This window comes from Aminobacter sp. MDW-2 (genome assembly GCF_014250155.1).
Lineage (GTDB): Bacteria > Pseudomonadota > Alphaproteobacteria > Rhizobiales > Rhizobiaceae > Aminobacter > Aminobacter ciceronei.
This window is the reverse complement of record NZ_CP060198.1, coordinates 452,307-508,813: the sequence shown is the minus strand read 5'-3', so window position 1 is coordinate 508,813 and position 56,507 is coordinate 452,307. Positions and strand designations below refer to the sequence as shown.

The window sequence follows — 56,507 nt, the reverse complement described above, 5'->3', positions numbered from 1 at the left end:
CCGAAGAAGCGTCGCGCTCCAACATGCGCAGCATCATCAAGGGCGTGAGCGATATCCGCGCCGATGGGCCGAACCGCGTCATCATCGACCTGCCCGAAGCCAACTACATGTTCCCGGCGATGCTGACGGCGTTCTCGCTGGGCATCGTTCCGGCCGGGACGACGACCTTCGACGGTGTCGGCACCGGCCCTTACAAGCTGAAGCGGTTTTCGCCGGGCGAGGTTCTCGAAGCCGAGCGCAACGAAAACTACTTCAAGTCGGACGCAGCTTTCGTCGACAGCCTCGAATTCCTCGCCATCAACGATGCCTCGGCGCTTGGCAGCGCGTTCCAGAGCGGCCAGATCCATCTGACCACGCTGCTCGACGCCCGTACCGCGCCGCTGATGCGCCAGATGCAGAACCTGAAGATCTACAACACCGAAGGCCGCGGCTTCATCTGCTTCAACATGCGCACCGACATGGCGCCGTTCGACAATCCCGACATGCGCATGGCGCTCAAGCTCGCCGTCAACCGTCCCGACATGCTCGAGCGTGTCTCGGTCGGCGTCGGCCGCATCGCCAACGATACGCCGGTTGCACCGAGCGATCCGGTCTTTGCCGCCGACCTGCCGCAGACTGAATACGATCCGAAGCGCGCCAAGGAACTGTTCGACAAGACCGGCTTCAAGGGTCCGCTGGTGCTGCAGACCTCGGAAGCGATCTCGTCGCGTGCCGTCGACATGGCGGTGATCTTCCAGGAGCACGCCGCCAAGGCGGGTATTCCGATCGAGGTCAAGCGCGAGCCGTCGGACGGTTATTGGGAAACCATCGTCGGCCAGACGCCGTTCCATGTTTCGGCCCGTTCCGACCGGCCGACTGCCGATGCGATCTTCTCGGTCGCCTTCCTCAGCACATCCGGAAACAACGAGTGCAAGTGGGTGAACAAGGACTTCGACGCCGCCGTCATCGCCGCGCGCGCCGAGCCTGACCTCGAGAAGCGCAAGGCCTTCTATGCGACCGCACAGAAGATCTGCCGGGAAGATGGCGGCACCATCATTCCTTTCTTCTCCAGCACGGTTGAAGGCACGACCAGCGACCTCGACGGTTTCGTGCCGTCGGCTCTGCAGATGGCCGGCTACCGCGCCATCGAGCAGGTCTGGTTCGCCTGACAGGACAAGACGGCATGACTCTGTTCGCCAATTCCCCGGTGAAATCGTTCGTAGTCGCCAGGGTTGCGTCCGGGCTCGTGTCGATCTTTTTCATTTCGTTCCTGGTTTTCCTGGGAACGTCGATGTTGCCGGGCGACGCAGCCAATGCGTTGCTCGGCCAGAATGCCACCCCTGAAACGGTCCTGGCCCTGCGTACCGAGCTGGGCCTCGACCAACCTTTGCCGGTGCGCTATTTCCACTGGCTCGGCAATGCGCTGCACGGCGATTTCGGGACATCGCTGTCCAATTCGCAGCCGGTCATCAACCTGTTGGTGCCGCGGCTGATCAACTCGCTGATCCTTGCCTTTTCGGCGGCGGTGATCGTCCTGCCGCTGGCCGTCGGCGTCGGGCTGCTCGCGGCGATCAACCGCGGCAAGGCGATTGACACCGCCACCGGTTCGATCTCCGCGATCTTCCTGTCGATGCCGTCGTTCCTGATCGGCTACCTCTTGGTCTTCATCTTCGCGGTCAAGCTGGGGCTGTTTCCACCGCTGTCGATGGTTCGCTCCAGCGCCAGCCTGCCGACATGGATTTCGGCGCTGACATTGCCGGTGCTGACCCTGGTGCTGGTAGCCCAGGCCCATGTGATGAAACTCACCCGCGCTGCCGTGCTCGGAGTGATGAGTTCGGACTATATCCTGATGGCCGAGACCAAAGGCATTCCGCGCAACAGGATCATCCTCAAGCACGCGCTGCCCAACGCACTGTCGCCGATCGTTTCGATCTGCATGATCACCATGGCGTATCTGATCGTCGACGTCGTGGTGATCGAGGCGGTGTTCAACTATCCCGGCATGGGCAAGCTGATGGTCGACGCGGTCGCCTATCGCGACATCCCGATGGTGCTGGCCTGCGGCGTGCTGTTCTCGACCATCTTCATCTCGCTCAATTTTGCCGCCGACTTTTTGGCCATGCTCGTCAATCCGCGTCAGCGCCTGCCCAGGAAGGGGAACTGAACCGTGTCGAGCAAGTTGACGCTGACCGTTTCCCTTGCCGTCCTCGCAACGATGGCGGCAGCCGCCATCCTTGCGCCGGTGCTGGCGCCGTTCCCGCCGAATGAGATGGTCCATGCCGCTTTCGATGCGCCCGGCGTGGGCGGTCTGCTGGGTGCCGACGGCCTCGGCCGGGACATGCTGTCCCGCATTCTCTACGCCACGCGCTACACCTTCGTTGCGACGCTGATCGCCACCACCCTTGCCTGCATGATCGGCGTGTCGCTGGCCATTATCGCCGGCCTGAGCAAGGGTTGGGTCGATATCGTCATCGGCCGTGCCGTCGACATACTGATGTCGATCCCGCAGATCATCTTTGCGCTGATCATCCTGGCTATCGCCGGCGTGTCGCTGACGACGCTGATCCTGACCATGGCCGTGCTGCAGTCGAGCACCTATTACCGCGTGACCCGGCCGATCGCCGGCGACCTCGCGGCGATGGAGTATGTCGAGGTCGGGCGCCTGCGTGGCGAACGGCTGCACTGGTATTTGTTCAAGGAAATATTGCCTAACATGGTGCCGTCGCTTTTGGCGCAGTTCGGACTGGGGCTTTCCTCCGCGGCACTCTTCATCAGTTCGCTCAGCTTCCTGGGCATCGGCATCCAGCCGCCTGCGGCCGATCTCGGCGGACTCGTCCGCGAGAATGCGCTCGCCCTTTCAACCGGCCGTCTGACGCCGCTGATCCCGGCATTCTGCATCGCGCTGTTCTGCCTGAGCGTGAACGGGATCGTTGATTGGCTTGTTGGCCGCTTTTCAGACAAACCGGACGTGAAATGAGCGGAAATCGGGTACTGAGCATCGACAATCTGCGCGTCGAGACAAAGTCGGGCGTGCTGCTCGACGACGTCTCGATCCATGTCGATCGCGGCGAAGTTCTTGGCATCATCGGTGAGTCAGGGGCCGGCAAGAGCACGCTGGCGCTGAGCTCGATCATGCTGTTCAAGTCTGGCTGCAGGCCGACATCAGGCTCGATCGAGCTGTGTGGTCAGTCGCTGATGGAACTCGGAACCACCGAGCTCGAAACCATCCGGCGCACCAGGGCGTCCTACGTCGCCCAAAGTGCCGCGGCTGCGTTCAACCCGTTCTACCGGCTCGAGGACCAGGTCACCGAAATCCCTGCGATGGCGCAGAAGCTGACCTCAGCCCAGCGGCGTCGCATGGCAGTCGAGCTGTTCGAGGAGCTCCAGCTTCCTGACCCCAGGAGTTTCGGCCGGCGCTATCCGCATCAGGTCTCGGGCGGCCAGTTGCAGCGGGCGATGATCGCCATGGCGCTGATCAACCAGCCCGACCTGATCATTTTCGATGAGCCGACCACAGCACTCGACGTGACGACGCAGATCGAGGTGCTCAGGCTGATCAAGAAGGTGGCGAGCACCCACAATTGCGGCGCCCTCTACATCTCGCATGACCTGGCCGTGGTGTCGCAGATGGCCGACCGCGTCGTCGTCATGCGCAACGGCAAGATGGTCGAGCAGGGGCCGACGCGCCAGCTCGTCGACAACCCGCAGACGGAATACGCCCAGCGTCTTGTCGCGCACCAGGGCGATGGCACCTATGCCACTGCCAATGGCAGCGACGAAACCCTGCTCGACGTCCGCAACGTCGATGTCGGTTATGGCGGCGTCACGGCGGTCAAGGACGCGTCGATCAGGCTTGGCGCCGGCTCGGTGCTGGCGCTCGTCGGCGAGTCCGGCAGCGGCAAGACCACTTTGGCGCGCAGCATCGCTGGCCTGCAGCCAGCGCGCACTGGGCAGATCCGCATGCGCGACAGCGTGTTGGCGCCTGTGGTCGAGCGCCGCAGCTTCGATCAGCGGCGGCTGATCCAGTACATCCACCAGCTGCCGGACCTCGCGCTCAATCCGCGCCAGACCGTCCGCGATGTCATCGGGCGTCCGCTCAGCTTTTTCTACGGATTGCGTGGCGTCGCCGCCGAGCAGCGGCTGCTCGAACTGATGGAGGCGATCGAACTTCCGGCGGCCTATCTCGACCGCTATCCGGCATCGCTTTCGGGCGGGCAGAAGCAGCGCGTCTGCATCGCCCGTTCGCTTGCCGCAAAACCGGACATCCTGATCTGCGACGAGATCACCTCGGCGCTCGATCCGCTGGTCGAGGAAAGCATCGTCAAGCTGCTCACCCGCCTGATCAAGGACGAGGGCCTCAGCATCCTGTTCATCACCCACAATCTTGGCCTCGCGCTGCGCTTCTCGCACAAGACCGCGGTGATGCAGGCAGGACGTATCGTCGAGCATGGCGATACGCGTACCGTGTTCGAACAGCCGCAGTCCGACTATACGCGCAGCCTGATCCGCGCGGTGCCGCAGCTACGGGAAGGCTGGCTGGACGGCTTTTCCGCCGATGCCGCCTGAAGGAAGCGTGGCCGCTTGTGCGGCCAGTGCCGCGATTTGCGGTGGTTCAAATTCGAGGGAGACAACCATGACGCAGTCCCATGCGATGATCATCAATGGCGAAAGGGTGGAGGCGGCAGGCACGTTTGGCGTCATCGATCCCGCACGGGCGGAGGTCTTCGCCGACTGTCCTGCCGCCAGTCCTGAGCATCTCGACGCAGCCGTCGCAGCCGCGCGTAAAGCGTTCCCGACATGGCGTGACACGGTGATCGAAGAGAGGGCACGCCTGCTCAACGAGATCGCCAACGCGGTTGAAGCCGACAAAGATGCCTTGGCGGTGCTGCTCTCGACCGAACAGGGCAAACCACGCGCCAGCGCCCATGGCGAGATTGGTGCCGCCATTCACTGGATGCGCGAGACGGCAAAGCTCAGGCCACCGGTTGAAGTGATCCGTGACGACGAGAAGAACAGGATCGAGGTACACCGCAAGCCGCTCGGCGTTGTCGGCTCGATCACGCCGTGGAACCATCCGGTGCTGATCGCCACCTGGCACGTCATGCCGGCGCTGATGGCGGGCAATTGCGTGGTCATCAAGCCGTCGTCCTACACGCCGCTGAGCACGCTTCGGCTCGTCGAGCTTGCCAATGTGCATCTGCCGCGCGGCGTGCTCAATTCGGTCACCGGCGAAGGCGGCATTGGTCGCGCCATCACCGGCCACCCCGGCATCGACAAGATCGTCTTCACCGGCTCGACGCCGACCGGCCGCAACATCATGTCGAATGCCGCCGACACGCTGAAGCGCCTGACGCTCGAACTCGGCGGAAACGATGCGGCAATCGTCTTGCCCGACGCCGACATCGACGCCATCGCGCCGGTGATCTTCGCCAAGTCCTTCGGCAATAGCGGCCAGACATGTGCCGCGCTCAAGCGCCTTTACGTGCATGAGAGCCTGCATGACGCGCTCGCCGAAAAGATCGCTGTCCTGGCGCGTGCCGCCAAGGTCGGTCCGGCCAGCGATCCGGCCAGCCAATTCGGGCCCCTGCAAAACAAGGCGCAGTTCGATCTGGTGCGTGCACTTGCCGACGACGCCCGGGCCAATGGCGGACGTTTCCTGGCAGGCGGCGAAGCGTCAGACGAGGCGGGCTATTTCTTCCCGCTGACCGTCGTCACCGAAGTGACGGACGGCATGCGCATCGTCGACGAAGAGCAGTTCGGCCCGATCCTGCCAATCGTGCGCTACAGCGACGTCGACGATGCGATTGCGCGCGCCAATGCCAGCGAAAACGGGCTGGGTGGTTCGATCTGGTCGACCGACATCAAGAAGGCGGAAGCTCTGGCGCGGCGTCTCGAATGTGGAACCGCCTGGGTCAACGACCACAGCTCGATCTCGCCGGCGGCACCCTTTGGCGGCGCCAAACAGTCAGGCATCGGCGTCGAGTTCGGCCACTGGGGGCTTGAAGAGTACATGCAGATGCAGACGGTCCACATCACGCGCTGAGCGTGATGTGGCTGCAAGTTTGTGCTGCCGAAGCAGTCCGCCCGCTGGCGCCGGCAGACGCAGGACAGCAAAAGGAAAGGGCGGCACAAGGACCGCCCTTTCTTCATTTCAGATAGAGCATTCTCAGTAGCCGGAGCCACTTGCCTGCGGCTCGCCTTTGCCGCTGGACCTGAACTTCGCCGCAAGTGCGCTGGTTGCTTGTGCCAGCAAGCCGACGTCGTTGCCAACTGCGACGAAGGTTGCACCGAGGTTCAGGTAACGCTGCGCCAGGCTGGCGTCGGAAGTGAGGATACCGGCAGCCTTGCCTGACATGCCAATGCGGTGGATCGCATCCTCCACGGCTGCCTGCACCTCCGGTGCGCCGGGCTTGCCGAGATGGCCCATGTCGGCGGCGAGGTCGGCCGGGCCGATGAAGACGCCGTCGACGCCGTCGACAGCGGCGATGGCTTCAAGCTGCGCCAGTCCGGCCTGGCTTTCCAGCTGGACCAGCAGACAGGTCTGGTCGTTTGCGGTGGCCAGATAGTCGGGGATGCGGTTGAAGGCGGAAGCGCGGGCAAGCGCTGCGCCCACGCCGCGCACGCCATGCGGCGGGTAGCGCATTGCCTTGACCAGCTCTTTCGCCTGGTCGGCGGTTTCGACCATCGGTACCAGGATGGTCTGGGCGCCGATGTCGAGCAGTTGCTTGATGATCCAGGTTTCGCCGATCGGCGGGCGCACGACGGCATGAGAGCCGGAGGCCGCGATGGCCTGTAGTTGCGCGGCCATGACGGGCAGGTCGTTCGGCGCGTGCTCGCCGTCGATGACCAGCCAGTCGAAGCCGGCGCCGGCGCAGATCTCGGCGGTGTAGGCATTGGCAAGACCGAGCCAGAGGCCGATCTGGGCGTCGCCGTTCATCAGGGCGGCTTTGAAAATGTTGCGTGGTGCGGGCATGACGATGTCCTCAGGCGAAGTAGGCGCTTACGGTGCCGAAGGGGCCGAAGTCGGCCATGATGGTGTCGCCGTGGCGCGCTTCGACGGGGCGGATGAACGAGCCCGAGAGCACGATGTCGCCGGCCGCAATCGAACCGCCGAACATGGCGAGCCGGTTGGCCAGCCAGGCTATGCCGGCTGCAGGATGGTTGAGCACGCCGGCACCCAGGCCGGTTTCCTCGACTTCGCCATTGCGCGATACGATGGCGCCGATCCAGCGCATGTCGGCCTCGGTCGGCCGCATTGGCCGCCCGCCGGTGAAGATGCCGGCATTGGCGGCGTTGTCGGAGATGGTGTCGACGATGGTGCGGGTGCGGCCCGTTGCCGGGTCGCTGCGCAGGATACGCGTGTCGAGGATCTCGATGGCCGGCGCAATGAAATCGGTGGCGTTGAGCACGTCGAAGACGGTCGTGTTTGGACCTTCCAACGGCGCCTTCATGACGAATGCGATCTCGGCCTCGATGCGCGGCTGGATGAAGCGGTCAGCCGGGATGGTTGCTGCATCCGGGAACATCATGTCGTCAAGCAGGACGCCTGAATCGGGAATGTCGATGTTGAGCGCATATTGCATCGCCTTCGATGTCAGGCCGATCTTCCAGCCGATCCTGCGCCGACCCTGGGCGAGCTTGAGCTGGACCCATGCGGCCTGCACTGCATAGGCGTCCTCCATGTCCATCTCGGGGTGATCGAGCGACAACAGCCCGATCTGCTTGCGCTGCTTTTCGGCCTGGTCGAGGCGTTGCGCTGCTGTCTGATGCTGCTCTGGCTTGAGCTTCATGGCTGTTCGTCCATGACGGTGTTGCGCAATGTGCCGATGCCTTCCGCTTCGACTTCCACGGTGTCGCCCGGGACCAGCCAGCGCGGCGGATCGAAGCGCGCGCCGGCGCCGGTCGGTGTGCCGGTGACGATGACGTCGCCCGGAACAAGCGTGGTGAAGGTCGAGATGTAGCTGATCAGCTTGCGGAAGCCGAAGATCATGCGGCTTGTGCGGTCATCCTGCCGCAGCTCGCCATTGACCTTCGTCGTCAGGCGAATGTCGGCAAGCTGGGCTTCGTCCGTATAGGGCACCAGCCAGGGGCCGATGGCGCCGGTGGCGTCGAAGTTCTTGCCCTGGGTCACGTTGAACTTGGCGTGCCGGACCCAGTCGCGGATCGTGCCTTCGTTGCAGAGTGAAAGTGCTGCGATATGGCCGAGCGCGTCGCGCTCGGCAATGCGGCGTCCGCCCTTGCCGATGACGATGACGATCTCGCCTTCATAGTCGAACTGCGGTGACTCCGGTGGCCGGACGATAGCCGCGCCATGGCCGACAAAGGAACGCGGGAAACGGATGAACAGCGACGGATTGCCGGGCGCCGCCTGACCGTCCTTGTACTCTTCGTTGCGGTCGGGGAAGTTGACTCCGACGCAGATCAGCTTCTCCGGCGCCGGGATCGGGATCTGGTAGGTGATCTCGGCTTCCGAAATGTCGGCCGCGCGCTGTTCAGCGGCTTCCGTGAGCCGAGCGAGACCGTTCGCCGCGATAACCTCGCGCAGCGTCGGCCATTGCGGGAACTGTGGTGCCAGGTCGACAACACCTTTGGCGGTCACCGCGCCGTAGCTCGTCTTGCCGGCGTGGGTGTAAGTGGCGAAACGCGGCCGTTCGGTCATGTCTGATCTCACGGTGCGATGATCGGCGAGGCGGCAAGCGCCGACGGGCGCGGCTCGGTGCCGGCGAATGTGCTGCCTTCCTCGAACCACGAGCGCGGGGCAGGGGCGCCCCACAGCGTCTGGCGCTGCGGATCCTTCAGGTCCCACTTGATCGGCTCCAGGTCGGGGTCAACCGTCTGGTAGTCCGAGCAATAGATCTCGATGCGGTGACCGTCGGGATCGCGGATGTAGAGGAAGAAGGCGTTGGAGATGCCGTGGCGGCCGGGTCCGCGCTCGATGTTACCGACGTAGCCGGTGGTTGCCATCAGGTCGAGCAGATCGATGATGTTGAGCGGCGTCGGCACCCAGAACGCGACATGGTGCAGGCGCGGTCCGAGCCCGTTGGTGAAGGCGATGTCGTGCACGCCACCCTTGCGGTGGGTCCACGCCGCCCACAGGCGACCGGTCTCGTTGTCCTCGGTGAATTCAGTGACGCGGAAGCCGAGCTCGTTGTAGAAGGCGACCGACTGGTCGACGTCGGGCGAGAAGCAGTTGAAGTGATCGATGCGCAGCGGCTTCACGCCCTTGTAGAGCGCGTATTTCTGGTGGATCGGCGCCAGCCGGTCCATCCTGGAATAGAACTCCAGTGGAATGCCGTGCGGGTCGCGGGTGCGCAACGTGCGCGACTGGTACGGCCGCTCGACCCATTCGACCGGCAACTCCTTCGCCCTGAAGAAGTGCTCGGCCTTGTCGAGATCTTCGTCCGAAAACACCTTGAAGCCGAGGTCGCGGGCTTCGGCCCGGTCGCTCTTTTTCAGCACGATGCAATGGTGGCCGCGCTCTTCCATGGCGCGCAGATAGATGGTTTCGGCGGTCTCGTCGGTGACCTGCAGGCCGAGCGTGTCGACATAGAAGGCGCGGGACTTGGCAAGGTCCGTCACCGCCAGCTCGACATGGCTCAGCCGTACGATGTTGAAGGCGGGATAGAGGTTTGGTGTGGGCAATGGCATGTCTAATGTTCCCGCTCAGCCGCCGAGCTTCTGGATGTTGTGGGCCGCCGTGGCGAAGGCGATGTTCTTTGTTTCCATGTAGAAGTCGAACGACCAGTCGCCGCCGTCGCGGCCGATGCCGGAATTCTTGACGCCGCCGAACGGCGCCGGCAGATGGCGGACGTTCTCCGAATTGACCCAGATCATTCCCGCAGCCAGCCCTTCGGTGAAGCGCAGGGCGCGCGTCACATCCGATGTCCACAGATATCCGGCAAGACCGTATTGGGTGTCGTTGGCAATCGAAAGCGCTTCGGCTTCAGTCTCGAACGGGATCGCGGTCAGCACCGGCCCGAAGATCTCTTCCTGGGCGATGCGCATGTCGTTGCGCGCGCCGGTAAACAATGTCGGCGCGACATAGCAGCCGCCGCCGGGCCCTTCGACCTTGGTGCCGCCGGCGGCGACGGTAGCACCTTCCGAGCGGGCGAGTTCGATGTAGGACAGCACCTTGGTCTCATGCACCGGGTGGATCAGCGGGCCGACGACTGTCTTCGGATCGAGCGGGTGGCCGACGTGGATACGCTTGGCCTTTTCCGCCACCATGGCTACAAACGTGTCGTGGATCGAGGCTTCGACCAGCAGGCGTGACGACGAAGTGCAGCGCTCGCCATTGAGCGAGTAGATCATGAACACGGCGGCGTCCGCTGCGCGCTCGAGGTCGGCATCGGCAAACACGATCACCGGGTTCTTGCCGCCGAGCTCGAAATGCACGCGCTTCAGCGTGTCGGCGCCCTGGCGCATGATCATCGAACCGGTGCGGCTCTCGCCGACGAAGCCGATTGCCTTGATGTCAGGGTGTTCGGTCAGCGCCTTGCCGGCATCCTCGCCCAGGCCGTTGACCAGGTTCCAGACACCCTTCGGCAAGCCCGCCTCTTCGGCGATCTCGACGAGCAGCCGTGCTGTCAGCGGCGAGAACTCGGCCGGCTTGTGCACGATCGTGCAACCTGCGGCGAGCGCCGGGGCGATCTTCCACGTCGACAGCATGAACGGCGTGTTCCACGGCGTGATGACGCCGACCGGGCCGATCGGCACGCGGGTCGTGATGTTCAACTGGCCGGGCGCCTGCAGCGTGCGGCCGTCGCGCGCCTCGGGTGCCTTGTCGGCGTAGTAGCGGAAGTTCTCAGCACCGCGCAGGGCCGCCTTGGCCATGAACTTCAGCGACTGGCCGGTATCCATGCATTCGACGAAGGCGATTTCCTCGGCCCGCTTGACGATGGCGTCGGCGATGGCGTGAAGCATCTTCTTGCGGGCATCGCCCGATTGGGCAGCCCATGCCGGAAAGGCTGCCTTGGCTGCCTTTGCCGCCATGTCGATGTCAGCCGCCTTGCCATGCGCCACCCGGGCGAGCGGCTTGAGGTCGACCGGCGAGATGGTCTCGAAGGTCGTGCCGTCGAGCGCAGGCATCGCCTCGCCATTGATGTGGTTGCTGACCCCGCCTGTCTTGAAGCGTTCGAGATAGGCTTCAGCCTTGCGCAGGTTGTTTTCGAAATCTGACATTGAGGTTTCCGTCACTTGTTCCGCAGACGCGGGTGGATGGCGTTGTTTTTCCAGCTCAGTTCGGCGTCGATCTCGCGGATCTCGAGCGAAAGCGCAAAATGAGGTGTGGCGAACAGGGGGGCGAGAAACGCGTTCGCTGCAGCGAAGATCGCTGTGCCGGCACGCTTCTTGTCGGCGGCGGTGCGACCGGCGCCGATCCTGAAGCTCATGTCGATGAAGGCGTTTTCCGGCAGGCGGTCGGCAACCGCATAGGCGTCGGCGCGCAGCGCCCGCACCCTGACGGCGCCATGTTCGAACATGCCGGTGTCGAGGATTGCCTGTGACAGCTCCTCGCACAGCAACGGCATGTCGACGCGACCGTCGAGATTGGCGGAATATTCGAGCGTGAGGTGAGGCAAGGCGTGTCTTCCCACACATGTGGCGTTTTGATATTTAACATGTTAAGTAGTTATGCGTGTCGGTGTCAAGGCGGCTGCGACGGAATTCGGCTGATTGCCGTCGCGTGGCGTTGATCCGTCGGGGCGCCGGTATTATCGGAGTAGAGTGGAATGCCGGCCAAGCCGTCGCCTGCCATCAGGAGCTCGCCCTTGCTGCAAAGCACCCGACGTTCGTTGCCAATGTCACTGTTGCGTGCGCGTGAAGTGGTGATGGCCCAGTTCCGGCCCATTCTCGCTCAGCATGGCGTTTCGGAGCAGCAATGGCGCGTCATTCGCGTTCTGGGCGAGCAGAGCCCCCTCGACGCGACGGAACTTGCCGAACGCGCCTCGATCCTGGCGCCGAGCCTGACGCGGATCATCAAAGCGCTCGAAGAACGCAGCCTCATCACGCGCGGCAAGGTCGAAGCCGATGGCCGGCGGGTGATGCTGTCCATCGCGCCGAAAGGGCAGGTCCTGATATCGGAAGTGTCGCCGGAAAGCAGCGCCATCTATGATGACGTCCAAAGGCGTATAGGGCAGGAGCGCTACGAACAGCTGCTCGACCTGCTGGAGGGGCTTATCGATCTTGAGAAGAAGTGACGGTCAGGCGGCTGCGGCAATGTCCCGGCAGGTAGGAGCCATTCGCGCACAAGCGGCTATGACTTCCGCATGATCGCCCTCAAGAAGCTGCGCGAACTGACCCTGACGGCTGCGGCAAGCACTGAGCGGCCATTGCATCTGAGCGCCGCAAGCGGTCTCGTTTGCCTCAGTTCGGCGATGTACGTCGTCGCCGACGACGAACTCCATCTCGGCGTCTTTTCCACGAAGGACGATCGTCCTGGCCAGTTGGTACGGCTGTTCGACGGCGTGCTGCCGGATGCGAAAGCGGTGCGCAAGCGGCAAAAGCCCGACCTCGAAGCACTGACGCTGCTGCCGGCTTTCCCTGGTTTCGCCCATGGCGCGCTGTTGGCTGTTGGGTCGGGCTCGCGGCCCAACCGGCGCCGGGGTGCCGTGCTCGGGCTCGATCCGGTGGGGCGCATTTCAGGCGTGCCGCGAAGCCTCGACCTGTCGGCGGTGCTGGTTCCGCTTACCGACGCCTTCGCCGAGGTCAATGTCGAAGGCGCCGTCGTCGTCAATGATGAACTGCGCCTGTTCCAGCGCGGCAACAAGCAGCATACCGAAAATGCCATCATCCGATATCCGCTTGCGGCGGCCTTCGACGTCTTGACCGGCAGACGTTCCGATGCGCTCAGGCCGATGACAATCGACAGCTTCGATCTCGGCCATGTCGATGGCGTGCCATTGTGCTTTACGGACGCCACGGCGCTGCCCGGTGGCGACATGGTGTTCAGCGCGGTGGCCGAAGACACGGACGACGCCTTCAACGACGGCGCATGTGTCGGGGCTGCCATCGGCATCGTCGGGAACGACGGGCGGCTGCGTTTCGTTCGCCGGCTCGATCGGCCGTACAAGATCGAGGGCATTCACGCTGAGCTCGACGGCAATCGCCTCGACCTTCTGGCAGTCACCGACGCCGACGATCCGGACGTTGCAGCTGCGCTCTATTCGGCGACGATCGCGATCTGATCAAGCCAGGCACGCGATCTCATCCTAGAACCTGTCGAGCGTGACCTGTCTCGTCTAAGCGGCGAAGACGCTGTCGAAATCCTTGAAGCCCTTGACCTCGATCGGATTGCCGGAGGGGTCGAAGAAGAACATCGTGCGCTGTTCGCCGGGTTCACCTTCGAAGCGGATGACAGGCGGAATGTCGAATGCGATGCCGCCTTTTTTCAAACGATCGGCGAGCGCAAACCAGTCGTCGAGCGGCAGCACGATGCCGAAATGCGGCATCATGACGAGGTGCGTGCCGACCTTGCCGGTGCGCGTGACCTCGAACGGCTTGCCGAGATGCAGCGACAGCTGATGGCCGAAAAAATCGAAGTCGACCCAGCTGTCGGTCGAACGCCCTTCGACACAGCCAAGCACGTCGCCATAGAAGCCGCGCGCCGCGTCGAGGTCCGTGACGTGGATGGCGAGGTGGAACAGTGATTTCATTGTCAAAGGCTCCCAGTGTTTGACCGACATCTAGAGCGTCCGCTAGGAAAGGAAAACTAGGGAATTATTTCTCTGAGCATAAGGAATTCCATTGGATATCCGGTTTCTACAGAGCCTCGTTGCGGTGGTCGAGACCGGCTCCATCGTTGCCGCCGCGCGGCGGGAACGGCTGACCCCGGCGGCTGTCAGCCAACGCATCCAGGCCCTGGAACGGAAGCTCGGCTGCCCGCTTCTGGTGCGAGGTGCGCACACTGCACGGCCGACGGAAGCCTGCCTTTCGCTGCTGCCGCGTGCCTGCATGCTTGTTCGCGATGCCTCGCTGCTGGTCCATGACCTCGACGCAAGCGGTCTCTCCGGGGATCTCAGGGTAGGGGCGATCTCGACTGTCCTGACCGGGCTTGTTCCTGTGGTGCTGGGCAAGCTGACGGAGTGCGCGCCGTCCCTGAAACTGCGGTTGACACCCGGAACGTCCGAGCATCTCTACGACCAGATGCTCGCCGGCCAGCTTGACGTTGCCGTTCTGGTCGAGCCGCCTTTCGCGTTGCCCAAGCTGCTGGACGCCACGCGCATTTCGCGTGAGCCGCTGGTCTATTTGACGCGCGATGCCGTTGCGCCTGCTGATATCATCGCACATGCGCGGGAAACGCCGTTCATCCGCTACGACCCGTCGTCATGGGGTGGCCGGATCGTCGCCGCCTACATGGAGAAGGCAGGGCTCTATGCCGACGTGCGTTGCGACATGGACGCGCTGGAGACGATCGCGATCCTGGTTGGCAAGGGCATCGGCAGTTCACTTGTGCCACACTGGCCGGGGCTCGTTGCCAACGGGTTCAACATCGTTCCCGTGCCGCACGCGCACGCGCATGAACGTTCGTTGTCTTTTCTGGCGCCGAGCGTGCCGCAAAAGCCGAACGCCGTCCGGCTTTTGCGCGATCTGCTTGTCGGGGCGGCGATTGGCTGAGGCTCGGGCGCTGCCGCGTCCGATCGCCTTGCCGATCCAGTCCAGCCTTGCTGCCGGGATCAGGCCAAAATTGTTAACGTTGATGCCGTGGCGACGAGCGGTGAAGCCGGCATTCGCAACGACACCGCCGCGACGCGTGGCAGGAGTGCGTCTGTCCGAAACGCCAACAGCTCTCTGATCGGAGGCCTGAGATGGAGTGCGGTCGGTCGAGGCGGCGCATGAACTGACGTGATATCCGCTCAGATGGCGTCCCGACACGGTGTGCACATGCGCTGCAGCCACTCCATGTCATCTCGGCCAAGCAGGGGGCTCAGCGCCGACCTTACTTCGTCATGATAGGCGTCGAGCCATCGTCTTTCCGACGACGACAGTAGCTCGATATTGGCGAGGCGCAGGTCGAGCGGCACCAGCGTCAGGCTCTTGAAGGCCATGAAGCCGTCGCCCGCTGCGACAACCTCGACCTGGTTTTCGAGCCGGATGCCGTATTCTTGCGCCTTGTAGTAACCGGGTTCGATTGTGGTCACCATGCCGGGCCGCAAGGCAATCTCGTTGACCCGCTTGTCGAAACGCTGCGGCTGCTCGTGCACCGACAGGAAGTGGCCGACGCCGTGCCCGGTGCCGTGGTCGTAATCGAGGCCGAGGTCCCAGAGCGGGCGCCGGGCGAAGGCGTCGATCTGGTGCCCGCAGGTTCCGGTCGGGAACTTCAACGTCAGCATCGAGATCAGCCCCTTGAGCACGGCCGTATAGGCGCGGCGGATTTCCGGGCTGATGCTGCCCAATGCCGTCGTACGCGTGGCATCGGTGGTGCCGGTCAGGTACTGCCCGCCGCTGTCCAGCAGATAGACATCGGCCGAGGTGATCGGCGTGTTGGTCTCGATGGTGGCGTTGTAGTGACACATCGCGGCATTGCCGGCGGAGGCCGAGATCGTGCGGAAGCTCGGCTCGACGAACAGCCTGCTGTCGCGGCGATAGGTCAGGATGCGCTCTTCGGCCTCCAATTCGCTCACCGGCATGCCTTGGCTTTCGCGCGTGCGGCCGTAGCGGTCGAGCCAGGCCAGGAAACGCACCCAGGCCGCGCCATCCTGCTGATGGCAGTCGCGGAAACCTTGCAGCTCGATGTCGTTCTTTTCCATCTTGGCGAGTGTGATCGGGCTGCGGGTCAGCTTGATCTCGCCGCCACTGTCACGCGCCGCATGGACAACCGCCGACGGCGCGAAACCGGGATCGACGAGCGCTGTTCGCCCCTCGGCGAAGGCCGCGACGCGTTCCAGAAGGCGCGCCGGCTCGGCGATTGCGACCTCGTCGAGCTCCAAATCGGAGAGATCGTTGGGCAGCTTGCGGTGGTCGACCAGCCACTCGGTGCGGCCGTCCTTGTCGAGGATCAGGAAGGAATGCGGCATCGGGTTGAACGCCACGTCGCGGCCACGCACGTTGAGCAGCCAGGAGATGTTGTCGGGTTGGGCCTCGACGAGGAAGTCGGCGCCCTGCGCCGCGACCAACTCCACGATACGACGCTTCTTGTCTGCAACGCTCTCGCCGGAATACTGGCGACCGAAAGCCATGATCGACCCCAGCGGCTTTTCCGGCTGGTCCGTCCAGATCGCATCGACGAGATCGCCCGGGGTCGCGACCCAGCTCCCGCCAGCTGATTCCACGGCGCGACCGCAATCCTGGTCCCAGGTCGAGGGCAAAAGCATCGCATTGAAGCCTATGCGCTGGCCTTCATCTATGTTCTTCGCCAGCCAATCCTTCAGCGGCGCATCGTAGAAATGCTCGACAGTGAAGGTGCCGAGATCGACCTCGTCGCGAACCTGCACCTGGTAGCGGCCGTCGACAAAGATTGCCGCCTTGTCGCGCATGACGATCGCGACGCCCGCCGAGCCGGTGAAGCCGGTGAGGTAGGCGAGCCGGCAGTCATGTGGCGCGCAATACTCGCTCTGGTGCTCGTCAAAGCGCGGCACGACGTAGCCGTCGAGCCCTTCTTCGGCGAGCTTGTGGCGCAGCGCTTCAACGCGGCCGGTCATGTCCAGCCTGTCGGTCGGTGTCATGTCGTCTGTCCTTGATCTGCAGATGGTCGCGGTCACACCGCTGATATGGTTTCGGCGAAGTGGCAGGCGGCCATGCCGGCGCCGACAGGTCGCAGCGCTGGCTTTTCGATACGACAGCGCTCGGCGGCATGCGGGCAGCGCACATGGAACGGGCAGCCCGGAGGGATGTCGAGCGGGCTCGGCAACTCGCCTGACAGTGCCGGCGCGCGCTTGCGGTCGGCCGGATCGAGCGACGGTGCCGCAGCCAGCAGGGCCTGCGAATACGGATGGCGCGGCCGCGAGAACAGCGCCTCGGACGGGCCGACCTCGACGATGGCGCCGAGATAGATCACCGCGACCCGGTGCGAGACGTGGCGCACCAGCCTGAGATCATGCGCAACGAATAGCACCGTCAGTCCGAGATTGTCCTGCAGCTCGAGCAGAAGGTTGACCACCTGCGCCTGAACCGAGACGTCGAGCGCTGACACAAGCTCGTCGGCGACGAGACAGATCGGCTCGAGCGACAGCGCACGCGCGATGCCGATGCGCTGGCGCTGCCCGCCGGAGAATTCGTGCGGGTACTTGTCGGCGGCACCCTCGGGCAGGCGCACGAGATCGAGCAACTCGTCTATGCGCCGCTCGATGGCAGCGCCTTCGCGCATCCTGTGCACCGAGATCGCCTCGCGCAGCGTATCGCGCACCGTCATGCGCGGGTTGAGCGAGGTATAGGGATCCTGGAACATCATCTGGACGCGCTTGTTGTAGGCGCGGCGTTTCGGTCCCTTGAGCCCGACGACGCTCTCACCCTCGAACAGAATGTCGCCGCCGCTTGGCTGGTGCAGTCCGGCGATACAGCGCGCCAGCGTCGACTTGCCGCAGCCGGACTCGCCGACGATGCCAAGCGTCTCGGCAGCCATGACGTCGAGATCGACGCCATTGAGCGCCGACACGACCTGGCACGGGCGGCGGGCGATGGCATCGGATAGCGAGCGTGGCTTTGCGAAGCGCATGGTGAGGTCGCGGATGGACAGCAGCGGCTTGGCCGGCTCCATGGTCAGCATGTTCATGACGCCGCCTCGTGTTGACGGAAGTGAGCGAGCGCCTCGGCGCGACGATGACAGGCCACCTGGTGATGCTGGCCGACGGCGGCAAGCGGGGGACGAACATCGCCGCATTCCAAACCGGCGACCGGACACCGCGCGGTGAAGGCGCAGCCCGGAGGCAGCGCGCTGAGTGACGGCGGTGCGCCGGGGATCGAGTAGAGCGGCGTGCGTGGGGCGACGTCGCGCGGGATCGAGCGCAAGAGCCCCAGCGCGTAGGGATGGCGGGCGTCGCCGATCACCTGGGTCGTCGTCCCCAGTTCGCACAGCCTGCCGCCATACATCACCGCCACCCGGTCGCAGGTCTGTGCCACCACGCCCATGTCATGGGTGACGAGGATCACCGCCATGCCGAGATCGCGGCTCAAAGACTGAATCAGGCGCAGGATCTGGTCCTGGATCGTAACGTCCAGCGCCGTCGTCGGCTCGTCGGCGAGCAGCAGCTGCGGGTTCGACGCCAACGCGATGGCGATCATGACGCGCTGGCGCATGCCGCCAGAGAACTCGTGCGGATAGTCGCCGAGCCGGTTGCGTGCAGCGGGGATGCCGACCATCTCAAGCAGTTCGACGGCCTTGGTCTTGCGGGCGCGGGCGTCGAGGTCGGTATGGGTGGCGAGGTTTTCGGAGATCTGCAGCCCCACCGTGAGCAGCGGATTGAGCGAAGACATCGGCTCCTGGAAGATCATTGCGATCTCGCGGCCGCGCACCTTGCGCAACGCCGCTTCGTCGAGCGCTGCGAGATCGCGGCCCTTCCAGAGGATTTCGCCGCCGACGCGGCCACGCGGACGGACGATGCCGAGGATCGAGCGCAAGGTGATGCTTTTGCCCGAGCCGGATTCGCCGACGAGGCCGAGGATCTCGCCGGCCTTGACGCTGAAGGAGACGTCGTCGACGGCGATCAGCGGCCGTTCTCGCGAACCAAATTCGGTTCTGAGGTGGCGCAGTTCGAGCACCGTATGTTGCGTGGGTTCGGACATCTCAGCGCCCCTTCGCTCGCAGCAGGTCGGCCAGCGCGTCGCCGAGCAGGCTGAAGCCGAGGCCGGTGAGCACGATGGCGACACCCGGCATCAGGCTCATCCACCAGGCCGTCAGCAGGAAGTTGCGCCCCTCCGAGATCAGCACGCCCCATTCGGCCGCCGGCGGCTGCGCGCCGAGGCCGAGATAGCCGAGCGACGAGCCGAGCAGGATGGCCAGCGCCATGTCGGTCATCCAGTAGACGATTACAGGCGAAATCGCGTTGGGCAAAAGGTGGCGGAAGATGATGCGGCGGTCGGAAAAGCCGAGCACACGGCCGGCGGCGGCGTAGTCGTTGGCCTTCTGCGTCATGATCTCGGCGCGGGTGAGGCGGGCGTAATAGACCCAGTTCACCATGGTGATGGCAATGTACATGTTGACCAGGCCCGGCCCGAGCACGGCGACGATGGCGATGACCAGCACCAGGAACGGGAAGGTGATGATGGCATCGACGCAGCGCCCGAAGATGGTGTCGGCGATGCCCCCGTAATAGCCGACGAAGGCGCCCGCCGTGACGCCGATGGTCAGCGCGAAGATGGTGGCAAGCAGCGCCATCTGCATGTCGACACGGTAGGCCCAGATGACGCGTGAAAGAACGTCGCGGCCGAAATTGTCGGTGCCGAATGGATGGGCGAGGCTCGGTGGTTGCTGGATCGCCGTCATGTCGAAGGCGAGCGGATCGTAGGGTGCAAAGACCTGCGGACAGAGCGCCAGCAGGATCGAACAGGCGATGATGGCGAAGCCGATGACAAAGGACGGCCGGGCGAAGGCACGGCCGAGGAAGGCCAGCAAGCGGTTTGGCCTGCGCTGTGAAGTGTGACCGAGTGCACTCATGACTTACGAAGCCTCGGATCGAGCAGCGACTGGACGACGTCGGTGAGCAGGAAGACGACCGAGACCATCACCGCGAAGGTCAAGGTCAAGCCCTGGATCAGCGGATAGTCGCGGGCAAAGATCGCTTCCAGCATCAGGCGGCCGACGCCGGGAATGGCAAACACCGTCTCGGTCACCAGCGTGCCGCTCATCAGGTTGCCGATCGACAGGCCGAGCAGGGTCACCGTCGAGACCAGCGCATTGCGCAGCACGTGGCGGGTCATGACGATGCGCGGCGTAAGCCCCTTGGCGCGGGCGAACTGGACATAGTCGGCGTCGAGCACCTCGATCAGCGAGGCGCGCAGGTTTCTGACGATGATGGCGGAGGTGTAGAGTGCCACGCTCAACGCCGGCAGCATCAGATGGTGCAAATTGCCGAGGAAGGTCGTGCCATAGCCGCCGACGGGGAACCAGCGCAACTGCGCGGCAAGCACGGTCAAAAGCACCAGCCCGATGTAGAACACCGGCATCGACAACCCGACCTGGAAGGCGCCGCGGATGACGACGTCAGTCGTGGTGTTGGCACGCATGGCGGCAAGAAAGGCGAGTGGCCCGGCCAGGAGCACAGCAAGTGCAACGGCGTAGAGCGACAGGAAGATGGTGGTCGGCAATCGGCTGAGGATCACCTCGCTCACTGGCGCCTTCATCATGATCGAGCGGCCGAGATCACCTGACAGCGTGTTCTTGACGAAGACCATGAACTGCACCGGTAGCGGCTGGTCGAGGCCGAGATTGCGGCGGATCTGCTCGACCTGCGCATCGGTCGCCTTGGCCTCGGCCATGGCGATGGCTGGGTCACCGGGAAGCATGCGCACGAGCAGAAAGATGAAGACCATGACCAAAAGGAAGGTCGGGATGATCTGCAGCAGCCGCGCCACGAGATATGAGAGAGAGGGCATTGGCTTCGCCTCGAAACACTCGCCTTGCAAAGAGGCGCGCCGGACGGATAGCCCGTCCGGCGCGCAGCGGTCACGCTTGGGTTACTTGGCGCGCCAGGCTTCCGAGAAGTCGTTGGCACCGAGCGGGGTCTGAACGTAATTCTCGAGCGACTTCGACACGGCGACTGCGAAGGGCGTCTCATAGAGGAAGAGCAGCGGCGCTTCTGCGGCGTAGATTTCCTGCATGCGCTTGTATTCGTCCTTGCGCTTGGCTGGATCGACTTCGGAGTTCGACGCCTCGAACAGCGTGTTGAATTCCTGGTTGTTCCAACCTGTGCCGACGGCCTGGCGCTGTTTGTAATAGCCGAGCCATCCAGTGACCTGGGCAGGGTCGTTGACGTCGTTGGCCCAGCCATAGGTGTGGATGTCGAACTCGCCATTGCGGTTCTTGGCGCCGCGCGTCGGGTTGTCGACCTGCTCGACCTTCAGATTGACGCCGAGCGGCGCCCACATCTGCTGCAGCGCGGTGAACAGCGTGGCGTCGTCGGCGCTGCCTGCGAGCGTGGTGAAGGTGATGTCGAGGCCGCCATCGGCGCCCGCTTCAGCCAGCAACTGCTTGGCCTTTTCCGGGTTGTAGGGATAGAGCGGCTCCGGTCCATAGTGCAGCTGGGTTGCTGCCGACATCAGCGAGGTCATTGGCTTGCCGGTGTCGAAGGTCACCAGCTTGATCAGCATGTTCTTGTCGGTAGCGTAGTTCAGCGCCTGGCGCACCTTGAGGTCGGCGAGCGGGTTCTTCGAGCCGTCCTTGCGGGTGTCGCGGGTATTGATCGGCGCATAGATGATGCGGGTCGAGGGAAATAGCTCCATCTTCAGACTGGCGTCGCCGCTGAGTTCGCCGACACGGGCGAACGGAATGAATTCGGCGACGTCGACCTCGCCGGCCTGAAGCTTGAGGATGCGGGTGGCGTCATCTGGAATGACGACGAAATCGACGCCATCGAGATAGGGCAGCGACTTGCCGTCCTCGCCGGCGCGCCAGTAGTTCGGGTTCCTGGCGAAGCTCATGCTCGAACCGGCAACCCGGCTCTTCATCGTGAAAGGCCCTGACGTCACCGGGTTGTTGTCGAAATAGGCCTTGGCCTTTTCCTGGTCGTTGCTGCCTGATGCCTTTTCGAACGCCGCCTTGGAGACAATTCCGGTGTTGAAGGTGGCGAGGATCGAGGGGATCGTCGGATCGGGTTGCTTCAACGACAGCGTGACCTTGCCGCCCTCTGCCGTCACCTTTTCGACCGAGCCGAGCAGGCCGCCCCATGGCCCGTCGGGATTGCGGGCGCGATCGAGCGAAAAGACAACGTCGTCGCCCGTGATGGCCGAGCCATCGGAGAATTTCAGGCCGTCGCGCAGCTTGAGCGAGATCGATTTGCCGTCGCCGGCGACCGCGTAGCTTTCGGCCAGGCCGGGCTCGATCGCGCCGTCGGCGCCGTTGCGCAGCAGCGTCTCATACAGGCTGGTGATCATCCACAGGTCGGGATTGCGGTCGGCCCAAACCGGGTCGATGACGGTGGAGTCGTCATAACGGGCAAAGGTCATCGAGCCGCCGCGCTCGATCGCCAAAGCCGACGTCGCGGCGCCAAATCCCAGAGCTGCGCCGAGCAAAAGCGGCAAAAAGCGTTTCATGTCTTCTCCTCCTCTTGGCCTGCCGGCAATGCCGGCGCTACGCCTCAACGACCAGTTTGGATATTTTATCCAATCTTGCCGGACAATATTCTTTGCGTCCGGATTGCCGCGAAGGCATTGTGTGGTTCCCCATCAAAGCGGCGGCGCGGTGGCCATTTGGCTTGCGCACCAACTTTAGCTGGACTAAAGTTCATCGAAATTGTGAAGTCAAGCGGAAAGACAGTGATGCCCCTCGATATCGATGACGCGGCCGCAGGCACCGGGGACGCGCCGCATCCGGACATGCCTGCCGCCGCTTCGATCGGACAGATGTTGCGGGCGCGCCGCAAGCTGATCGGCAAGACCATGAAGCAGGTCGCGGCCGAGGCGGGCCTGACCGAAGGCTTCATCAGCCAGATCGAGCGCGGGATTTCGACGCCGTCGCTGATTTCGCTCTACAATGTCGCCAACGCGCTCGAGACCAGCGTCGACACCTTCCTGTCGCAACCGCCGGAGCATGCCCACTCGATGGTCTCCCATGCCGGTGCGCGCCGCAGCTACAATGTCGAGACCAAGGAGCGGGTCTATGAACTGCTCGAACGCGGCTTTCCCGGTGCCCAGCTCAATGGCTGCATCACCCACATGCCACAAGGCTATGCCTCGGAAATCACGACCCATCAGGGCGAGGACTTTCTTTATCTGATCGAGGGCGAGATGCTCTACGAGATCGATGGCAAGGAGTACCTGCTCAAGGCCGGCGACACGCTGCACTTCCCTGCTTCGCTGCCGCACCGTGCCCGCAACGTCGGCCCGGGTCCGGCGCGCGAGCTCTGGGTCGGCACCACGCGCATCATCTCCGAGACCTGACCCTACTGCTTTCGCGGCCAGGTGTCGGCGAGCCGGTAGCCTGCCGGCCAGGGATCGTCGGGATCGAGCATCACCTGGTGGGTTCCGGTGATCCAGGCGCGTCCGGAGATTTCCGGAACGATCGCCGGCCGGCCGGCGACTGACGTCTCGCCGACGATGCGGCAATCGAAGGTCGAATCGATGATCGAATGGCCGCTGAAACGCTGGCCGACCTTCATCAGTCCGCGTGCGTGCAGCACGGCCATGCGTGCCGAGCAGCCGGTGCCGGTCGGCGAGCGGTCGAGCTTGGCGGGCTGGATGACGACGGTGTTGCGGCCATGCAGGACGCCGTCCCTTTCTTCGACCGGAAGCGCCAACTGGCAAAACGAGATGTGGTCCCATTCGTGGTTCTCGGGATGCGAGAAGCCGAGCTGTTCATTGGCGGCGCGGGTGATCCTTATGCCGGTTTCGGCCAGCTCGCGCGCCTCGTCGGGCGTGACGGAAAATCCCAGCGCCTTCGCATCGGCGATGACGAAGCTGTCGCCGCCGTAAGCGGTGTCGACGGTCAGCGTGCCCAGGCCCTCGACCTCGAGCTTTGCGTCCAGCCTGTCGGCGAAGGACGGCACGTTGGTGACCGTGATCCGCTCGGCCTTGCCATTGCGGCAGCTGGCCACGACGTCGACAAGGCCGCCCGGCGCTTCAAGGACAAATCGCGTCTCCGGCTCCTGCATCGGCACGATGCCGCTGTCGAGCAGCACAGTCGAAACGCAGATCGAGTTGGACCCAGACATCGGCGGCGTGTCTTCCGGCTCCATGATGATGAAGCCCATCGCGGCACGCGGATCCTTGGGCGGCACCAGAAGATTGATGTGGCGGAACACGCCGCCGCGCGGCTCGTTGAGCACGAAATTGCGCAGCGTCTTGTCCTCGGCGATGAAGCGCCGCTGTTCCCATAGCGTCTCGCCAGGCGGCGACGCGACCCCGCCGACGATGACGTCGCCGACCTCGCCCTCGGCGTGGCACGACACGATATGGATCACCTTGCTTGTGCGCATCCTTCGCCTCCCCGTGAATTCGCCTTGTCGGCTTCCGCTACGATACCGGTCGCGTTGCCGTATCGTGCCTTAGCCGCTCGCACCTTGGCACCCATAGAAACATCGGATCCAATATACAATCTGGAATATGCAATTGTGCGGGAAGAAAATGCTGGGCATGTTGCCCCGCGCCGTTGCAGCACCTATCACCGAGGCTTGGCCGTTTGCCGCAATCCCGCAAGGTTGGACCGCAATGAAACTGGAGACCGTCGATATCAGGCAGGCCGCATCGGCGGCCGATATCGTCTACGAGGCGCTGCGCAAGGCGATCATCGAGGGTGACCTCGCCGAAGGCGAAAACCTGAGGCAGGACCAGATCGCCTTGATGTTCAACACCAGCCGCATCCCGGTGCGCGAGGCGCTGTCGCGGCTCGAGCAGAACGGCCTGATCACCACGCAGCGCTACAAGGGCGCAGTCGTTGCAGGGTTGTCGATCGAGGAGATCGAGGAGATATTCGAGTTCCGTGCGCTGATCGAGGCCGAGGTCATCCGACTGGCCGTGCCGAAGTTGACCGGAAAGACCCTCGACGCGGCCCGACGCCACTGCCAAGCGTTCGACAGCGAGGCCAATTCGGCGATGTGGGGCGAGATCAACCGCAACTTCCACTACAGCCTCTACGAGGCGGCGCGACGGCCCTACTACCTGCAGATCGTGCGCGCTTCGCTCGACCGCATCGACCGCTATTTGCGCGCCCAGTTGACGCTGACCAACGGCATGAGCCGGGCACGGCGCGAGCACAAGGGTATTCTCGATGCCTGTATCGCGGGCGATGCCGACAAGGCTGCCGAGCTCACCCGCGACCACATTCTCGGCGCCGGCCGCGCCCTGGTGACGTTCCTCGAGGAAACGCGCGGCAGGAACGACTGAGAGGGGCCTGCCGTCGCAGGGCCGTCCGGGGTGGCGCCTCTGGATGGCCATACGTTAGATTGAGCGTTTCCACGAAGGCGGCCACGACGATGAGGGCAGATTGGCCAGGATAGGTATCTTGTCGGCGCTCGTGCTGTCGGCCATGTGCACGCTCGCATCGCTTGCCGGCGCTGTCTGGGCGGCGGATCGTCGTGACCTCGTCGTGGTCACTTCCTATCCACCATCCTTCATCGAGCCGTTCCAGAGGGCCTTTGAGCGCCGCAACGCCGACATCCGCCTCGTCGTCATCCAGCGCAACACGGCAAGCGCCAGCCGCTTCATCATCGAGAAGACGGAAGTTGCCGCCGACATCTTCTGGGCTTCCGCCGCCGATGCCTTCGAGCTGCTGAAGCGGACAGGTGAACTGCGACCGATCGCGCCGCGGCCAACCGGCGCACCTGCCAGGGTACTCGGTTATCCGGTCGACGATCCCGGCGGCTACTATCTCGGCTTCGCCTTGTCGGGCTATGGCTTCGTCTACAATCCATCCTATCTCGCGCAGCACGGCCTGCCGGTCCCGCGCGACTGGCAGGACCTGATCAAGCCGGTCTATTCGGGACACATCGGCATCACCTCGCCGTCGCGCTCGGGCACGACGCACCTGATCGTCGAAGCGCTGCTGCAGACCTACGGCTGGGATCACGGCTGGGCGCTGCTGTCGCAGTTGGGCGGCAACCTGTCGACGGTCACGGCGCGCAGCTTCGGTGTTGCTTCCGGCGTCGCGCAGCGGCGCTTCGGCATCGGTATCACCATCGACTTCCTGGCGCGGGCACCGGATCTGGCCAAGGCCGACAATGTCTTCATCACGCCACGCAATGCGGTCTTCGTGCCCGCAAGCATCGCCATCCTGTCGCGTTCGCGCAACATCGAGGGCGCGGAGCGCTTCGTCGATTTCGTTCTTTCGGAGGAGGGCCAGAAAATCCTGCTCACGCCGGCAGTCGGTCGCATTCCCGTGCTGGCGTCGTTGAACGGAGGGCTGCTGCCGCAGCAGGCTGGCGACGGCCTGCTGAAGTACCACAGCTTCGACCCATCCGCCTCGGCAGCGCGATATGGACTCGTCAACCTCATGTTCGACGATTACATCGTGCGCCGCCGGGCAATGCTCGCGCGGTTGTGGAAGCGGCTTACCGATCTGGAGACGGCAAACATTGACGATCCGCAACGGCAAGAGATGCTGGGGAGGGCCCGTGCCTTGCTGAGCATGCCGCCGCTCTCGGCAGAGGAGATGACGAGCCTTGCCGACCCACTGAAGACGGAATGGCCGCGCGGGGCGGTGCGCTCGCCCGAGCAGCAGGCATTCGCCCGCGCCTTGCGCAGCACCATCGAGCAAAACCTGGCTGCTGCAGAAAGCCTGATCATGACTGCGTCGCGTGATCCCGACAGTCTGCGTTATCAGCCATGGCGGCAATGATGGCGGTCGATCATCCCGGCGCTGCCGCAACCCGCGACTGGCGCTTTGGCATCGGCGCCCGCCTCGCTCTGGCCTTCATTGCCATTGTCGGCCTTGCCGTGGGCGCCTGCGTCGTCGGCTGGCTGTCTTACGAACGCCTGTCCGGAGAGCTGTCACGGATCGCCAACGAACAGATGCCGCAACTGGCTTACGCCTCCCGCCTCTCAACGGCGGGCGCCGACATCGGCTCGGTCACGGCGGTGTTGGCGGGGGCCGAGACGCGCAGCGAGTTCAACGAGATCCGCGCCATCTATGCCGAGCGGTTGAAGCTGCTGCAGTCATTGCTGGCCGAAAGCGATTCCAACTCGCCGGTCGGCGCCTTGCTGCCGCTTGCCAACGGGATCAACGACAATCTGCGTCAGATCGATGTCGCCGCCGGCAAGCGTTTCACACTGCTGGAGGCCATGCGCTCGGATATCGACGAACTCAGATGGGTGCAGGCCGACCTGCTCGACGAAGCCGAGCCGCTGGTCGAGGATATCCGTTTCAACATCGAGGCCGAAACACGTAACAGCCAGGGAGCGGCAGCGCTGGCCGAACAGCGCAAGAGTGAAGCGCTGCTGACTGCCGTGTCGCAGGCCAATCTTGCGACAGGCCTCATCGGTCGGCTGGTGAATGCCACCACGGCCGAGGAGGTGCAGGAAACCAACGCCTTCCTCGGCGACAGCGCCGACGAACTGGCCAACCGGCTGGGAACGCTTGGCAACTGGCCGGACAGCATCACCGTGCGCCAGTTGAGCGGCCGCATCCTTGAGCAATCCAACGCCCAAACCGGGATCCCGAACCGCAAGCGCTCGGAGATGATCGAGGCGGCCAGGCTGACCGAGCTTGCCGGCCAGAACGGTCGGCTGGTCGACGAGCTCGGCCGCAAGATCGCAGCCGAAGTCGTGGCGATCGAGGCAAGTGCCAATGCCGCCGCCAAACGTGCCGCTGCGGCCATCGACACCGGGCGCAAGCTGCTGGCGGCGATCGCCGTCCTGTCCGTGGTGCTGGCGTTGGGGATCGGCATCTTCTACGTCCAGCGCAACCTGCTCAGCCGCATTCGCTTGCTTGCTGACGAAGCTGGCGCCATCAGCAGCGGCAGGCCGACGGCCGCAGCATTGCCCGAAGGCGCCGACGAACTCGGCGATCTCGCCCATGCGCTGACGATGTTCCGGCAAACCCGCGACGAGCTTGTCCAGTCGGCAAAGCTCGCTGCCCTCGGCCAGATGGCCGCCGGTATCGGCCACGAGCTCAACCAGCCTCTGGCTGCCATCCGCGCCCACATCCACAGCGGCTCGACGCTGATATCGCGCGGCAAGGGCGAGCAGGCGCTGGTCAACCTGGACAAGATCAAGGCGCTGACCGGCCGGATGGCTGACCATATCAGCCACATCAGGCGCTTTGCCCGCCGCCCGGACGCGAAGCTCAGGCCGACTGACATCTCCGCCTGCGTGCGCGATGCGCTTGCGCTGCTCGAGCACCGCTTCGAAGAGGAAGGCGTCGTTCTCGACGTCAGCCTGCCTGACGCTGGTCGGGCCAATGTGATGGCCGAGCCGGTGCGGCTCGAACAGGTCGCGGTCAATCTGGTTGCCAATGCGCTCGACGCCGTCAAGGGCCAGCCCGTGAGGCATGTCAGTGTCCTGGTGGAACCAGACGGGGCGGGTGCCCGCCTGATCGTCGGCGATACCGGCATGGGCATCGCGCCAACCGATGTCGGTGCGGTGTTCGATCCGTTCTTTACCACCAAGCCGGTCGGGTCCGGCCTCGGGCTCGGCTTGTCGATTTCCTACAACATCGTCAAGGATTTCGGCGGCGACATTTCGATCCTCGAGACCGGTCCGCAAGGCACCCGCTTTCTTGTTAGCCTGAAAGGACCTGAATGACGCCCGACATCATCCTGATCGATGACGACGCCAATGTGCTTGACGCCTGCCGTGAAGTGCTGGAGCTCGAAGAGCTGCGTGTGGCCGCGCATGGGTCGGTCAAATCGGCGCTCGCCGGATTGAGGGCAGACACCTCGGCCGTCATCGTTTCGGACGTGCGCATGCCCGATCATGACGGCTTCGATCTGGTGGCGGCGGTACGCAAGATCGACCGCGAAATTCCCATCATCCTGATGTCTGGCCATGGCGACATTCCGATGGCGCTGCGGGCGATGCGCGACGGTGCCTGGGACTTTCTCGAAAAGCCCGCCGATCCGCTGCATCTGATCGAGACGGTGCGCCGGGCCCGTGACCACCGGCATCTTGTCATCGAAAACCGGCAGCTTCGGCTGTCGTCGGAGACGGACGCCTGGGAGACGCGGCTGATCGGTCATTCCGCGCCGATGGTCGCCTTGCGTGAGAAGCTGAAGCGGATCGCAGGTGCTGCGACCGACGTCCTGATCATCGGCGAAACCGGCACCGGCAAGGAAGTGACGGCGCGCGCCATCCACGATTTCAGCGCTCGCAAGGGGCGCTTCGTTGCGGTCAATTGCGGGGCAATCCCCGAGACCATGCTGGAAACCGAGCTTCTCGGCCACGAGGCCGGCGCCTTCACCGGCGCCCGCGAGCGCCGGATCGGCAAGATCGAACACGCCAGCGGCGGCACGCTGTTTCTCGACGAGATCGAATCGATGCCGCTCGTCGCCCAGGTACGGCTGCTGCGCGTGCTCCAGGAGAGGGTCATCGAGCGGCTCGGCTCGAATGTCGAGCTGCCTGTCGATATCAAGGTCGTCGCGGCGACCAAGGCGGACCTGCATCAGCTGGCACGGCAAGGCAAGTTCCGCGAGGATCTTGTCTTCCGTCTCGATATCGCCCGCGTCGAGATTCCGCCGCTTGCCGCCCGCAAGAGCGATGTCGGCCTGCTGTTTCGCCATTTTCTCGGACTCGCTGCCAAGCGCCAGGGGCGAACGGCCCCCAAGGTGGAAGCTGCCTGGCTGGCCGAGCTCGAAAGCAGGCCGTGGCCGGGAAACGTTCGCGAGCTTCGCAACGTCGCCGAGCGTTTCATGCTTGGTCTGGAAGATCATGCGATGTTCGACAGGCCAGCCGGCAACAGCGACAGCCTCGAGGCGCGGATGGACCGGCACGAACGGGCCGTCATACTCGACAGCCTGGCTCATCACGACGGCCGGATCGGCGCCACGGCCGACACGCTCGGCATTTCGCGCAAGACGCTTTATCTCAAGATGCGCAAGTTCGGCATCTCGGTGGCCGGCGAGGGCGAAGGCGACTAGACTAGCTGTTTGGTCCCGGAGTGTGGCGGGAGGCAGTCAAGCTGATCCTTCATTCCGGGAGAAGCTATGGGACAGATACTCCGCGGCAGTGCTACGACCACGCAAGCCATCCGAGCAGCGGTACAGTGATCGAACGCTCAGCTCAACGAGCTAGCCGTGCAGCACGACCTAAATCAGAAATCTGTTGCCAAGTGGCACAAGCGGGCTTTTGTCCACGATGCGCCGATGGGGCCGATGACCGTGCAAACCGCCAATGAAGAGGCGACGGTCGTTGCCTTTCGTAAGCATACGCTGCTGCCTCTGGATGACTTCCTCTATGCGCCTGCGGGAGGCAACCGGTTCGGCGGTATCACTACGAGACTCACCGCCAACTCGAAGATCACCTTGCCGCCTTCCTCGAAGGCTGCAATTTTCGTCCGACCCCTCAAGACCCTTCGCGGTCTTGCATCCTTCGAAGCCATCTGTACGGACTGGGCCTATCAGCCAGATCGCTTCCGGTTCGACCTGGTCCACTTGACCTCGGGACTGAACACCTAGTCTAGGATCGCTTTCAGGAACTCACGTGTTCTCTCTTCACTTGGATCGGTGAAAAGCTCGTCCGGCGTCCCTTCCTCGCGGATTTGCCCGCGGTCGAAGAAGCAGACACGGTCGGATATCTCGCGTGCAAACCGCATCTCGTGGGTTACGAGCAGCATGGTCAGGTCGTGTTCTTCAGCAAGCCGGCCGATAACCGTAAGCACCTCACCCACCAATTCAGGGTCGAGCGCCGACGTTGGTTCATCAAACAACAGGATACTGGGCCTCATCGCAAGTGCACGCGCTATACCGACACGTTGCTGCTGTCCCCCAGACAGCTGATGCGGGAATTTCTTCGCCTGATCGGCAAGACCTACCAGATCCAGCAGTTCCTCGGCGCGTAGCTGTGCCTCCTTCTTGCCAAGGCCAAGTACTTTTACAGGAGCTTCGGTAATGTTGCGCATCACCGTCATGTGAGGAAACAGGTTGAACTGTTGAAACACCATGCCCAGTTTGGAGCGCATTCGGCGCAGATGCGCTTCGCTGGCCGGCAGGAGGGAGCCCTCGCGCAGTTCATGCCATAGTGGTTCGCCGTCGACATGGACAACGCCGCCATCAATCCCCTCGAGCGTCATCAGGATACGCAGCACCGTCGACTTGCCTGACCCTGAAGGGCCGATGATCGAGACCTTTTCGCCCTTCTTGACCTCGAAATCGAGCTCGTCGAGCACGGTGAGGTCGCCAAAACGTTTGACCACCTTGTCGAATCTTATGATGGCATCGGTCATTTCAGCGGAAGTCCTTGCTTGGGAAGGTAGGTGTCGAGAACGCGGACGCCGGCCGAGGCCACAAGAGTCATGACGAGATAAAGGCAGCCAACCAGCGACAGCGGTACGAGATAGTCGAAGGTGCGGTCGCCGATGATCTTGGCGACATTGAGCATTTCGAGAACAGTCACAACCGACAGCACCGGAACGTCCTTCATGATTGAGACCAGATAATTGCCCATTGCCGGCACGATGCGCGGCACTGCCTGCGGCACGACAATGTGGGTAAAGGTGTTGGCGGCCGATAGGTTGAGCGCACGGGCCGCCTCGCGCTGGTCTCTGCCTACTGCCTCGATGCCGGCGCGGTAGACTTCCGAAGTATAGGCACTGTACTGGATGCCCAAGGCGAGCGCTCCGGTCATGAAAGCCGGCAGCACGATGCCGTATTCGGGCAGCACGTAGTAGAGGAAGAACAACTGTACCAGCAGTGGTGTGTCGCGAATGAATTCGGTGACGAGTCGTGCCGGCCAGGCAATGAACCGCGACCGCGCGCTCTTGAGAACGGCAAGAAAGAGCCCGAGCACCAATGCGACGAAGAAGCCGAGTACGGTTGCCTGAATTGTCACCCACATGCCGACCAGCAGGATAGGCAGGATGGAGATGGCAAAGTTCAACGGGTTCGTCAGGTCCCATTCGAAGCCGAAAAGCATGGAACTAGCTCCCCACCATGCGCCATCGACCGGCGAAGCGTTCGATAAGGTGCATGACAACTGTGACCACCAGAGCCATGCCGAAATACATCAACAGCAACAACGTGTAGATTGTCGTGCTGTCTTGGGTGAAGTTGCGAATCTGTTCGGCGCGGAAGGTCAGATCGCCGAGGCTTATCAGTGAAACAAGCGCAGTATCCTTGAGGTTCTGTACAGCCAGATTGCCAAATGAAGGCATCATCTCGGGAATTGCCTGCGGGATGACGATGTTGAACAGTGTCTGCCTTGGGGTGAAGTTAAGGGCACGCGCCGCTTCGCGCTGGTTCTGGTGGACAGACTGGATGGCGCCGCGCACGACTTCGGCACCGTAGGCGCCGATATTGAGGCCAAGTGCCAGCACGCCGGCAACCACTGGCGGCAGCCGCAGGTCTATACCGATCGCCATGCCTGCCAAGGGCAGAGCGAAATACAGCCAGAATAGCTGCACGAGCAACGATGTACCGCGGAAGAGTTCGATATAGCCGACCGAGACGCTCTTGATTGCCATGTTGGACGACAGCTTGCCGATGCCGAAGACAAAGGCGAGAACCCCGCCCAAGATCGTGGAATAGACGGTGAGTTGGACCGTGACCCACGCGCCCTCCGCCAGGGGAAGGAGATATTCAGACCAGTGCATGAGTTGATCCTGCGGGAAAGGTGATCAGAACCGAAAAGGCGGGTACCGTGGCACCCGCCTCGATCGCGTCTATGCCGTCAGCTTAGTCGGCGCTGCAAAGATCGGCTGTGGTGTGAGCAGTCGATCCCGAAACGTCAGCTTCGGTGAACCCGTAACCGGTTACGATCTCCTTCCACTCCGGCATTTTCTTGAACTCGGACAGCGCGTCATTCACGGCATCACGCAGGCTTTCGTTGCCACTGGCGAATGTGAACCCGCCCCAACTGCGAACCTCTTTGCCGTTCACCACCGGATCGGCAAAGTCGGACGCCACTTCCACGCCGTCGTTCTGGCTGGCCAGTCCGCTCACCGTCAGGCTGGTCGCGGCATAGGCATCAGCCCGTCCGGTTGAAACCGTTGAGATTGCATCGGCGTTGGAGGCGATGGTCACCAGATTACCTTCGGCAACGCCCAGCGCCTGCATCATCTCCAACTGGTCGGCACCCGCCATGATCGCAACCTTGAGCGCGGAATTCTTGGCGAAATCTTCATATGTCTTGATATCCTTCGGGTTGCCCGCAGCAACCAGAAGTCCTTCGCCGTAGGAGGTATTGGGTTCCGAGAAGAGGACCGTCTTGCAACGGTCGGGCAGGATAGCCATCTCGGCCGCCACCATGTCGAAGCGATCCGCCTGAAGGCCGGGGATAAGCGAAGAGAAGCTGGTCGTCACCCATTCGATCTTTTCGATGCCGAGATTTTCCATCAGCTTCTTGGCAACCGTGGGGCCGGCGCCGAGGGCCTCGCCCTTGGGGTCGACATAGCCATACGGGATCTCATTAGCGACAGCGATGCGGATCGTGCCCGACTTCTTGATCTGCTCGAGCGTCGCGGCATTGGCCAAGGTGAGGGCGAGTGCGGACATGGCAACGCCCGAAAGCGCCATCAGTACAGTTCTTCCGAATCCGGTCATCTCTCATACTCCTGTTGTTTTGATATGCGTCGGTATTGTGGAACCTGGATCAGCTTCGCCGATCGATCGCTCCCGAAGTCAGGCCGCGGCATTCAGCGGGGACACGTAGTCGGTAGCCGCCAGTTGCCGTGTTTCGATAAGCTCCCGATGCAGGCTTGTGACGGCCAGCTCGAAGTCGGATTCCTCAATGATCACCTGAAGGTCCACCTTGCGGACCAGGGCATGGACGCCTAGCGGCGCGATCTCAGCCTTCGCCAAAGCGTCGATGGCGCGCGCGAGTATGGTGGGGTCTGCGATGTTGCGCCCGATGGCCGAGATCAGCGCGACCTTTCGCAGTGTGATCTCCGCGTTAGGGTAGGCCTTGGACAGGTCCGACTCGACCCTCTTGATTGCCTTCATCGAACCCTTGAGGAAGTGGGTGATCGTGTTGGCGTTGGAGGTCTTCGACAGGATCCAGACCTTATGGCGCGTCAGCGCTTCCAGTATCTCGGCGTCATAGCCCTTAACCCCAACCATGTTCTGGTCGTAGAACTCGAAGGCAAACACATTCTTCAACCCGGTGACGATCTCGACCTGAGCAGACTGAGCTGCAAGGTCGGCTCGTATCAGCGTACCCTCATGGTCCGGCTCGAAGGCGTTGCGCACCCGCAACGGAATGCCGGCCTGGCGCAGGCTCTTGGCGGCGCGCGGATGGATCGCTTCCATGCCCATGTTCGACAACTGATCGGCAACGTCGTAGTTGGTTGCCCCGATCACACGGACAGCGCCGGTCCCAACGATGCGCGGATCGGCGGATGACAGGTGGAATTCCTTGTGAATAATGGCTTCGCTGGCCTGGGTTACCACGGCCACGCGCGACAGTGTGACCTCGCTGTAGCCGCGGTCGTAGCTGCGCATAAGCGCTTCGGTGCACTGGGCATACCCGGTCACGATCGGTAGTTCTCGGCTCAGGTCGACATCGGCGAACGCACGGCGGATACATTCGTCAAGATCGTGCTGGACCCCTTCGCGCCAGCCGGTCAGATCGATAAGCCGGGCATTGACGCCGTGCAGGTTGAGCAGCAGCACTGTATTAAAGGCCGACTGAGCCTCGCCCAGCGAACACAGCATTTCACGCACCGTCAGCAGGTGGTGTTCGAGCTGGAAGTGGCCGAAGGAACAAAGGCGCGCCAGATCGATCATGCACGATCGGACGCCCTCTATGCGTTCACGCACAAATCGATCGGCGGTCTGGCGTGCACTGTCGTCGGCGGCGAAGACAGTGGCGTTGTGCGTCTGCATCCTCTCGGCTGCCGCATTGAGCGCATCGCCCCAGATCCAGCCGCCTTCAGCGCCGGCAAACAGCGTATAGACACCCGGCTCGCCGGTCTTCTTGTGCTCGAGCAGGCTGTCGGTCACCCCTGCATAGGCCGAGACCACTAGAATGCGGTTGTAGAGGGTGTCTTCGCTGCGGTCGCCTATCAGGACTGTATCGAGCAGTTCCTTCGAGCGGGACATCGATGTGCCGCCGATCTTTTCTGCCGTGTGGGATTTGGTCGTGGTCATGATTTCTCCGGACGCCCCATGATCTGGCGGAGCGTCGTATGTCTGGACACGTCTGAGGGCGCGGATCATCCCAGCCGGCCGCGCTCGACCTTTATCGGGCCCGAAGGGTTGCGCGAGCTCAGAAAGTCGGGTCGCGGCGCCTTGGCCGCGAAAGGCGCTCCGACGCGATTGCTCCAGGCGTTGTAGACAAAAAACGCGTTGGAACGCGGGAATGGTGTGATATTTCCATTCGATCCATGCAGAGTATTGCAGTCGAACAGGATGACGGTGCCGGCCTTGCCGGGAACACATTCGATGCCGAACGCTTCGGCCATTCTCGACAGGGTCTGCTGCGAAGGCACGCCCACCTCTTGCTTCTGCAGCGAGGTCGCATGGTTGTTGTCAGGCGTTACTCCTGCGCAGGAGACGAACGTCTTGTGCGAGCCGGGTATGAGCATCAGTGCGCCGTTGAGCGCATCGTTGTCAGTCAGTAGGACCGAAGCCGAGATGGCCCGCATCCGCGGCATACCGTCCTCCGCGTGCCATGTCTCAAAATCGGAATGCCAGTAGAATTCCTTTCCGGTGAAGCCCGGCTTGTAGTTCAGCCGCGACTGATGCAGGTACACCTCGTCGTTCAGCAGAAACCCGGCACGCCCAGCGATACGTTCGTCGCGCGCCAGGCGGTCAAACAGCGCGTTCTGCTGGTCCAGACGAAACACCGTCCGCACCTCTTTCGAACCCGGTTCGGTGATGATGTTATTGGGATCAAGTTCGGCGTCGCCGGACCGCATCCGCGAAGATTCGCCTTGCAAGGCAGCAATCTCTGACTCCGAAAATACGTCGTCGAGCACGAGATATCCGTCCTGCTCGAACGCGCGGGCCTGATCATGGGTCAGCGGCGCGTCCGGTGACCATTGGCCCCATACGGTAGGATCCTTGCGTTCGAGCCAGCGTTCTCCGGGTCGACGAGTGGGGTAGTCGTCGGGGCTGGCGACGGAGGTTGCATGTAATGCCATGGCTTAGCCTTTCATTTCTGAGTGAGGTCAGTCAGCAATCGCAAGCTGGGCAATGGGCTCATACGAGCCGTCTTCGCGGTGCACCTCTTGTCCGATGACCGGCGGATTGAAGCAGCACGCCATGACCAACTCGCTGTTGGCGGTGAGCCGGTGCCGGTCATGCAGGTTGAGTGCGTAGACGGTACCGGGCCGAATCTGATGGACCTGGCCAGTGGCCAGATCCTCGATTGTTCCCTCACCAGAGAGACAGTAGACGCTCTCGAAATGGTGCTTGTAGTGGAACACATGGCTCGTGTTGGCGTGGATGCGGGTGATGTGGAAGCTGAAGCCCATGCCGTCGCCGGCCAGCAGCAGGCGTGTGCTGTCCCAGCCGTCGGCGTTGACCAGGCGATCTGTCTGACGCGCTTGTTCCAACTGTCTGACTATCATGGTGTGACTCCTATTCGGCAGCGGCGCGCATGGTGCCCATGGTTACGGCGAACGCCGTTTCCAGCGTGTCCAGGCCCGCTGCAAATTGCTGGTTGGAAATGGTCAACGGGGCCAGGACTTTGACAATTTCGTCGTGGCTTCCCGAGGTTTCGATAATCAGCCCACGCTCAAAACATGCCTTGCAGACGGTGGCGGCGGTTTTGCCGGAGCCAGCGTCGATCCCCATCATCATGCCGCGGCCCTTGATGGACAGGCCATAGGTTTCGGCTACAGCGTCGAGGCGTTTGGCGAGATAGGCGGCCTTGTCGGCGACCTCATTTTTGAACCTATCGTCGTTCCAGAATTTCTCCAGCGCTGCCGTTGCGGTGACGAAAGCATGATTGTTGCCGCGGAAGGTGCCGTTGTGCTCGGCTGGCTTCCAGATGTCGTGCTCAGGCTTGATGAGCGTCAACGCCAGTGGCAGTCCCAGGCCCGAGAGCGACTTGGCCATCGTGACGATGTCGGGTGACAACCCCATGCCGTCGAACGAAAAGAACCCGCCTGTTCGACCGCAACCGGCCTGGATGTCATCGATGATGAAGAGCGCGCCATGCTGGCGTGCTATGGCCTCGATCTTGCGTAGCCACTCGGGCGAGGCGACATTGAGACCGCCTTCTCCCTGCACTGTTTCCACAATGATCGCGGCGGGCGCATCAATACCGCTCGATGGATCGGTAAGCTGGCGCTCCAGCATTTTGGCGGTATCGATGTCAGGCCCAAAGTAGCCTTCGAATGCGGCGCGCGTGACGCCCGACAAGGGTGTGCCGGCACCGGCCCGATGCTTGGAATTGCCGGTCGCAGCCAACGCGCCCATCGTGACGCCGTGAAAGCCATTGGTGAAGGCCACGACGTTATGGCGGCCGGTTACCTTACGCGCCAGCTTGATCGCCGCTTCGACAGCATTGGCGCCTGTTGGTCCGGTAAACTGCAGGCGATGATCCATTGCCCGTGGCTTCAGTACGATGCGCTCGAAGCTCGCCAAAAATCTCTGCTTCGCGTCGGTAAACATGTCCAGCCCGTGGGTGATGCCGTTCGCCGACAGGTATTCGACGAGCGCCCGTTTGAGGTCTGGGTCGTTGTGGCCATAATTGAGCGATGAGCAGCCGCTGAGAAAGTCGAGATAGGTATTGCCTGCGGTGTCGTACAAAGTCGCGCCTACCGCCTTGTCGAACAGTCTGGGAAAGTTGCGCGAATAGGATCGAACGCGACTTTCGACCCGCTCGAAAGTGGTCGTTGCGGCGATGGTTCCAGTGGTGGGCATTGGTAGTCTCCCTGGGAGTTCGAGCTTGAATGCCGTTCTTGCCAGAAGCGTCAGGCGGTGAGACGTGCCGCACTTTCCCGGTGAAACGGGCCGATGGTGACGGCAAATTCGCTGTCATGCAGGTGTTCGAAATGGCTATCCCGCGCGAAATGAATGCGCTGGGCTATCGGCGCGTCGAGCTTGCGGGCGATGGATCTGAAGAGGGCCCACGACGCGGCATTGCTCTCGGTGATGGTGCATTCGATATGCTTGATCTGGCTGCTGGCTTGCCTGGTCAAAACATCGGCAATGAGCTTCCTAGCCAACCCCTGTCGCTGCCCCGCAACGCTCACGCATATCTGCCAGACAAACAAGGTGGATTGCTGGTGAGGGGGGATGTAGCCGGACATCCAGCCAAGGATCTGGTCGTCGCTTTCAGCGATGGCGCAGGTGGATGCGAAATGGCTGCATTGCAACAAATTGCAGTAGAGCGAGTTGTCGTCCAGCCCTGGTGTTTGGCGGATCATCTGCCACACGCGCACGCCGTCGCCTTTGTGTGGCTTGCGAATGGAAGCCGGACCGCGAGTCGCCTTGATCGGGAGAGGAGCGCCGCCCGCCTTACTGGCCCCTATTTCATTCAACAAACCTACCACCAAAATTTTCTGATGCCGGAATTATCCCTGCTCGACAACGTCATAAGCTTAGGTTGATCGAAATAAATGTCAACCGCTTAAATTGATGGAAAGCTCCTGCTCAGGCGCAGGGCCGCGCAAATTAGCTAATAAAAACAACATATTATATGACGCAAATTCGTAGGCACTTCGATGATCAGAATTTGGTTCTGATAGAAGGACGTGAAATTAGTTAGCTTTTGCGAAATTATTTACGATACCGGCAAACGCAGTGGACAGCTGTTGGGTTTGCAGTAATCAGAAGTTAGAATGCGACCGAGAAATAGAACGGGCTGCGACAGTTGGAAGACCGGACCAAGCGGGCATTGACTGCCATGCGCAAGATTCTGCGCACCACGGAACTCAACGGTAGGGCAGTGATGCGCGCGACCGGGCTGACCCCTTCCCAGTTGGTCTTCATGCAGTTACTCGAGGAGGCCAACGAGCAAACGGCAGGTTATGTCGCGGGACGAATGGGTATCACCCAGGCGACCACGACCGCGCTCATCCAGAAGCTCGAATCCCATGGGATGATAAAGCGCCGCAAGGGCGATCAGGACCGGCGTCAATCTTGGCTTTCATTGACTGAGGCCGGCCGTAGTTTGCTGGCTGCCTCACCCGATGGCGTTCAGGCGCGGTTTCAGAACGAGTTCAACAAGTTGGTCGATTGGGAGCAGGCGATGTTGACAGCCTCTCTGGAGCGCGTAGCCGCAATGATGGGAAATCATGATCAGGACGTGGCGGCTGTGCTGGATGGAAAGCCTCTGATTGAGCTTGACTGACATGAGGTCGCAAGCCGGTGCCCAGGGAGCACCTCGCGGACCTTGCATTTTCCACCTTCATTCCATGCACTGCCTTCGGAATTGCGGCAGCAAGGGTATATGCGGCGCGGGTTTTTCACCCAATGAGCATGCTTAGCTTTCGTGATTGAAACAATTTGCCTACAAGTCATCCATGACCAGATTTGCCAAGCAGCCTCGTAGGGTGCCGATGCTTCGGCGCTCGCGCGCAATGTGGGTTTCGCCGCGCCTTTGGCGCCCCCGTGTTGTCTTCTGGGTGGGAGCAATCGCAATTGGTCTGATTAGTGTTCTTTTTGCCAAGATGGCCGATCAGGCGCAATTCCTGTCCCGGCAATTCTTCTCTGACAATGGAAGATCTTGGCTGCCTTTGTTCGTCACTCCAGCGGGTTTTGTTTTTTGTGCCTATGTCGCTGGCAAGTTTTTCCCTGGGTCGCAGGGGAGCGGCATTCCACAGGCCATCGCGGCTCGACATCTGCGCGACGGGCAAGAACGAGCTCGGCTTTTGTCTTTGCGCCTGGTTGTTGGCAAGGTCGCTCTGACTATTGCCGGACTCTTCGTCGGAGCCTCAATCGGCCGCGAAGGCCCAACGGTTCAGGTCGGCGCATCAATAATGCTGCAAGTTGCACGCTGGGGCGGGATGGCACAGGCACGCGGCCTTATTCTCGCAGGCTCAGCTGCCGGTATCGCTGCAGCCTTCAACACACCGTTGGCAGGGATCGTTTTTGCCATCGAGGAAATGGGGCGCAGCTATCAGGCACGGACCAACGGCGTCGTATTGGCCGCTGTTATCCTTGCCGGCTTGGCTTCGCTTGGTGTCCTCGGCAACTACACCTACTTTGGCATAACCCACGCCACAGTCGCCTTTCCAGGAGATTGGCCGCTGATTGTTGCTTGCGGGATTGTCGGTGGAGGGCTTGGCGCATGCTTTAGCCTTGCCGCACTAAGGATTTCCCGGCGATTGCGCCGATGGCTAGCTCCCCACCCACTAGGCCGCTCGCTCATCCTTTCAGGGGCTTGTGGTCTATGTGTCGCATTGATTGGAATTTCATCAGACGGGCTGACCTTCGGTACCGGATATGATCAGGCCCGTAGCGCAGTCGAAGGTGTGCCGCTTCCGACATTTTATTTCGCGGAAAAGCTACTCGCTGGCTTGTTTTCGATGTTGTCAGGAATTCCCGGTGGCATATTTGCCCCGTCTCTGTCGGTTGGCGCTGGACTGGGCAGCAGTCTCGGGGTGCTCTTGGGTGCCAATGTGGGACTTGCAGCATTGCTTGGAATGGCTGGTTATTTCGCCGGCGTGGTGCAGGCGCCTATGACCGCATTTGTTATCATTCTTGAAATGACAGGCAACCACGACAATGTCATTCCGCTGATGTTGACCTCGATGCTCGGTTACGGGACAGCCCGACTGGTATCTCGCGAGCCCCTCTATCATGCCATGTCACGGATATTCGTGGCAGACGCCCTACGTCGCAGGCGCGCGGAAACGCCAATGCGCCATGTAGCATAGCTACTGGTTTAGTTGCAGAGCCGCTTGGGCGTTTATCATCGCAACGTCGGGCGGGCATCACATGCCTGAGCGGAATCCCCCCGAAAAATGAAAAGACGCGCGACTTCAGCGGCGAATTCATTCTAGACCACCTTGGCAACACGACTGCGGCGTCCACTAGCCGACGCTTGCGATGTTACCCGTCTGACCCATGCCGGGCAGATCAGATGTTACCGCTATTTCCCATGTCGCATTTCGAAAGTCCGGAAATCAGGGCTTTCGCCAATTGGCACGCGCCTTGCTGTCCATGAAGTGGCCGCCGGCATTTGGCGGTGTCATTGGGAGGAGTACCTATGTTGAAGACCATTGCCGCGGCGATGCTGGTTTCGGCCGCCGCCATTTCGACCGCCTACGCCCAGGATGGCGGCAAGGTGACCGTCGTCACCTCCTTTTCCAAGGATGTGACCGACCCGTTCAAGGCCAGCTTCGAGGCGGCCAATCCGGGCTTCACGCTCGACGTCCAGAACAAGAGCACAAGCTCGGGCGTGAAGTATCTCGATGAAATCAAGGCCAACAACCAGGTCGACCTGTTCTGGGCATCGGCGCCCGACGCCTTCGACAGCCTCAAGGGCAAAAGCCTGCTGGCCAAGTTCGCGCCATCGGTGACCGGGTTGCCGGAAAAAGTCGGCTCCTATCCTGTGAACGATCCGGACGGCTTCTACTTCGGCTTCGCCGCGTCCGGTTACGGCATCATGTGGAACGACCGCTATCTCGAGGCCAACAACCTGCCCAAGCCGGCTGAGTGGAGCGACCTGACCAAGCCTGAATTCCACGACCACGTCGCCATCGCAGCACCCTCGCGTTCGGGCACGACGCACCTGACCATCGAGACCGTGCTGCAGGGCGAAGGCTGGGACAAGGGCTGGGGCACGCTGAAGGGCATCGGCGGCAACCTGCAGCAGGTGACCGAGCGCTCCTTCGGCGTTCCGGATGCAGTCAACTCTGGCCAGGCCGGCATCGGCATCGTCATCGACTTCTTTGCCTTCTCGGCGCAGGCCGGTGGCTTCCCGGTCAGCTTCGTCTACCCGTCGGTGACGACGGTGGTGCCGGCGAACATCGGCATCGTCGCCAACGCCCCGAACCAGAAGGGCGCCGAAACCTTCGTCAACTACCTGCTCTCGGAGAAGGGTCAGTCAGTCCTGCTCGAGCCGTCGATCCGCCGCTTGCCGATCAACCCCGCGCTCTATGCGAACGCGCCTGAAGGCTTCCCGAATCCGTTCAAGGATCCGCGCTTCCAGTCGATGATCACCTTCGATGCCGATGTGTCGAAAAAGCGCACGGATGTCGTCGACACGCTGTTCGACCAGTTGATCTCGTTCCAGCTCGATCCGCTGAAGGGCGCGACCAAGGCGATCTACGCCGCCGAAAAGGCGCTTGCCGCCAAGGACGTGGCGGAAGCGCGCACGCTGGTCGACGAAGCGCGTGCCCTGATCTCGGCAATGCCCGTCACGGCCGACGAGGCCGCCAGCCCGCAGATCCGCGACGCCTTCACCGGTGGCGAGCAGAAGACCGCGCGCCAGGCCGAGCTCGAGCAGCAGTGGGCGGCATTTGCGACCAAGAACTACGCCGAGGCCCAGGCCAAGGCGGAGAAGGCACTGTCCCTCGTCGACTGAGACGTCAGGGCAACAGCGGCCGCCTGCCTGGCGCGGGCGGCCAACCTCTTCACATCCTTGATAGCAGGCGATCCTGGCGCATCGATGCGGCCGGGCCAGCCGATATCATTTCGGAGTCTGCCTCATGGCTTTTGTTACTTCGTTCCCGCCGCGGCGGGTTACCGCCAAGCCCGGCCAGATCGCCGCGGTGGCGTTGATCGGCCTGTTCCTGGCGATCTTCCTGATCATTCCCGCGGGAACCGTGATCTACACGGCCTTCACCGAGAAGGGCACCGGCGCCCTGACCTTCGTCAACTTTCTGGATTTCTTCGCCACCGACCTGTTCCGCCGTTCGTTCTTCAACTCGGTCTATGTCGCCGGCATGTCGGTCGTGTGGGCGACGCTGATTGCGCTGCCGCTCGCCGTGTTGACGACGCGCTTCGATTTTCGCGGTTCGATGGTCATCCAGACATTGGGCTTCGTGCCGCTGATCATGCCGCCCTTCGTCGGCGCGGTGGCGATGCAACTGCTGTTCGGCCGCAACGGCACCGTCAACCTGCTGCTCAATGACTGGTTCGGCGTCCGCATCCCCTTCATGGAAGGGTTGAACGGCGTCATCTTCGTTCAGTCGCTGCACTATTTTCCGTTCATCCTGATCAATCTCTCGACCAGCCTGCGCAACATCGACCGGTCGATGGAAGAGGCAGCCCAGAACCTCGGCTCGTCCGGCTTCCGCCTGTTCCGCCGCATCGTGTTTCCACTGTCGATGCCGGGCTATCTGGCCGGCGCTTCTCTGGTGTTCGTCAAGGTTTTCGACGACCTCGCCACGCCGCTGCTGCTCAACGTCAAGGACATGCTGGCGCCGCAGGCCTATCTGCGCGTCACCTCAGTCGGTCTGACCGATCCCATGGGCTACGTCATCTCGGTGATCCTGATCATCGTTTCGATCTTCGCCATGTGGCTGTCGGCCGTTGCGATGCGCGGCAAGGATTATTCGACCGTGCAGCGCGGCGGCGGCGGCCTGATGCGCCGGAGCCTGAGCCGTGGCGAGAGCATCGTCGCCTATGGCGTCGTCGGCTTCATCCTGCTGCTCGTCCTGTCGCCGCATATCGGCCTGCTGCTGCTGTCTTTTGCGACCGTCTGGTCCTACAGCCCGCTGCCTGACGATTTCACCATGGTTCACTACGCCAGGGTGTTCGACGAAAGCTCTGTCTACATCAAGAACACGCTGATCTATGCCTCGCTTGCCGGGCTGATCGACGTCGTCATCGGTGGCGCCATCGCCTATCTCGTGCTGCGCACCAAGGTCGTCGGCCGCCGCTGGCTCGACTGGGCGGCAACCTCAGCCCTGGCGATTCCCGGCGTCGTCCTCGGCATTGGTTATCTCCGCACCTTTTATGGCGTGACGTTGCCTGATGGCACGCCACTGGCGACGTTGTGGGTGATGGTCGTTCTGGCGCTGGCGATCCGCCGCCTGCCATATGCCTTGCGCGCCTGCTACGCCGCCTTGCAGCAGGTGTCGGAATCGCTCGAGGAGGCTGCCGAAAATCTCGGTGCCACAAAGCAGCGTACGATCCGCCGGATCGTGCTGCCGCTGATGACCGGCGGTTTGCTCGCCGGCTTCGTCACCAGCTTCTCGACAGCGGCGGTTGAGCTCTCGGCGACGCTGATGCTGATCCAGAGCAACTCGGACGCACCGATCGCCTACGGCATCTACGTCTTCATGCAGTCGCCGGCAGGGCGTGGGCCCGGTGCCGCGCTCGGGGTCATCGCCGTCATCATGGTGGCGCTCTGCACCTTGCTTTCGCACTACGTCATCGAACGCCGGCAAAAGGCCATCGGATCGGCCAAATAGGAACTTGGGGAGAGAACAATGAACATGAACGCTAGCACCACCGGCCTTGCGCCAAGCCCCGCCAAGGCGATCAGCATTCGCGACGTCAACCTGTTCTACGGCGACCTGCAGGTGCTGAAGGACATCAATCTTGAAATCCAGCCGGGCGAATTCTTTGCCTTTCTCGGACCTTCGGGCTGCGGCAAGACCACCTTGCTCAGGCTGATCGCCGGCTTCAACACCGCCCGCCAGGGCAGCGTGGTCGTCGGCGGCGTCGACGTACTCGACATGCCGCCCTGGAAACGTGACATCGGCATGGTGTTCCAGTCCTATGCGTTGTGGCCGCACATGACGGTGGCCCGCAACGTCGCCTTCGGACTGGAAGAGCGCCGGTTGCCGCGGGCCGAGGTCGAGCGCCGTGTCGATGCCGCGCTCAACCTGGTTGGGCTCAAGCATCTGGCCGGGCGGCGTCCCGCCCAGCTGTCGGGCGGACAGCAGCAGCGCGTCGCGCTCGCCCGCACCATCGCCATCGAGCCCAAGGTGCTGCTGCTCGACGAGCCGTTGTCGAACCTCGACGCCAAGATGCGTGTCGAGGTGCGGCGCGAACTGCGTGAATTGCAGCAGCGGCTGCAGCTGACGACCATCTTCGTTACCCACGACCAGGAAGAGGCCAACACCGTCTGCGACCGCATCGCCGTGTTCAACGAAGGCCGAATCCAGCAGGTCGGCACGCCGATGGGGCTGTATGAGAAGCCGGCGAACCTGTTCGTCACCAACTTCCTCGGCACGGCGAACATCCTTGACGGCCATGTCGTCGGAAGCGGTGCGGATCGCCTGTTCGAAGTGCCGGGTGCGGGCAGTATTCCTATCCCGGCAGGGACCACCGTGCCACGCGGCGCCAAGCTCGTCTTCCGGCCGCAATACGCAACCATCGGCACCGTTGCATCAGACGCCGTGGCGCTGGCAGGAACCATCACACATCGAGAGTTTCTCGGCGCAACCGTGCGCTACGGCGTGCAGGTTGGCACCGCATCGGTGTTGGTGGACGTGCCCTTCCATTCCGGTGACGCATTGCTCGAAACGGGCGCCCGGACGTCGGTCGGGCTGCAGCCCTCGTCGGCGCAATGGCTCGCCGAATGACATCATGGCCGCCGGCATCGCTCGGCGGCCCATCCCTCCCATTTTCAGCACGCAGAAATTCATGCCTTTTCATTTTCCCGATATGCTCGTCATCCGCCACGGTGAAACCCAGTGGAATGTCGCCGGCCGCCTGCAGGGTCACAAGGACACGCCGCTGACAGCCAATGGCGTGCGGCGGACACTTGAGGTGGGCACACATCTCGCGGTGCGGGTCGCCGCTTGCAAGGACGCCAGATTCTGGGTCAGCCCGCTCGGCCGCGCCCGCCAGACGGCGTCGATACTCGCCGATGTCTGGGGTGTCTCCTTCGACTGCTTCGTCGACCAGACGTCGCTTGTCGAGCGTGCTTTCGGCGTCTGGGAGGGACGCTCAGCCGAAGAAATCGAACAGGCGTTTCCCGAGCAGTTCGAGGCCGACCGCGCCGATCCCTGGGGGTATGCGATGCCTGGTGGCGAGAGCCATGTCGAACTGATGGCACGCATGCGGTCCTGGCTCGTCGGTCTCGACCGCTCGACGCCGCATGTCGTGGTCGCCCACAGTGTCAGCCTGCGGGCGCTGCGCGGGGTCTACACAGGCGCGGCGCCTGAGGACATTCTTGCCTATTGCGAGCCACAAACTGCGGCCTTCTGGCTCTCGGGCGGCCAGGAGACGATGATCGACGCGCTGGCTTGATCGGATTTAGCGTAGCCGGGCGAGGTCCGCGGCGCGGTTCTCGATGATCGCTTCCATGGAAAAGAAACCGGTCACCGTCGCCAGGTCGAAGTTGGTGATCAGTTTCTGGTAGAAGCCGTCGTAGCCCGACATGCCCCTGGTCACCACCTTGATCAGATAGTCCCAGTCGCCGCCGATGCGGTAGAAGTCGGTCACCTCGGGCATGCGTTCGACATGCTTGCGGAAATTGTCCGCCCATTCCTTGGAGTGGTGGCGGGTGCGGATCATGACGAACACGGTCAGGTCGTAGCCGAGTGCCGCAAGGTCGATGTCGGCATGGGTGCCGCGGATCAAGCCTGATGCGTTGAGCCGTTGGAGGCGGCGCCAGCAGGCGTTTTGCGACAGCCCGACACGCTCGGCCAGGTCGCGCTGCGAGATCGCACCGTCCTTTTGCAGGCACGCCAGAATCTTGTTGTCGATTTCGTCGATTTTTTCCATGATTCAGATCATATGACCCAAGTTGGCGCCAAAGTCGTGCGAAAACGATGAGGTTTCATCTCCCACATCCGATTAGAATCGCCTTGAGTTGGTTGCGGGAGAGATTCGATGAAGACCGAGCGCTGCGAAAATCCTGGCGGCACCGGCTTGCTGGACAAGTTCAAGGAGTGCCTTGCCGTACGTGACGTCGTCGCGGAGCTGCGCAGCGGCCTTGTCGGCAAGGACGCGAAGATCGACGGTCCGTTCGGTCTCAAGCCCATGGTCTATGCCGACTATGTCGCATCAGGTCGGGCGCTGATGCAGATCGAGCGCTTCGTGCTCGAGGAAGTCTTGCCCTATTATGCCAACAGCCACACCGAGGCTTCCTACTGCGGCGGCATGATGACCCGCCTGCGCCGCGAGGCGCGCGCGGCGATCGCCGCGTGCTGCGGCGCGAGCGACAGGCATGCGGTCATCTTCGCCGGATCGGGCGCGACGGCCGGCATCAATCGGCTGGTCAAGCTTCTGGGTGTTACCGATGCGGTTGCAGCCGGCAAGCAGGTCCGTGTCATCATCGGCCCCTACGAGCACCATTCCAACATCCTGCCCTGGCGCGAAAGCGGGGCGGAGGTGATCGAGATCGCCGAATGCGCTGCCGGTGGACCTGATCTCGTCGCACTGGACGAAGTGCTGCAATGGGAGGCTGACCTCACCGTCTGCGCGTTTTCGGCTGCCTCCAACGTCACCGGCATCATTACCGATGTCGCTGCCATCACCAGGCAGGCGAAGGCGGCTGGCGCCAAGATCGTCTGGGACTACGCCGGTGCGGGACCCTACATGCCGATCGCCATGTCGCCCGTATCAGGCGCTGAAATCGATGCCGTGGTCATCTCGCCGCATAAGTTCCTTGGCGGTCCGGGCGCTTCGGGCGTGCTGATCGTCCGCCGCGATGCGGTTACGACTGACAAGCCGTCATGGCCCGGCGGCGGCACCGTCAAGTTCGTCTCGCCCTCGGGCCACGACTACAGCACCAGCCTGGAAGCGCGGGAAGAGGCGGGCACGCCCAATGTGGTCGGCGACATCCGCGCGGCCCTAGCCTTCCTGGTCAAGGAAGCGCTCGGCGCGGACGCGATGCGGGCTCGCAATGCCGAACTGACCAGCCGCGCCATGTCGGCCTGGAACGGCGCCGGCAACATCGAGCTGCTCGGTGCGCTGGAGCCTCAAAGGCTGCCGATCTTTTCGTTCCGGGTCAGGGACGGCAAGGGCGGCTATGTTCACCAGCAACTGGTGACCCGCATGCTCAGCGATCGTTTCGGCATCCAGGCGCGTGGCGGCTGCGCCTGTGCCGGGCCTTATGTCCATCGCCTGCTGTCGATCGGCGAGACGGAATCTGAGCGCATGCGCCAAGCGATCCTGGCCGGCGACGAGATCAGCAAGCCGGGTTTTGTCAGGCTCAATTTCAGCGTGCTGTTGCCGGAAGAGAAAGTGCAGTTCATCCTCGATGCGGTGCTGAAGCTGGCTTCGGACGCGGTGCAGTATCAGGAGCGCTACGATTTCGATGCCAGCCGTGCGATTTTCTATCCGCGCGCTGCCGAAATGGCCGAGGCTTGAGCGATGGCAAGACCAGACGTCGCCGCCTTTTTCGACCCACGCACCTGGTCGGTGCAGTATGTCGTCTCCGACCCGCGAACCCGAAAATGCGCCATCATCGATCCGGTCCTCGATTTCGACGAGAAATCGGGCGCAACCGCAACCGCCAACGCCGACAAGCTGCTGGACCATGTTCGCGAACAGGATCTGGAGATCCAGTGGATCCTCGACACCCATCCGCATGCCGACCACTTCTCGGCGGCGTCCTATCTGAAGGCAAAGACCGGTGCGCCGACGGCGATCGGGGCGCGCATCGTCGACGTGCAGAAACTCTGGGCCGGTATCTACAACTGGCCTGAGCTCCGCACCGACGGTTCGCAATGGGACCACCTGTTCGACAAGGGCGACACCTTCGAGATCGGCGACATCAGGACGGGTGTGATGTTCTCGCCCGGTCACACGCTGGCATCCGTCACCTATGTCGTCGGCGATTCAGCTTTCGTCCACGACACCGTCTTCATGCCGGACAGCGGCACCGCACGTACGGATTTCCCCGGCGGCAGCGCCAATGCGTTATGGTCGACGATCCAGGACATCATGGCGCTGCCTGATGACACCCGCATTTTCGTCGGGCACGACTACCAGCCTGGCGGGCGCACCCCGTTGTGGGAAAGCACCGTTGCCGCCCAGAAAAGTCAGAACATTCACCTGACGCGTTATGAGCGGGAAGAGGATTTCGTGGCGTTCCGCAATGGGCGCGACGCCACGTTGCCGATGCCGAAGCTGATCCTGCATGCACTGCAGATCAACATCAATGGTGGCCGGCTCCCCGAACCCGAAGCTAATGGCCAGCGCTATCTCAAGTTCCCGCTCAACGCGCTTGACGGAGCTGCCTGGGATTGATTTCCCCCGCTTCCGGGAACAGGACGCTCGCGGATTTGGCGAAGGTCACTTCTTCCTGTTGGCGCGGCGTTCGAGATAGGCGGTCGTCTGCAACGCGGCGAGGATGACGATTGCGCCGATGACGATGCGCTGGTCGGGCACTTCGGCGAAGAAGACATAGCCGGCGGCAGTCGTGACGACGATCGAGAGATAGCCGATCGGCGCGAGCAAGCTGGCATCGGCAAGGCGATAGGCGCGCAGGAAGCAGTATTGACCGGCCTGCGCCAGAAGCCCGATGCCGAGCAGGGGCACCCAGTCGAAGGTCTTGACAGGCTGCCAGACGAAGATGGCCGGAACAGCGGTGATGACCGCAAGGCCGACAGTGTAGAATACCATCATCACGGTCGTGTTTTCATCGCGCAGCATGCGTGTCTGGATGATGGCGAGCGAGCCGAAGACGATCGTAGCAAACACTGCAAGCAAGCCGAGATTCCACTCGACGCCGCCCGGCGCCAGCATGACGAGCACGCCGGCGAAGGCGAAGGCAGTACCCACCCAGCGCAACCGCGAAACGGTCTCGCCGAGGAAGGCGACCGCCATGGCCATGGTGACGAGCGGCCTGGAAAAGCTCAGCGCGTTGACCACCGCCAGCGGCAGCAGCGTGTAGGCCATGAACTGGCTGGTCAGCGCGATGGCGTTGCAGCTGATGCGCGAGACGTTCTGCCAGGGATGCCTGGTGTGACGGATGTGGTGACGATGGCGCCAGATCAGCGGCAGGATGAACAGCAAGCCGATCATCGCCCGGATGAAGACGAGCTGGAACGCCGGATAGACGAGCCCTTGCGCCTTGACGAGCGCCGTCATGCCGCCGGAGACCAGCAGCATGTCTGCGAGCACCCAGACGATGCCTTCGCGGTTGGCCTTGTGACGCTCGTCCCCCGCCTCGGGCGTCACCGTGCCGTCAGGCTGGCTGGACAAGATTTGCCATCAGGCGGAATGCTCCCGGCACCAGCTTGTCCATCTGGTGATGCAGCACGAGGCTGGTGTGGGTATGGCGGCCCTTGCCGATCTCGGCAGAGACCAGAGCGCCCATCAGCGGCTGTTCGTTGGCGTCGTGCATCGCCAGCAGCGGTTGGTAGGCCTCGTCCCAGCGCGCGGCGAAGTAGAGCCCACGCTCCTTGTTCCAGCCGGACCAGTCCTGCGGGCCGATGATGTTCGGCCCCTTGAGCAGGACGTGGTCCGGCACCAGCACCGTAACCTCGGCGGTCGGATCCGTTACGCGCCAGCGTAAAGACGGCGAGCCGATCTCGAGTTTCCTCGGCGGCGTCGCTAGTGGATCCCAACCGTCGGTCGGGCGGTGGTAAAGGGTGACAAGGTGGCCGCCATTTTCGACGAAGCGGTGCAGCTTCTCGGTGCTTGCTGCCAGATCCTTGCGAATGCCGAAGGCAAAGATGCCGACGACGATTGATGTGTAGCGGCTGAGGTCTCCGGCCAATGCCTTGGCGTCGAGCTCGGTGACGTCGAGCCCCATGCGCGTGAGCCAAAGCCCGACGCGGTCGGCGCCTGCGCCGACATAGCCGACGACAGCACCCTGCGGCAGCTTGAGGTCGAGCGTGAGCACGCGCAGCGCTTCCGGCTGGCGATGGGTGACGCGGCCGATATGCGAATAGGCAATCGGGGTCAGCCGCAATGCCGGCCTGCCGCCGACCAGCGGCGTGATGGTGGTTAGCCCGGCAACACGTGTCTCGGGAGCGCGGATGACCTGGCCACCTTCCGCCTGGGCCAGCGACCAGCCGTCTTCCATGTTGAGCGAGACGGGCGCATCCTTGCCTGCGACCACTGACTTGACCGGCCATTCGCGTCTGGTGCCGTCGAGCGGTACGATCAGCGCTTCGGGCTCCATCACGACCGAGCTTGCCGGCAGCACGGCAAATGGCTCCTCGAGGTCATAGGTGGCGCGGGCGGTATGATCGCCGAACTTTGCCGAGATGACGACATGGGCGTCACCATTGCCGCCGAGAGCCGACCATGATGGCGGATAGAGCTTTGTGTAAGCGGCGTCGACGGTGGCAACGATCTTCAGGCTGCGTCGGCGTCCGGTGATGGTCTCCGCCTTGGCCGTGACGCCATTGGGCAGCACAGCTTCGACCTCGACAGAACGACTGTCGCCGGCGGAGGCCAGATCGACAGTGAGTTCAGCCGTTTCATCAGGCGCCACTGTCGATGGCGACAGCGTCGCGCGGTCGAAGAGGCCGGCGGCCTCGATCAAGGCGGCGTCGATCTCGCGTGCCTTGCGGTCGAGGCGGTGGCGATGGCGTTCGAGGAAATCGGGCGAGGCGTTATTGCGGGCAGCGGCAAGCTGGGTAGCCGCTTCGGTGAGGGCTGCAATGATCGCATCGGCGTGTGGGAATGCCGCGATTGCCTTGTCGACGGCCAAACCGGCGGCCTTCAGTGCCTGCGCGGCTTCATAGGAGAGGTCTCGCGATGCGGCGAGATCGGCGAGCGTTGCCGGCAGCGCGTCGAGCACCGACGTCTCGGCCTTTGTGCCGTTGGCGGCAAGCAGTAAATGCAGCGGCCAGCGCGTCTCGGCGACATCAGGCCAATGACCCATGCCCTGCGAGGCGTGGTAGTAGCGCGACCATTCTCCGATGCGGTCATATTCCGCGCCCGTCGCCGGTTCGCGCCCGGGCGCGTTGACGACAACCGTCGCATCGGGAGGTGGCACTTCGTCGTCATAGGTGTCGCCACCGCCCGACCATGCCGGCAGATAATACTTCGCCACCTGCCAGGGGCTCATGCCTTCCTTGAAAAGTTCGGGGAACGCCTGCGGGTCGGCGGCAAGCCCGATTGCCTTTTCGGCTGCGCGGGTCATGGCGCGGTGGTGGCCATGCTGGCCGGGGACATCGAGAAAGGTCGGAATGACGATGTCGGGCCGTTCGCTGCGATAGGCACGCACCAGGCGTTCGACAGTGCGCATCTCGCCCCAGCGGGTGAAGGTCTGGTCGCCATCCTTGGAGAAGCCGAAATCATGCACTTCGTCATCTGGGCCATGGCCGAGCCAGACGACGTCGGCATCGAGCGCGCGCGCCGCTTCTTCCATCTCGCGGGTGCGCATCATGCCGAGCACGCCAAGGCGCTCCGGCCCGAGCGAGTTCTGACCGCCTTCGCCACGCGTCGAGCAGGCGACGATGACGCGCATGCCGAGGCCGAGGCGGAAATACGCAAGCAGGCCGCTCTGCTCGTCATCGGGATGAGCGCCGGTGTTCATCATGGTGACGGTAGAGCTGAGACGGCTGAGGGCACGGTGAAGCCTGAGCAGCGACGGGCTGGCCTTTTGTCTTTCGATACGTTCGCGGGCGCTCGGCATTCAGGTCCTCCGGTATTCCAGTCTGCTATTCGGTGGTCGTTGTGGCGGCGGTTTCGAGCTTGGGCGTGACCACCTCGAACAGCGGCAGCGCGGCGGCACCGAGTGCCGCCGTGTATTGCCCGGTCTGGCCGCGCATGACGCGGGGCAGGGCGCGGGTCCGTCGGCTGGCGACGGAAATGGGCAACGGTCCCATCCGCTCGATCAGCTCGTCGATGATCGCGTCCGGCAACACGCCGCCAAGGATCACCGTTTCGGGGTCGAGGATGTTTTCGATCATCGCGATCATCGGCGCGAGATAGGTCGCGGTCTCCTCCATCCACGCCAGCAGCACCGGATGGCGCTTGGCATGGAGTTCGGAGAAGTCGGCGAAGTCGCAGTCGGGGATGCCTGCCTCGCACAGCTTTTCGCGCAGCGCATGGACCGAGGCGTAGCGCTCGAGGCAGCCGTGCTGGCCGCATGGGCAAGCCCTGCCTCTGGGAACGACGACGACGTGGCCGATTTCGCCGGCATTGCCGAAGGCGCCACGGAACGGAGTGCCGTCCTGGATCATGCCAAGGCCAAGGCCGGCGCCGAAATAGACCATGCAGAAGCTGGAGATGGTGTGGCCAGCACCGAAGAAGCGTTCGCCGACGGCCGCGGCGTTGGCGTCGTTTTCCACCGTCACCGGCTCCCCGCAGGCTTCGCTGAGCAGGCTTGCCGCATCGATGTTTGCCCAGCCCGGCAGCGTCGTCGGGCCGACCGAGGTCATGCCTTCGATCTCGAACGGGCCGGGCATCACCACGCCGATGCCGAGCAGCCGCGACTTGAACGTCGACCTGACCGCATCGAGCTCGGCGCGCAGATGCGCGATGACCTGGCTCGGGCTGGTGTCGCTGACCGGCATGATTCGCCTGGAACGCGGCTGGCCCGACAGGTCGAGCACTGTCGACACCATGTGGTCGGAGGCCATCTCGATGCCCATGGTCATGGCGCCGTCGGGGTTGACGGCGAACTGGATCGGCGGCTGGCCACGGCCCGAACGCAGGCGCCCGGTCTCCATCAACAGGTTTTCGCTGACCAGCTCGTCGACGATGTTGGCGATGGCTTGCGCTGTCAGGTGCGTCAGCCGGGCAATATGCATGCGCCCCAGGGCGCCGTTCCGGCGCACGACGTCGAGCACCACGCGACGGTTATGGTCGCGGCTGCGCTCGGGGTTGTTGCCCAATGTGACCTGATGCGTGCTGCCCGGCTGAAATGCCATTTCGCCCATCCTGACCTCGGTTGCAAAATTGATAACGCGGAAGCGACGTTAGCTGCAATAGATTAATTCAAGTAGATTATCTTATTGACAAACGGCTGATGAAAGGGAACCGTAGAGGGAGTGTGCGGGGAGGATCCGCAGCTCCTTGGTGTCAGTTTTGTCGGGCGTGTTCCGCCCGCGTTCGATGGCCCATGAATTTAAGCGAGTGGCCCGTTTCTCGACTGCGAGAAAAATCGGGCCAAGGGGATAATGGTCGCCCGTGGTTCGGGATATCCGATGGGCGCATTTGGAGGCTAATATGCGTAGAGCAACCTTGTTTGCCGGTCTGATTGCTGGTTTCAGCACACTGGCTATGAACGCGGCGCAGGCCGTCGAGATCGAATATTGGCAGTATGTCTTCGACTCGCGCGTCAAGGCGATGGACCAGCTGATCGAGAACTTCGAGAAGGCCAATCCTGACATCACCGTCAAGCAGACGACCTTCCCCTATGCCGACTACCAGACGCGCGTCATCGCTGCGAAGATGGGCGGCCAGGGCCCCGACGTGATGCAGCTGTTCTACGGCTGGCTCGACAAGTTCGTTGCCGGCGGCCTGCTGCAGCCGCTGCCGACCGATGCGTTCCCGCACGACAAGATCGAAAGCGAATTTTTCCCGATCGTCAGCGCCATGAAGCGCGGCGAGGATTATTACGGCCTGCCGACCGCCGTGCGTTCGCTGGCGCTGTTCTACAACAAGAAGCTGTTCACCGAAGCCGGCCTCGACCCGGCGAACCCGCCCAAGACGCTCGACGAGTTCGTTGCCGCCGCCGAGAAGGCGACCAAGCGTGACGCCGCCGGCAATCTGATCGTCGCCGGCTCGACCCTCGACATGGCCGGCCAGGATCACCAGTGGTGGCGAGAAGTGCTGGTGCGCCAGTTCGGCGGCCAGCCCTACACCGACGGAGACCGCAAGGTGGCCTACAACACCGAAGCGGGTGAAAAGGCGCTGAAGTTCTACACCGACCTGCAGACCGAGAAGAAGATCGGCCAGGCCGGCTTCATGGACGAAGGCCAGGCGGCCTTCCGTGCCGGCATGGCGGCGATGACCATCGACGGCACCTTCCGTCTCGGCGCCTTCAAGTCGATCGAAGGCTTCGAGTGGGGCGTGACCGAACTGCCGGCAAATGCCGACGGCACCCGTTCCAACTATGCCAGCTACTTCGCCAACGGCATCTCGGCGACGACCAGCGGCGAGAAGCTCGAAGCCTCGAAGAAGTTCCTGGCCTACATCTCCTCGCCCGAGGCGATGGACGTCTGGCTGAAGACGGTCGGCGAGCTGCCGGCACGCCGTTCGGCTGCCATGACCGAAGCCAATCTAGCCGATCCGGTCTACGGCCCGTTCCTCAAGGGTCTCGAATACGCCCGCACCACCATGTTCGTTGATGAGGCAGCCCAGCGCCAGACCACCATCGACATGGCCAACCGCGTGCTGCTCGAAGGCCAGTCGGTGAAGGATTCGCTCGCACAGGCCGCAGCGGCCGAGCAGGCGATCATCGACGCAGCAGCCCCGAAGTAAGGCGAAGGCTTGATGTCTGTGACAGCGGATCAACAGGGGGCGGCGCTGAGCCGCCCCGGCGCGACCTTCTGGGAACGCCGTTCCATGCGGACGAAGCGGCTGGTGTGGGTGTGGAGTTTCCTCGCTCTGCCGATCCTGTTCTATTCGGTGATCCGCTTCTACCCGACCATCGAAGCCTTCTGGCTTTCGCTGACCAACTGGGACCTTTTGAAGCCGCCGCAGTTCATCGGCCTGGCCAACTACGAGAAGCTGTTCGCAGACCCGCAGTTCTGGAAGGTGTTCAAGAACACCTTTGCCTATCTGCTCGTCGGCACGCCGATCAGCCTGTTGCTGTCATTCGTCATTGCCTACCATCTCGATCGCGTGCGTTTCATGCACGGGTTGATCCGCGGTCTCTATTTCCTGCCCTATTTGACCACGGCTGCCGCGATGGCCTGGGTGTGGCGCTGGTTCTACCAGCCGGCACCGATCGGCGTGATCAACAATGCGCTCGGCACGCTCGGCATCCCCCAGCAGCCGTTCATCCGCTCGGTCGACCAGGCCTTGCCGTCGATCATGCTGACGGCGATCTGGGCCGGCCTCGGCTTCCAGATCATCATCTTCATGGCCGGCCTGCGGTCGATCCCCAACACCTTCTACGAGGCGGCGCGGATCGACGGCCTCGGCGAATGGGCAATCCTGCGCAAGATCACGCTGCCGCTGCTCAAGCCGACAACCGTGTTTCTCGTCGTGTTCTCGTCGATCGGCTTCCTGCGCATTTTCGACCAGGTCTACAACATGACCACCAACGACCCGGGCGGCCCGCTCGGCTCGACCAAGCCGCTGGTGCTGATGATCTACCAGACGGCGTTTTCGTCCTACGCGATGGGATATGCGGCGGCCCAGACGGTGGTGCTGTTCACCATCCTGCTGTTCGTATCGCTGTTGCAGCTCTGGATCCTGAGGGAAAAGAAATGAGTGCCGTCACCCAAACGCCGGCGCTGTCCCACGCCAACGTCAAGCCCGGCCGCATCCTCGCCTGGACGCTATTGTTCATCGGCGGCCTGATCATGGTGACGCCGCTGGCCTTCATGTTCTCGACGTCATTCAAGACGGCCGGTCAGGTCTATGACCTCAGGCTCATTCCGGCAGCGCCAACCTTCGCCAACTACGTCGCGATCCTGGCCGACGGGCGCTTCATGCGCTGGTTCTTCAACTCGATGTTCGTTGCCGTCATGGTGACGCTGTCGAACGTCTTCTTCGACAGCCTGGTCGGCTACACGCTGGCCAAGTTCGAGTTCCGCGGCCGCTACTTCATCTTCCTGGCCATCCTGTCGACGCTGATGATCCCGACCGAGATGCTCGTCATCCCGTGGTACCTGATGTCGGCCAATCTCGGCTGGCTGGACAGCTATTGGGGCATCATGTTTCCCGGCATGATGACGGCCTTCGGCACCTTCCTGATGAAGCAGTTCTTCGAAGGCGTGCCCAACGATTTCCTCGAAGCAGCCCGCGTCGATGGCCTGAACGAGTTCCAGATCTTCTGGAAAGTGGCGATGCCGCTGGTGACACCGGCTCTGTCCGCGCTCGCCATCTTCACCTTCCTCGGCAACTGGACGGCGTTCTTCTGGCCGCTGATCGTGACCACCAGCAAGGAGCTCTACACCTTGCCGGTCGGCCTAT

At 62.7% G+C, this 56,507-nt stretch carries 51 protein-coding genes and 1 pseudogene (2 of these 52 cut by a window edge); 25 read left to right on the top strand and 27 right to left on the bottom strand.

Annotated features, from left to right (window positions below; genetic code table 11):
• From H5P29_RS31025 to H5P29_RS31005, 5 genes are all read left to right on the top strand, one after another.
• Positions 1-1,148: the 3' portion of an ABC transporter substrate-binding protein gene (locus tag H5P29_RS31025; protein WP_067967591.1), read on the top strand. 382 nt of this gene lie to the left of the window's left edge; only the last 1,148 of its 1,530 coding nucleotides appear in the window; its start codon lies off the left edge, out of view; its stop codon occupies positions 1,146-1,148.
• A 14-nt stretch (positions 1,149-1,162) separates the two neighbouring features.
• Positions 1,163-2,143, top strand: a complete 981-nt coding sequence (locus H5P29_RS31020) for an ABC transporter permease (RefSeq protein WP_067967595.1) — start codon at positions 1,163-1,165, stop codon at positions 2,141-2,143.
• A 3-nt stretch (positions 2,144-2,146) separates the two neighbouring features.
• Positions 2,147-2,956, top strand: coding sequence for an ABC transporter permease (locus H5P29_RS31015; RefSeq protein ID WP_245432197.1), 810 nt, complete (start codon positions 2,147-2,149; stop codon positions 2,954-2,956).
• A complete protein-coding gene (locus tag H5P29_RS31010) occupies positions 2,953-4,545 on the top strand; it encodes an ABC transporter ATP-binding protein (protein WP_154384275.1) in 1,593 nt (530 codons plus the stop codon). Before H5P29_RS31015 ends, H5P29_RS31010 begins: the two co-directional genes overlap by 4 nt.
• A gap of 67 nt (positions 4,546-4,612) precedes the next feature.
• Positions 4,613-6,022, top strand: coding sequence for an aldehyde dehydrogenase family protein (locus H5P29_RS31005; protein WP_154384276.1), 1,410 nt, complete (start codon positions 4,613-4,615; stop codon positions 6,020-6,022).
• Positions 6,023-6,145: 123 nt separating this feature from the next.
• Here the strand turns inward: H5P29_RS31005 and hpaI are convergent, their stop codons facing one another.
• Genes hpaI through H5P29_RS30975 form a run of 6 tightly spaced genes read right to left on the bottom strand, consistent with a single transcriptional unit; the run spans position 6,146 to position 11,558 of the window.
• Positions 6,146-6,952, bottom strand: a complete 807-nt coding sequence (gene hpaI / locus H5P29_RS31000; protein ID WP_154384277.1) for a 4-hydroxy-2-oxoheptanedioate aldolase — start codon at positions 6,950-6,952, stop codon at positions 6,146-6,148.
• Positions 6,953-6,962: 10 nt separating this feature from the next.
• Positions 6,963-7,769: a 2-oxo-hept-4-ene-1,7-dioate hydratase gene (gene hpaH, locus H5P29_RS30995; RefSeq protein WP_154384278.1), complete on the bottom strand. Its 807-nt coding sequence runs from the start codon at positions 7,767-7,769 to the stop codon at positions 6,963-6,965.
• Positions 7,766-8,638, bottom strand: a complete 873-nt coding sequence (locus tag H5P29_RS30990) for a fumarylacetoacetate hydrolase family protein (protein WP_154384279.1) — start codon at positions 8,636-8,638, stop codon at positions 7,766-7,768. Before H5P29_RS30990 ends, hpaH begins: the two co-directional genes overlap by 4 nt.
• 8 nt (positions 8,639-8,646) lie before the next feature.
• A complete protein-coding gene (gene hpaD / locus H5P29_RS30985) occupies positions 8,647-9,627 on the bottom strand; it encodes a 3,4-dihydroxyphenylacetate 2,3-dioxygenase (protein WP_067967614.1) in 981 nt (326 codons plus the stop codon).
• Between the two features lie 15 nt (positions 9,628-9,642).
• Complete coding sequence (hpaE, locus tag H5P29_RS30980; RefSeq protein ID WP_154384280.1) at positions 9,643-11,160, bottom strand: 5-carboxymethyl-2-hydroxymuconate semialdehyde dehydrogenase; 1,518 nt, start codon at positions 11,158-11,160, stop codon at positions 9,643-9,645.
• An 11-nt stretch (positions 11,161-11,171) separates the two neighbouring features.
• Complete coding sequence (locus H5P29_RS30975; protein WP_067967617.1) at positions 11,172-11,558, bottom strand: 5-carboxymethyl-2-hydroxymuconate Delta-isomerase; 387 nt, start codon at positions 11,556-11,558, stop codon at positions 11,172-11,174.
• Between the two features lie 150 nt (positions 11,559-11,708).
• On the opposite strand from H5P29_RS30975, the gene hpaR reads away from it, so the two are divergent.
• Together hpaR and H5P29_RS30965 are read left to right on the top strand one after the other, a co-directional pair.
• The gene (hpaR, locus tag H5P29_RS30970; protein ID WP_067967620.1) at positions 11,709-12,176 is read left to right on the top strand and encodes a homoprotocatechuate degradation operon regulator HpaR; all 468 of its coding nucleotides are present in this window, start codon (positions 11,709-11,711) and stop codon (positions 12,174-12,176) included.
• A 69-nt stretch (positions 12,177-12,245) separates the two neighbouring features.
• Positions 12,246-13,163 carry a hypothetical protein gene (locus tag H5P29_RS30965; RefSeq protein WP_154384281.1) on the top strand — a complete coding sequence of 306 codons (918 nt, stop codon included), beginning with the start codon at positions 12,246-12,248 and terminating at the stop codon, positions 13,161-13,163.
• A gap of 54 nt (positions 13,164-13,217) precedes the next feature.
• Here the strand turns inward: H5P29_RS30965 and H5P29_RS30960 are convergent, their stop codons facing one another.
• Entirely contained in the window at positions 13,218-13,631 is a 414-nt protein-coding gene (locus H5P29_RS30960; protein WP_154384282.1) for a VOC family protein, read from the bottom strand.
• A gap of 91 nt (positions 13,632-13,722) precedes the next feature.
• Here H5P29_RS30960 and H5P29_RS30955 point away from each other — a divergent pair, with 91 nt between their 5' ends.
• Positions 13,723-14,592, top strand: coding sequence for a LysR family transcriptional regulator (locus H5P29_RS30955; protein WP_154384283.1), 870 nt, complete (start codon positions 13,723-13,725; stop codon positions 14,590-14,592).
• Positions 14,593-14,831: 239 nt separating this feature from the next.
• Here H5P29_RS30955 and H5P29_RS30950 read toward each other — a convergent pair whose 3' ends face one another.
• From H5P29_RS30950 to H5P29_RS30925, 6 genes are all read right to left on the bottom strand, one after another.
• A complete protein-coding gene (locus tag H5P29_RS30950; protein ID WP_154384284.1) occupies positions 14,832-16,640 on the bottom strand; it encodes an aminopeptidase P family protein in 1,809 nt (602 codons plus the stop codon).
• Positions 16,641-16,672: 32 nt separating this feature from the next.
• The gene (locus H5P29_RS30945; RefSeq protein WP_246670705.1) at positions 16,673-17,686 is read right to left on the bottom strand and encodes an ABC transporter ATP-binding protein; all 1,014 of its coding nucleotides are present in this window, start codon (positions 17,684-17,686) and stop codon (positions 16,673-16,675) included.
• Positions 17,683-18,696, bottom strand: coding sequence for an ABC transporter ATP-binding protein (locus tag H5P29_RS30940; RefSeq protein WP_154384285.1), 1,014 nt, complete (start codon positions 18,694-18,696; stop codon positions 17,683-17,685). Before H5P29_RS30940 ends, H5P29_RS30945 begins: the two co-directional genes overlap by 4 nt.
• Position 18,697: 1 nt before the next feature.
• Positions 18,698-19,567, bottom strand: coding sequence for an ABC transporter permease (locus tag H5P29_RS30935; protein WP_083948819.1), 870 nt, complete (start codon positions 19,565-19,567; stop codon positions 18,698-18,700).
• Entirely contained in the window at positions 19,564-20,505 is a 942-nt protein-coding gene (locus tag H5P29_RS30930) for an ABC transporter permease (RefSeq protein WP_067967635.1), read from the bottom strand. Before H5P29_RS30930 ends, H5P29_RS30935 begins: the two co-directional genes overlap by 4 nt.
• A gap of 81 nt (positions 20,506-20,586) precedes the next feature.
• Positions 20,587-22,161, bottom strand: coding sequence for an ABC transporter substrate-binding protein (locus H5P29_RS30925; protein ID WP_067967637.1), 1,575 nt, complete (start codon positions 22,159-22,161; stop codon positions 20,587-20,589).
• Positions 22,162-22,386: 225 nt separating this feature from the next.
• Here H5P29_RS30925 and H5P29_RS30920 point away from each other — a divergent pair, with 225 nt between their 5' ends.
• Positions 22,387-23,007 carry a helix-turn-helix domain-containing protein gene (locus H5P29_RS30920; RefSeq protein WP_067967638.1) on the top strand — a complete coding sequence of 207 codons (621 nt, stop codon included), beginning with the start codon at positions 22,387-22,389 and terminating at the stop codon, positions 23,005-23,007.
• A gap of 2 nt (positions 23,008-23,009) precedes the next feature.
• Here the strand turns inward: H5P29_RS30920 and H5P29_RS30915 are convergent, their stop codons facing one another.
• A complete protein-coding gene (locus tag H5P29_RS30915; protein ID WP_067967643.1) occupies positions 23,010-24,041 on the bottom strand; it encodes a proline racemase family protein in 1,032 nt (343 codons plus the stop codon).
• A 232-nt stretch (positions 24,042-24,273) separates the two neighbouring features.
• Here H5P29_RS30915 and H5P29_RS30910 point away from each other — a divergent pair, with 232 nt between their 5' ends.
• The 5 genes and pseudogenes from H5P29_RS30910 to H5P29_RS32770 form a co-directional block, all read left to right on the top strand.
• Positions 24,274-24,948, top strand: a complete 675-nt coding sequence (locus H5P29_RS30910) for a GntR family transcriptional regulator (RefSeq protein WP_067967646.1) — start codon at positions 24,274-24,276, stop codon at positions 24,946-24,948.
• A 118-nt stretch (positions 24,949-25,066) separates the two neighbouring features.
• Complete coding sequence (locus tag H5P29_RS30905; RefSeq protein WP_154384286.1) at positions 25,067-26,398, top strand: ABC transporter substrate-binding protein; 1,332 nt, start codon at positions 25,067-25,069, stop codon at positions 26,396-26,398.
• Positions 26,386-28,302: an ATP-binding protein gene (locus tag H5P29_RS30900; RefSeq protein ID WP_246670706.1), complete on the top strand. Its 1,917-nt coding sequence runs from the start codon at positions 26,386-26,388 to the stop codon at positions 28,300-28,302. The genes H5P29_RS30905 and H5P29_RS30900 overlap by 13 nt, the downstream gene beginning before the upstream one ends.
• Entirely contained in the window at positions 28,299-29,633 is a 1,335-nt protein-coding gene (locus H5P29_RS30895; protein ID WP_154384287.1) for a sigma-54 dependent transcriptional regulator, read from the top strand. The genes H5P29_RS30900 and H5P29_RS30895 overlap by 4 nt, the downstream gene beginning before the upstream one ends.
• A 66-nt stretch (positions 29,634-29,699) precedes the next feature.
• Positions 29,700-29,954 (top strand): annotated as a pseudogene (locus H5P29_RS32770) (IS481 family transposase); the annotation flags it as partial.
• A gap of 212 nt (positions 29,955-30,166) precedes the next feature.
• Here the strand turns inward: H5P29_RS32770 and ehuA are convergent.
• The 9 genes from ehuA to ectA all read right to left on the bottom strand — a co-directional run bounded on the left by ehuA (position 30,167) and on the right by ectA (position 38,152).
• Entirely contained in the window at positions 30,167-30,937 is a 771-nt protein-coding gene (ehuA, locus tag H5P29_RS30885) for an ectoine/hydroxyectoine ABC transporter ATP-binding protein EhuA (RefSeq protein ID WP_067967659.1), read from the bottom strand.
• Positions 30,934-31,626, bottom strand: a complete 693-nt coding sequence (ehuD, locus tag H5P29_RS30880) for an ectoine/hydroxyectoine ABC transporter permease subunit EhuD (protein ID WP_067967662.1) — start codon at positions 31,624-31,626, stop codon at positions 30,934-30,936. The genes ehuA and ehuD overlap by 4 nt, the downstream gene beginning before the upstream one ends.
• A gap of 4 nt (positions 31,627-31,630) precedes the next feature.
• A complete protein-coding gene (gene ehuC, locus H5P29_RS30875; protein ID WP_067967664.1) occupies positions 31,631-32,302 on the bottom strand; it encodes an ectoine/hydroxyectoine ABC transporter permease subunit EhuC in 672 nt (223 codons plus the stop codon).
• A gap of 82 nt (positions 32,303-32,384) precedes the next feature.
• A complete protein-coding gene (gene ehuB / locus H5P29_RS30870; RefSeq protein ID WP_154384288.1) occupies positions 32,385-33,251 on the bottom strand; it encodes an ectoine/hydroxyectoine ABC transporter substrate-binding protein EhuB in 867 nt (288 codons plus the stop codon).
• 78 nt (positions 33,252-33,329) lie between these two features.
• A complete protein-coding gene (locus H5P29_RS30865; RefSeq protein ID WP_154384289.1) occupies positions 33,330-34,796 on the bottom strand; it encodes an aspartate kinase in 1,467 nt (488 codons plus the stop codon).
• Between the two features lie 65 nt (positions 34,797-34,861).
• Positions 34,862-35,791 (bottom strand): ectoine hydroxylase, encoded by a 930-nt coding sequence (thpD, locus tag H5P29_RS30860; protein WP_067967672.1) that lies wholly within the window; start codon positions 35,789-35,791, stop codon positions 34,862-34,864.
• 27 nt (positions 35,792-35,818) lie between these two features.
• A complete protein-coding gene (locus H5P29_RS30855; protein WP_067967674.1) occupies positions 35,819-36,220 on the bottom strand; it encodes an ectoine synthase in 402 nt (133 codons plus the stop codon).
• A 10-nt stretch (positions 36,221-36,230) separates the two neighbouring features.
• The gene (ectB, locus tag H5P29_RS30850) at positions 36,231-37,520 is read right to left on the bottom strand and encodes a diaminobutyrate--2-oxoglutarate transaminase (protein WP_067967677.1); all 1,290 of its coding nucleotides are present in this window, start codon (positions 37,518-37,520) and stop codon (positions 36,231-36,233) included.
• Between the two features lie 50 nt (positions 37,521-37,570).
• Positions 37,571-38,152, bottom strand: a complete 582-nt coding sequence (ectA, locus tag H5P29_RS30845) for a diaminobutyrate acetyltransferase (RefSeq protein WP_246787052.1) — start codon at positions 38,150-38,152, stop codon at positions 37,571-37,573.
• Between the two features lie 353 nt (positions 38,153-38,505).
• Here ectA and H5P29_RS30840 point away from each other — a divergent pair, with 353 nt between their 5' ends.
• The 6 genes from H5P29_RS30840 to H5P29_RS30815 all read left to right on the top strand — a co-directional run bounded on the left by H5P29_RS30840 (position 38,506) and on the right by H5P29_RS30815 (position 45,755).
• Positions 38,506-38,952 (top strand): MarR family winged helix-turn-helix transcriptional regulator, encoded by a 447-nt coding sequence (locus H5P29_RS30840; protein ID WP_083948821.1) that lies wholly within the window; start codon positions 38,506-38,508, stop codon positions 38,950-38,952.
• A gap of 172 nt (positions 38,953-39,124) precedes the next feature.
• The gene (locus tag H5P29_RS30835) at positions 39,125-40,480 is read left to right on the top strand and encodes a chloride channel protein (RefSeq protein WP_154384290.1); all 1,356 of its coding nucleotides are present in this window, start codon (positions 39,125-39,127) and stop codon (positions 40,478-40,480) included.
• A 332-nt stretch (positions 40,481-40,812) separates the two neighbouring features.
• Complete coding sequence (locus H5P29_RS30830) at positions 40,813-42,132, top strand: ABC transporter substrate-binding protein (RefSeq protein ID WP_067967686.1); 1,320 nt, start codon at positions 40,813-40,815, stop codon at positions 42,130-42,132.
• Positions 42,133-42,256: 124 nt separating this feature from the next.
• Positions 42,257-43,966, top strand: a complete 1,710-nt coding sequence (locus H5P29_RS30825) for an iron ABC transporter permease (RefSeq protein WP_067967688.1) — start codon at positions 42,257-42,259, stop codon at positions 43,964-43,966.
• A gap of 24 nt (positions 43,967-43,990) precedes the next feature.
• A complete protein-coding gene (locus tag H5P29_RS30820; protein WP_246670718.1) occupies positions 43,991-45,085 on the top strand; it encodes an ABC transporter ATP-binding protein in 1,095 nt (364 codons plus the stop codon).
• Positions 45,086-45,146: 61 nt separating this feature from the next.
• Positions 45,147-45,755 carry a histidine phosphatase family protein gene (locus tag H5P29_RS30815; protein ID WP_083948861.1) on the top strand — a complete coding sequence of 203 codons (609 nt, stop codon included), beginning with the start codon at positions 45,147-45,149 and terminating at the stop codon, positions 45,753-45,755.
• A 6-nt stretch (positions 45,756-45,761) separates the two neighbouring features.
• On the opposite strand, the gene H5P29_RS30810 is transcribed toward H5P29_RS30815, so the two are convergent.
• Positions 45,762-46,232, bottom strand: coding sequence for an Lrp/AsnC family transcriptional regulator (locus tag H5P29_RS30810; protein ID WP_067967698.1), 471 nt, complete (start codon positions 46,230-46,232; stop codon positions 45,762-45,764).
• A 108-nt stretch (positions 46,233-46,340) separates the two neighbouring features.
• Here H5P29_RS30810 and H5P29_RS32765 point away from each other — a divergent pair, with 108 nt between their 5' ends.
• Together H5P29_RS32765 and H5P29_RS32760 are read left to right on the top strand one after the other, a co-directional pair.
• The gene (locus tag H5P29_RS32765) at positions 46,341-47,822 is read left to right on the top strand and encodes an aminotransferase class V-fold PLP-dependent enzyme (RefSeq protein WP_067967700.1); all 1,482 of its coding nucleotides are present in this window, start codon (positions 46,341-46,343) and stop codon (positions 47,820-47,822) included.
• 3 nt (positions 47,823-47,825) lie between these two features.
• The gene (locus tag H5P29_RS32760; RefSeq protein WP_154384292.1) at positions 47,826-48,704 is read left to right on the top strand and encodes an MBL fold metallo-hydrolase; all 879 of its coding nucleotides are present in this window, start codon (positions 47,826-47,828) and stop codon (positions 48,702-48,704) included.
• 45 nt (positions 48,705-48,749) lie between these two features.
• On the opposite strand, the gene H5P29_RS30800 is transcribed toward H5P29_RS32760, so the two are convergent.
• The 3 genes from H5P29_RS30800 to H5P29_RS30790 are packed head-to-tail and all read right to left on the bottom strand — an operon-like array spanning position 48,750 to position 53,290.
• Positions 48,750-49,661, bottom strand: a complete 912-nt coding sequence (locus H5P29_RS30800) for a DMT family transporter (protein WP_154384293.1) — start codon at positions 49,659-49,661, stop codon at positions 48,750-48,752.
• The gene (locus H5P29_RS30795) at positions 49,645-52,050 is read right to left on the bottom strand and encodes a PIG-L family deacetylase (RefSeq protein WP_154384294.1); all 2,406 of its coding nucleotides are present in this window, start codon (positions 52,048-52,050) and stop codon (positions 49,645-49,647) included. The genes H5P29_RS30800 and H5P29_RS30795 overlap by 17 nt, the downstream gene beginning before the upstream one ends.
• Before the next feature lie 25 nt (positions 52,051-52,075).
• A complete protein-coding gene (locus H5P29_RS30790) occupies positions 52,076-53,290 on the bottom strand; it encodes an ROK family protein (protein WP_371818663.1) in 1,215 nt (404 codons plus the stop codon).
• Positions 53,291-53,588: 298 nt separating this feature from the next.
• Between H5P29_RS30790 and H5P29_RS30785 the strand changes: the two genes are divergently transcribed.
• The 3 genes in view from H5P29_RS30785 to H5P29_RS30775 are tightly spaced (at most 18 nt apart) and all read left to right on the top strand, a layout consistent with a single transcriptional unit that may run on beyond the window.
• Positions 53,589-54,845, top strand: coding sequence for an extracellular solute-binding protein (locus H5P29_RS30785; RefSeq protein WP_067967706.1), 1,257 nt, complete (start codon positions 53,589-53,591; stop codon positions 54,843-54,845).
• A gap of 18 nt (positions 54,846-54,863) precedes the next feature.
• Positions 54,864-55,802 (top strand): carbohydrate ABC transporter permease, encoded by a 939-nt coding sequence (locus tag H5P29_RS30780; RefSeq protein WP_067968462.1) that lies wholly within the window; start codon positions 54,864-54,866, stop codon positions 55,800-55,802.
• Positions 55,799-56,507 carry the 5' portion of a carbohydrate ABC transporter permease gene (locus H5P29_RS30775; RefSeq protein WP_154384298.1) on the top strand. The gene runs 143 nt beyond the window's last position, so the window shows 709 of its 852 coding nt (coding positions 1-709); the start codon lies at positions 55,799-55,801; the stop codon falls past the right edge of the window. The genes H5P29_RS30780 and H5P29_RS30775 overlap by 4 nt, the downstream gene beginning before the upstream one ends.

What these genes read in the sequence shown, in the direction of transcription:
- H5P29_RS31020 (WP_067967595.1), top strand. Translation starts at nt 1,163, where the DNA reads ATGACTCTGTTCGCCAATTCCCCGGTGAAATCGTTCGTAGTCGCCAGG.
- H5P29_RS31010 (WP_154384275.1), top strand. Translation starts at nt 2,953, where the DNA reads ATGAGCGGAAATCGGGTACTGAGCATCGACAATCTGCGCGTCGAGACA.
- H5P29_RS31005 (WP_154384276.1), top strand. Translation starts at nt 4,613, where the DNA reads ATGACGCAGTCCCATGCGATGATCATCAATGGCGAAAGGGTGGAGGCG.
- hpaI (WP_154384277.1), bottom strand. Translation starts at nt 6,952, where the DNA reads ATGCCCGCACCACGCAACATTTTCAAAGCCGCCCTGATGAACGGCGAC.
- hpaH (WP_154384278.1), bottom strand. Translation starts at nt 7,769, where the DNA reads ATGAAGCTCAAGCCAGAGCAGCATCAGACAGCAGCGCAACGCCTCGAC.
- H5P29_RS30990 (WP_154384279.1), bottom strand. Translation starts at nt 8,638, where the DNA reads ATGACCGAACGGCCGCGTTTCGCCACTTACACCCACGCCGGCAAGACG.
- hpaD (WP_067967614.1), bottom strand. Translation starts at nt 9,627, where the DNA reads ATGCCATTGCCCACACCAAACCTCTATCCCGCCTTCAACATCGTACGG.
- hpaE (WP_154384280.1), bottom strand. Translation starts at nt 11,160, where the DNA reads ATGTCAGATTTCGAAAACAACCTGCGCAAGGCTGAAGCCTATCTCGAA.
- hpaR (WP_067967620.1), top strand. Translation starts at nt 11,709, where the DNA reads ATGCCGGCCAAGCCGTCGCCTGCCATCAGGAGCTCGCCCTTGCTGCAA.
- H5P29_RS30965 (WP_154384281.1), top strand. Translation starts at nt 12,246, where the DNA reads ATGATCGCCCTCAAGAAGCTGCGCGAACTGACCCTGACGGCTGCGGCA.
- H5P29_RS30960 (WP_154384282.1), bottom strand. Translation starts at nt 13,631, where the DNA reads ATGAAATCACTGTTCCACCTCGCCATCCACGTCACGGACCTCGACGCG.
- H5P29_RS30950 (WP_154384284.1), bottom strand. Translation starts at nt 16,640, where the DNA reads ATGACACCGACCGACAGGCTGGACATGACCGGCCGCGTTGAAGCGCTG.
- H5P29_RS30945 (WP_246670705.1), bottom strand. Translation starts at nt 17,686, where the DNA reads ATGAACATGCTGACCATGGAGCCGGCCAAGCCGCTGCTGTCCATCCGC.
- H5P29_RS30940 (WP_154384285.1), bottom strand. Translation starts at nt 18,696, where the DNA reads ATGTCCGAACCCACGCAACATACGGTGCTCGAACTGCGCCACCTCAGA.
- H5P29_RS30935 (WP_083948819.1), bottom strand. Translation starts at nt 19,567, where the DNA reads ATGAGTGCACTCGGTCACACTTCACAGCGCAGGCCAAACCGCTTGCTG.
- H5P29_RS30930 (WP_067967635.1), bottom strand. Translation starts at nt 20,505, where the DNA reads ATGCCCTCTCTCTCATATCTCGTGGCGCGGCTGCTGCAGATCATCCCG.
- H5P29_RS30925 (WP_067967637.1), bottom strand. Translation starts at nt 22,161, where the DNA reads ATGAAACGCTTTTTGCCGCTTTTGCTCGGCGCAGCTCTGGGATTTGGC.
- H5P29_RS30920 (WP_067967638.1), top strand. Translation starts at nt 22,387, where the DNA reads ATGCCCCTCGATATCGATGACGCGGCCGCAGGCACCGGGGACGCGCCG.
- H5P29_RS30915 (WP_067967643.1), bottom strand. Translation starts at nt 24,041, where the DNA reads ATGCGCACAAGCAAGGTGATCCATATCGTGTCGTGCCACGCCGAGGGC.
- H5P29_RS30910 (WP_067967646.1), top strand. Translation starts at nt 24,274, where the DNA reads ATGAAACTGGAGACCGTCGATATCAGGCAGGCCGCATCGGCGGCCGAT.
- H5P29_RS30900 (WP_246670706.1), top strand. Translation starts at nt 26,386, where the DNA reads ATGGCGGCAATGATGGCGGTCGATCATCCCGGCGCTGCCGCAACCCGC.
- H5P29_RS30895 (WP_154384287.1), top strand. Translation starts at nt 28,299, where the DNA reads ATGACGCCCGACATCATCCTGATCGATGACGACGCCAATGTGCTTGAC.
- ehuA (WP_067967659.1), bottom strand. Translation starts at nt 30,937, where the DNA reads ATGACCGATGCCATCATAAGATTCGACAAGGTGGTCAAACGTTTTGGC.
- ehuD (WP_067967662.1), bottom strand. Translation starts at nt 31,626, where the DNA reads ATGCTTTTCGGCTTCGAATGGGACCTGACGAACCCGTTGAACTTTGCC.
- ehuC (WP_067967664.1), bottom strand. Translation starts at nt 32,302, where the DNA reads ATGCACTGGTCTGAATATCTCCTTCCCCTGGCGGAGGGCGCGTGGGTC.
- ehuB (WP_154384288.1), bottom strand. Translation starts at nt 33,251, where the DNA reads ATGACCGGATTCGGAAGAACTGTACTGATGGCGCTTTCGGGCGTTGCC.
- H5P29_RS30865 (WP_154384289.1), bottom strand. Translation starts at nt 34,796, where the DNA reads ATGACCACGACCAAATCCCACACGGCAGAAAAGATCGGCGGCACATCG.
- thpD (WP_067967672.1), bottom strand. Translation starts at nt 35,791, where the DNA reads ATGGCATTACATGCAACCTCCGTCGCCAGCCCCGACGACTACCCCACT.
- H5P29_RS30855 (WP_067967674.1), bottom strand. Translation starts at nt 36,220, where the DNA reads ATGATAGTCAGACAGTTGGAACAAGCGCGTCAGACAGATCGCCTGGTC.
- ectB (WP_067967677.1), bottom strand. Translation starts at nt 37,520, where the DNA reads ATGCCCACCACTGGAACCATCGCCGCAACGACCACTTTCGAGCGGGTC.
- H5P29_RS30840 (WP_083948821.1), top strand. Translation starts at nt 38,506, where the DNA reads ATGCGCAAGATTCTGCGCACCACGGAACTCAACGGTAGGGCAGTGATG.
- H5P29_RS30835 (WP_154384290.1), top strand. Translation starts at nt 39,125, where the DNA reads ATGACCAGATTTGCCAAGCAGCCTCGTAGGGTGCCGATGCTTCGGCGC.
- H5P29_RS30830 (WP_067967686.1), top strand. Translation starts at nt 40,813, where the DNA reads ATGTTGAAGACCATTGCCGCGGCGATGCTGGTTTCGGCCGCCGCCATT.
- H5P29_RS30825 (WP_067967688.1), top strand. Translation starts at nt 42,257, where the DNA reads ATGGCTTTTGTTACTTCGTTCCCGCCGCGGCGGGTTACCGCCAAGCCC.
- H5P29_RS30820 (WP_246670718.1), top strand. Translation starts at nt 43,991, where the DNA reads ATGAACGCTAGCACCACCGGCCTTGCGCCAAGCCCCGCCAAGGCGATC.
- H5P29_RS30815 (WP_083948861.1), top strand. Translation starts at nt 45,147, where the DNA reads ATGCCTTTTCATTTTCCCGATATGCTCGTCATCCGCCACGGTGAAACC.
- H5P29_RS30810 (WP_067967698.1), bottom strand. Translation starts at nt 46,232, where the DNA reads ATGGAAAAAATCGACGAAATCGACAACAAGATTCTGGCGTGCCTGCAA.
- H5P29_RS32765 (WP_067967700.1), top strand. Translation starts at nt 46,341, where the DNA reads ATGAAGACCGAGCGCTGCGAAAATCCTGGCGGCACCGGCTTGCTGGAC.
- H5P29_RS32760 (WP_154384292.1), top strand. Translation starts at nt 47,826, where the DNA reads ATGGCAAGACCAGACGTCGCCGCCTTTTTCGACCCACGCACCTGGTCG.
- H5P29_RS30795 (WP_154384294.1), bottom strand. Translation starts at nt 52,050, where the DNA reads ATGCCGAGCGCCCGCGAACGTATCGAAAGACAAAAGGCCAGCCCGTCG.
- H5P29_RS30790 (WP_371818663.1), bottom strand. Translation starts at nt 53,290, where the DNA reads ATGGCATTTCAGCCGGGCAGCACGCATCAGGTCACATTGGGCAACAAC.
- H5P29_RS30785 (WP_067967706.1), top strand. Translation starts at nt 53,589, where the DNA reads ATGCGTAGAGCAACCTTGTTTGCCGGTCTGATTGCTGGTTTCAGCACA.